This window comes from Streptomyces sp. NPDC046859 (genome assembly GCF_040645135.1).
GTDB lineage: Bacteria > Actinomycetota > Actinomycetes > Streptomycetales > Streptomycetaceae > Streptomyces.
Map to the genome: position 1 here is coordinate 1 of NZ_JBEYXR010000023.1, position 56,922 is coordinate 56,922.

Genomic DNA, 56,922 nt, shown 5'->3' on the forward strand with positions numbered 1-56,922 from the left:
GCCGACCGCGCACTACGCCATGGGCGGCATCCCGACCAACGTCGAGGGTGAGGTCCTGGCGGACAACACCACCGTCGTCCCCGGTCTGTACCCTCGGACAGCTCGCCGCCGGCGGCGAGCTGTCCGAGGGCGACGTCACCGGCTGGCTGCTGACGGCCGCGCTTCAGGTCGGCCAGGGCGAGCGCGAGGCACGGCGCACCATCGCCTCCGGTCTCCGGGCCGGTGCACGGCGCCCGAGGACGGTCGCGGCATGAGCGCCAACGCCATCCCGCCCCTGCACCTGTACTCCGTGCCCAGCGACCCCGAGACGGCCCCCACGGCGCCGCTGAAGCGGGAGCGCCCACGGACCGCATGGACGGCCGATCAGCTCATGGCCGCGCACTTCCCCGAGCCGAAGTGGGCCGTGCCCGGCATCCTCGCCGAGGGCGTCAGCGTGCTCGCCGGACCGCCCAAGGTCGGCAAGTCCTGGCTCTCCCTCGGGCTGGGCCTGTCGGTCGCGGCCGGGAGCAAGGCTTTCGACTCCGTGCCCGTCGAGGGAGGCCCGGTGCTCTACCTCGCCCTGGAAGACACTCCGCGCCGTCTCCAGACCCGCATGGGCAAGCTACTTGGGGGTCAGCCAGCCCCCGCCGGCCTGACGCTGGTCACCGAGTGCCCGCCCTTCCCCCAGGGCGGAACCGAGGCCATCGCTCAGTGGCTGGAGCGCAACCCCGACGCGCGCATGGTCGTCATCGACGTGTTCGCCAAGATGCGCGGCCAGTCCCCGGCCGGCGTCTCGGCATACGACGCGGACTACGTGGCCGTCGGATACGCCAAGCGCCTCGCGGACCACTACGGCGTGGCCGTCGTCCTGGTCCACCACGTCCGCAAAGCAGGCTCCGAGGACTTCCTCACCGAAGTCTCCGGCACCAACGGCATCGCCGGAGCCGCTGACGCCACGCTCGTACTGAAGCGGGCCCGAGGGCAGGCGGACGGCATCCTCCACGTCACCGGCCGCGACGTGGACGAAGCCGAGTACGCCCTCAGCTTCCAGCCCGCCTCCGGCGCCTGGCACCTGCTGGACGGCCCGGTCACCGACCACACCGTCAGCGACACCCGCGCCACGATCCTGCGCTACGTCCGCGCCCACCCCGGCGCCAGGCCGAAGGACATGGCGGGCGAGCTGCCGCACGTCGACCTGGACACGATCCGCCGCACCTGCAACCGCATGGCCGACGCCGGACAGCTCGCCAAGGACCCCGGCGGCCGGTACTACCCGGACACCGACACCCGGACGCAGGGTGCCTCAGAGGCGTTCGCACTGTCCGGCTGTCCGGTTGTCCCGTCTGACCAGCACGGACACCCCGGACAGTCGGAATTGGAGCTGTCCGGCCTGTCCGACCCGGACGAAACCGAAGGGGAAGCGGAATGAGCGCCCGCACTGTCGACGAGAAGATGACCGTCAAGGAGGTCATCGCTGATCTGAAGGTCGCTCCGTCCACCTTCTACCGGTGGCGCCAGCTCGGAAAGGGACCCCGTGCGATCAAGCTCCCGAACGGGGACGTGCGGATCCGGCGGTCGGAGTACGAGCGCTGGCTTACGGAGCGGGAGGATGCTGCGTGAGCGCGAATGAAGGCATCCCGGCTCGACGCCCGCACGGCGAGGCGCGACCGGGATACTCTCTCGACGTCCGGCTGTGGAAGGTCACGAAGGTAGACCGGAAGGCACGTCCGTACCAACTCCGCTGGGTCGTAGGCGGGAAGGTGAGCAGCGCGACGTTCGCTACGTCGGCACTCGCCGAGAGCCGACGCTCGGAGCTCCGGCAGGCCATGCGCCGAGGCGAAGCGTTCGAGATCGCGAGCGGACAGCCTGAGTCCGAAGTCCGCGCGGCGGCAACGGCGGCTGAGGCCGAGCCGTCGTTGCGGTGGTTCGAGTTCTGCCGGAAGTACGTCGCCGGGCGGTGGCGCATGAGCGCCGCGAAGACGCGTGAGGGTATGGCGGACGGGCTCGCGGCTGTGGCGTTGGCCATGGTGAAGCATGGGGACGACGCTCCTGACGACAAGGATCTGCGGCTGGCTTTCCGGTGGGGGATCGTCCCGGCGAACGCGGGGAAGGAACCGCCGGCCGAGCTGAAAGCCGCGTACGAGTGGCTCACGACGCAGGACCGGCCGGTTGCCGAGCTGGCGGACGTCGAGGTGTTCGAGGACGTGGTGTACCGCCTCAGCTACCGACTGGACGGCACCCCGGCGGCAGGCGAGACGCACAGACGGCGGCGCCGCGCCTTGAACACGGCCCTCGAACACGCACTCGCTGCCAAGGAACTCTCCGAGAACCCGCTCCAACGAGCCCGCGGGAAACGCGTGGGCTCCGGTGGAGTGGTGGACCGCCGCGTGCTCGTGAACGCAGTACAGGGGCGCCAGTTGCTAACCGCCGTCTCTTACGTCGGCTCATGGGACCGCAACCGCGGGCGGCGCCTGGTGGCGTTCTACGCGGTCCTGTACTACGCGGGACTCCGGCCCGCTGAGGCGGTCGGGCTGAGGCTCTCGGACTGTCACCTATCGGAGAAGGGCTGGGGCACGCTGACGCTGCGAGAGACGCGTCCCGTCTCGGGCAAGCAGTGGACCGACTCCGGAGAACGGCACGACCGCCGGGGCTTGAAAGCTCGCGAGTCCGATACCGACCGCCCGGTCCCCATCCCGCCCGTCCTGGTCGTCATTCTCCGGGACCACCTGAAGGAGTTCGGGACCGCCAAGGAGGAGCGCGTGTTCGGGAACGAGCGTGGAGGAGTCGTCGGCTCCTCCACGTACTGGCGCGTGTGGGAGGAAGCGCGACTGTTCGCCCTCCCACCGGACCGCGTCGAATCGCCGCTCGCCGGGCGCCCCTACGACCTACGGCACGCCTGCATCACGCGGTGGCTGAATGCTGGGGTTCCGATCGCTGAGGTAGCCCGGCGGGTCGGCAACTCTCCCGAGGTGATCCACCGCCGCTATCACGGCTGCATCGACGGTCACGAAGAAGCGGCCAACGCGAAGATCGCAAAGGCGCTAGAGGAAGAGGGTGATACGGGCGGGTAATATCAGTTCGATACGACTGTCGGATGTGCAACAGTTCAGCACCGGCTAAGAATTTGCCCCCGACAGGCCTGAATCCTGCTGGTAGAACAGCCTCCCAGACGCTGCTGTGATTCTGGGAGACCGAACGTGACAATTCCTCCACCTCCGCCCTCTGGCCCGCCGACGACCACTGGAGGAGGCGGGCGTCCGCCTGGTTCGATGCTTCAGAGCACCGCCGCCATCATCGGGGCGCTCGCGGGTGTTGTCGGGGCGCTCTTCGGATTTCTCGCTCTGCCCGCAGCGGGCGTGAGGTCGCCTGCCGGGGCAATGCCGACCCAAACGGTGACCGCTACGGTGACGATGACGCCGCCAGGCCATCCGTCCGGTTCGACACCTTCTTCTTCACCGGGATCAAATGCTTCGCCATCCAAAGCGGATGCGGTGAGATGGAAGGGACGCCTGCTAGTGGAGCAGGACCGCTTCGCTCTAGATCAGGTGCCTCCAGCGCCGACCATTGGCATCACCGACCTCGTTGCGCAGGTTACCGACACTGGGGACGGCATCGAATTCTATGAGGGAGAGAGTGCCCTTGTGCCGCAGGGGGAGGAACCGTCAAGCAAGACTTGCTGGACGCTGGCCCGGACCCAGGCTCAAACAGGACTCGTCACTCCGACCGGAAAATCTGCATGCCTGATCACCGAGGAAGGGCGTGCGGCGTTGGTGAAGGTGGTATCTGTGCGTGCCGGAGTAGCGCAGGTTGATGTCACTGTTTGGGAGGAGCGGTTCTAGAGCACACCCGTCAGCGGCCGGACGTTACGGGACGGCAGTACTGAGGGCTGGGTGGGACTCGCAGCGTGCCCGTGTCACGCGGCAGAGCGCGCGTGTCACGCGTATCGCAGATAGTGCGTGAACAGTGAGAGAGAACGAGAAAGAGCGGGAGTCAGTGAGACTGACTCCCGCTCTCTCGTTTAGGCATCCGCCCAGCTCAGCGCTTGATTCAGGCTGGCTGTGGGCGAGTGCCCCCGGCAGGATTCGAACCTGCGCACACGGCTCCGGAGGCCGTTGCTCTATCCCCTGAGCTACGGGGGCGTGTCGGTCGCGTTGCTCGCGGCGACGGGTAGAACACTACCAGCTCCGGTGGGGTGTTCATGAACGGGTTTCCCCGTGTGTGGCACCCCGTGCGAGCTGGGGTGGGTCCCCCGCGGGGGGTGGAAGTGGGGAAAAGCCGGACGCGGTGGCCGGTCCGGACCTACTCTCGAGTTGTGCCAGGCGCGTCCGGCCGGGTGCTTGTTGTGGACGACAACAAGGTCATCCGGCAGTTGATCAGGGTCAATCTCGAGCTGGAGGGCATCGAGGTCGTGACCGCGGCCGATGGTGCCGAGTGTCTTGAAGTGGTCCATCAGGTGCGGCCCGACGTGATCACCCTCGACGTCGTCATGCCCCGCCTCGACGGGCTGCGCACCGCCGCGCATCTCCGCGGCGACAGCCGTACCCGTGACGTTCCCCTCGCGATCATCAGTGCGTGTACGCAGTACGAGATCGAGAGCGGGTTGGACGTCGGCGTCGACGCCTTCCTGCCCAAGCCCTTCGAGCCCGGCGAACTGGTGAATGTGGTGCGGCGGTTGCTGGAGGGGGAGCGGCACGTCGGTGGGGGACTGGGAGCCGGGGTCCGGGTCTAGGGCTGGAGCCCGCCCTTCCGGGTGGGAGCGGAGACCTTCCGTGAGGTGCCGGATCACACCCCCACCCCGCCCAAACCCACTCGCATCCCTACCCCCCTCCTCCCATACGCTTGACCCGTGACCCCCGTCGAGCTCTCCCGTACCGTGCTGGGCGCGGTGCGTCGTGCTGTCGATGACGGGGTGCTGGCCGTCGCCGTGCCGGAGCGGGTCAAGGTCACCGCTCCCGGGCCCGGTGGCTGTGGCGACTACGCCACCACCATCGCCCTCCAGCTCGCCCGGCCGGCCGGGCGGCCGCCGCTCCAGGTGGCCGAGATCCTGCGCGCCCGGCTCGTCGGCCGTGGCGGTGTGCGGGACGTCGTCGTCACCGGGCCCGGGTTCCTCAACATCACCCTCGGGGACGCGGTCGGCGCTGATCTCGTCGCCGAGATTCTGCGGCGCGGCCCCCGGTACGGATTCGTCGGCGAACCCGGCGCTGAGGTCGTGGAGCGGCAGGCCGGCGGTGAGGTCGTCGAGCTGCGGGCCCCGTGCGAGGTCCGTGCCGTCGTCGTCATGGATGTCGTCGCTCGGTTGTTGCGGTCCCAGGGGGCGGTCGTACGCGCCAGGTGTCAGGGGGGCGTGCCCGACGGCGAGTGGGTGTCCCTCCTCGGCGTGCGGGTCGGTGTGGATGAGGGGGCACCTGGTGAGGCGTCCTCCTCCCTGCCTCCGCCCCCGCCCCTGACCATCCAGCCCGTCCCTGCCCCGGCCTCCCCCCTCCACCTCGGTCGTGATGCCGGCCGGTGGGCGCTGCTTCACCCGGCCGCCCATGACCGGCCCCGTATCTCCGACGAGCACCTCGTCCAGCGTGAGGGCAACCCCCTCTTCCGCGTCCGTTACGCGCACGCCCGCATCCGGGCCGCCAGCCGTAACGCCGCCGACCTGGGATTCCGTGCCGAGCCCGGTGTGGTCGGGTCGGTTGACGGCGCTCCCACTCCCGCAGGCGTCCCCACCCCTGACGCCCCCGACGCGCGGTTCCGCGCCGAGCCCGGTGTGGTCGGGTCGGCTGATGTCGCTCCCACCGCAACAGGCGTCGACACCCCACCTGGTGTCCACCCCCTCCTCCACCCCCTGGCCGACCACCCCCGCGTCCTGGCCCAGGCCGCCGCCCACCGCGCTCCCGATCGTCTTGCCCGGCACCTCGTCACCGTCGCCGATGCCGTGCTGCCCCTGCTGCCCGCGGTGCTGCCGCGCGGGGCGGAGAAACCCTCGGCCACCCACCGTGCCCGGCTCGCGCTCGCCGAAGCCGCCGGGGCGGTGCTGGCCGGTGGCCTGTCCCTGCTCGGTATCGACGCACCCGACCATCTTTGAAAGAGCACGCCTGATGAGCCGTTCCGCACACCCCGCCGGGCCCCGTCACGCCGACGTCCTCCCCGAGGGCCACTACTCGGCCCCGCCCGCGGACCTCAACGCCCTCGACCCCAAGGTGTGGGCCCGGACCGTCGCCCGGGGCGCCGACGGCGTCGTCACCGTGGGCGGTGTCGACGTGAACACCCTCGCCGAACAGCACGGCACCCCGGCCTACGTCCTCGACGAGGCCGACTTCCGGGCCCGGGCCCGCGCCTGGCGCGAGGCCTTCGGCCAGGACGCCGACGTCTTCTACGCGGGCAAGGCGTTCCTCTCCCGTGCCGTCGTGCGGTGGCTGCACGAGGAGGGGCTCAACCTCGACGTGTGCTCCGGCGGCGAGCTCGCCACCGCGCTGTCCGCCGGGATGCCCGCCGACCGCATCGCCTTCCACGGCAACAACAAGTCCGCGCAGGAGATCCGCCGGGCCGTCGAGGCCGGCGTCGGGCGCATCGTCCTCGACTCCTTCCAGGAGATCGTCCGGGTCGCCCACATCGCGCAGGAGCTGGGCCGGCGCCAGCGGGTGCAGATCCGGATCACCGTCGGCGTGGAGGCGCACACGCACGAGTTCATCGCCACCGCGCACGAGGACCAGAAGTTCGGCATCCCGCTGGCCGGCGGGCAGGCCGCGGAGGCGGTGCGGCGGGCGTTGCAGCTCGACGGGCTGGAGCTCATCGGGATCCACTCCCACATCGGGTCGCAGATCTTCGACATGTCCGGGTTCGAGGTCGCGGCGCACCGGGTCGTCGGGCTGCTCAAGGACATCCGGGACGAGCACGGTGTCGAGCTGCCCGAGATCGACCTCGGCGGCGGGCTCGGCATCGCGTACACCAGCGACGACGACCCCCGCGAGCCGCACGAGATCGCCAAGGCGCTCACCGAGATCGTCACCCGCGAGTGCGAGGCCGCCAGGCTGCGCACCCCGCGCATCTCCGTCGAGCCCGGGCGGGCCATCGTCGGGCCGACCGCCTTCACGCTCTACGAGGTGGGGACCGTCAAGCCCCTCGAGGGGCTGCGGACGTACGTCTCCGTCGACGGCGGCATGTCGGACAACATCCGCACCGCGCTGTACGACGCCGAGTACAGCGTCGCCCTGGTCTCCCGCACCAGCGACGCCGCGCCGATGCTGGCGCGCGTCGTCGGCAAGCACTGCGAGAGCGGCGACATCGTGGTGAAGGACGCGTTCCTGCCGGCCGACCTGGCACCGGGTGACCTCATCGCCGTCCCCGCGACGGGCGCCTACTGCCGTTCCATGGCCAGCAACTACAACCACGTGCTGCGGCCGCCGGTCGTCGCCGTGCACGACGGCGGATCGCGGGAGATCGTCCGGCGGGAGACGGAGGAGGACCTCCTGCGTCTCGACGTGGGCTGACCCACGGCCCCGGCCACGGCAACGCCGACAGCAATAGGAACAGCAGCGCCCCCGGGCTGGAAGATCTCCTGTCACCCACCCCGGTACAAATGAAATAGATGTCTCACGATCCGGACGAAGGGCAGAAACTTCCGTCCGGTGAGTGAGACTGGTGCAACCGTAGACGGTATGAGGAAACGAGGTCGGATGATGCGTACGCGTCCGCTGAAGGTGGCGCTGCTGGGCTGTGGAGTGGTCGGCTCAGAGGTGGCGCGCATCATGACGACGCACGCCGACGACCTCGCCGCCCGCATCGGCGCCCCGGTGGAGCTCGCGGGCGTGGCCGTACGGCGTCCCGCCAAGGTCCGTGAGGGCATCGACTCCGCGCTCGTCACCACCGACGCCACCGCCCTCGTCAAACGCGGCGACATCGACGTCGTCGTGGAGGTCATCGGGGGCATCGAGCCCGCCCGGACGCTCATCACCACCGCCTTCGAGCACGGCGCCTCCGTCGTCTCCGCCAACAAGGCGCTCCTCGCCCAGGACGGCGCGGCCCTGCACGCCGCCGCCGAGAAGCACGGCAAGGACCTCTACTACGAGGCCGCCGTCGCCGGCGCCATCCCGCTGATCCGCCCGCTGCGCGAGTCCCTCGCCGGCGACAAGGTCAACCGGGTGCTCGGGATCGTCAACGGCACCACCAACTTCATCCTCGACAAGATGGACAGCACGGGGGCCGGCTATCAGGAGGCCCTCGACGAGGCCACCGCGCTCGGGTACGCCGAGGCCGACCCCACCGCCGACGTCGAAGGGTTCGACGCCGCCGCCAAGGCCGCCATCCTCGCCGGCATCGCCTTCCACACACGCGTGCGTCTCGACGACGTCTACCGCGAGGGCATGACCGAGGTGACCGCGGCCGACTTCGCCTCCGCCAAGGAGATGGGCTGCACCATCAAACTGCTCGCCATCTGCGAGCGGGCCGCGGACGGCGGGTCCGTCACCGCGCGCGTGCACCCCGCCATGATCCCGCTGACCCATCCGCTGGCCTCCGTGCGCGGCGCCTACAACGCCGTCTTCGTGGAGTCCGACGCCAGCGGACAGCTGATGTTCTACGGCCCCGGCGCGGGCGGCTCCCCGACCGCGTCCGCCGTGCTCGGCGACCTCGTCGCCGTCTGCCGCAACCGGCTCAACGGCGCGACCGGTCCCGGCGAGTCCGCGTACGCCGGCCTTCCCGTCTCCGGGATGGGCGAGGTCGTCACGCGGTACCACATCAGCCTTGACGTGGCGGACAAACCGGGCGTTCTCGCCCAGGTCGCGACCGTGTTCGCCGAGCACGGCGTGTCCATCGATACGGTTCGCCAGCAGGGCAAGGACGGCGAGGCGTCCCTCGTCGTCGTCACCCACCGTGCGTCCGACGCGGCCCTCGTCGGGACCGTCGAGGCGTTGCGCAAGCTCGACACCGTGCGGGGTGTCGCCAGCATCATGCGGGTTGAAGGAGAGTAACCAGCAATGACCCACCAGTGGCGCGGAATCATCGAGGAGTACCGGGACCGGCTGCCCGTCTCCGACACCACGCCGGTCGTGACGCTCCGTGAGGGCGGCACGCCCCTCGTGCCCGCGCAGGTGCTCTCCGAGCGCACGGGCTGCGAGGTCCACCTCAAGGTGGAGGGCGCGAACCCGACGGGGTCCTTCAAGGACCGCGGCATGACCATGGCCATCACGCGGGCCAAGGAGGAGGGGGCCAAGGCGGTCATCTGCGCCTCCACCGGCAACACCTCCGCCTCGGCCGCCGCCTACGCGGTGCGCGCCGGCATGGTGTCCGCCGTGCTCGTGCCGCAGGGCAAGATCGCGCTCGGCAAGATGGGCCAGGCGCTCGTGCACGGCGCGAAGATCCTCCAGGTCGACGGCAACTTCGACGACTGCCTCACGCTCGCCCGCGACCTCAGCGACAACTACCCGGTCTCGCTGGTGAATTCGGTCAACCCGGTGCGGATCGAGGGGCAGAAGACGGCCGCCTTCGAGATCGTGGACATGCTGGGCGACGCCCCCGACATCCACGTCCTGCCGGTGGGCAACGCGGGCAACATCACCGCGTACTGGAAGGGGTACAGGGAGTACGCCGCCGATGGCGTCTCCAAGCGGACCCCGCGCATGTGGGGTTTCCAGGCGTCCGGCTCCGCGCCGATCGTGCGCGGCGAGGTCGTCAAGGACCCCTCGACGATCGCCACCGCCATCCGCATCGGCAACCCGGCCTCCTGGCAGTACGCCCTCGACGCGCGCGACGAGTCGGGCGGCTTCATCGACGAGGTGACGGACCGTGAGATCCTGCGCGCCTACCGGCTGTTGGCCGCGCAGGAGGGTGTCTTCGTGGAGCCCGCGTCCGCCGCGTCGGTCGCCGGTCTGCTGAAGGCGGCAGAGCAGGGCAAGGTCGACCCGGGGCAGAGGATCGTCTGCACGGTCACCGGCAACGGCCTGAAGGACCCGGACTGGGCCGTCGCCGGCGCCCCGCAGCCGGTCACCGTCCCGGTCGACGCGGCCACCGCGGCGGAGCGGCTCGGACTGGCGTGAGCGCCGCCGGACGGGCGTGGGGCGCCACCGCGGGAGCAGTGGCGCCACGCCCCGTCGCAGGGGTCCGCACCGCGCGGTAGAGGGCGCCCACCTGGGGAAGTCCCTGACCGGGGGGTGCACAGGGGGCATACGACACGCATCGTGCGCCTCCTGTGCGCCCTATATCGCCACAGAACCTGTCTTCGATAGGCTGTACTGAACCCGCCCGCCGCATATGCCTCCGCTGGGGCGCGGTGCCGCGCCGTCTCCGCGGCCCGGACGCGGCCCCCGGGTTCTCGTACGGCATCGAAGTGTCTTCGACAATCACGCAGCTCAAGGAGAGTCATCGAGCGATGGCCGGTCCAGCGTTCCGCGCCGCCGCCGTCCGGGTGCGCGTCCCCGCCACCAGCGCCAACCTCGGCCCGGGCTTCGACGCCCTCGGCCTGTCGCTGGGGCTCTACGACGACGTCGTCGTCCGGGTGGCCGACTCCGGGCTGCACATCGACATCGCGGGTGAGGGCAGCGAGACACTGCCCCGCGACGAGAAGCACCTGCTCGTACGGTCCCTGCGCACCGCCTTCGACCTGCTGGGCGGCCAGCCGCGCGGCCTCGAGATCGTCTGCGCGAACCGCATCCCGCACGGCCGCGGCCTCGGCTCCTCCTCCGCCGCCATCTGCGCCGGCATCGTCGCCGCCCGGGCGGTGACCATAGGCGGCGAGACCAGGCTCGACGACGAGGCGCTGCTGGAGCTCGCCACCGAGATCGAGGGCCACCCCGACAACGTCGCGGCCTGTCTGCTCGGCGGGTTCACCCTTTCCTGGATGGAGGCCGGCGCCGCCCGCGCCATCAGGATGGATCCGGCCGATTCCATCGTTCCGGTGGTTTTCGTCCCCGGGAAGCCGGTCCTCACCGAGACCGCGCGCGGACTGCTCCCGCGCACCGTGCCGCATGTCGACGCCGCCGCCAACGCGGGCCGTGCCGCCCTGCTCGTCGAGGCCCTGACCAGGCGCCCCGAGCTGCTGCTGCCCGCCACCGAGGACCGCCTCCACCAGGAGTACCGCGCGCCCGCCATGCCGGAGAGCGCGGCGCTGGTGGAGCGGCTGCGGGCCGACGGAGTGCCCGCGGTGATCTCCGGCGCCGGCCCGACCGTGCTGGCGCTGGCCGACGAGGCCAGTGCCGACAAGGTCGCCCATCTGGCAGGCGAGGGATGGGCCGCGAACCGGCTCGACCTCGACGCTCAAGGCGCGTGCGTACTGCCGCTCGCGCCGTCCGGTGACATCTAAAAGCGTGCGGTTGCCGGATTTCGAGAGGGGGAATGTTTGTTGGATCCGGTAGTGTTAACCTCAAGTCTGCACCCGACCCCACCATGGCGAGGTGCTTGTTGTCCCCGTCCGGGACAGACATTCTTCCGGGAGCCTCCCAAGCCGCACTGTGTTCCGTACGACGTACGCGGGCAGTACGTCGTATACGAGCGCTGAGCGACTCGCCGGGCACGCTCCGGAACCGGCGCGACCGAGCCCCGTGACACCGACACTCAGTGCCACGGCTCAGGGAACCGCCATCTCCAGATATTCCTCCGCCGCCTTTGGCGGACCACCGCCCCGGCACGGTCCACACACCAAGGACCGACGCCGGACAGCACAACCGGTCGCCGAGCCAGACAGGCCGACGTCCGCTCCAGGGAAGGACCCTTCGTGAGCGACACCACCGATCTGATGGGCGCACGTGTCGAGGAGACCGCTGCCGCGCCCGCCACGGACGCCTCCGCGCCTGCCAGCGGTGCCGGCTCCCGGCGGCGCCGCGGTACCGGCCTCGAGGGCATGGTGCTGGCCGAGCTGCAGCAGGTCGCCTCCGGCCTCGGCATCAGGGGCACCGCGCGGATGCGCAAGAGCCAGCTGATCGAGGTCATCAAGGAGGCGCAGGCGGGGGGAGGCGCGGCTTCGAAGGCCGACGCCGCCACCGAGACCAAGCCCAAGCGCCGTGCCACCTCCAAGGCGCGCACCGGCGAGGACACCGACAACAAGGCCAAGGCGGAGGCCCCCGCCGAGCAGGCGGTGGCCCAGCAGCAGATCGAGATCCCCGGCCAGCCGGCCGGCGGCCCGTCCCACGGGAACGCGGGCGAGCGTGCCGCGGACGGTGAGCGCGGGGGAGACGACGCGCCGGGCGAGCGCCGCCGCCGTCGTGCGACCGCCGAGGCCGGCGCGCCCGAGACGGTCGCCGCCGAGCCGAAGGCCGAGACGCAGGCGCAGTCGCAGGGCCAGCAGGGCAACGACGCCAAGGGCGACGCCGGTGAGGGCGGCGAGGGCCGCCGCCGTGACCGCCGTGACCGCGACCGCGGCCGTGACCGCGGGGACCGCCGCAAGGGCGACGACCAGCAGGGCGGCGGCCGTCAGGACCGTCAGGACCGTCAGCAGGGCCAGCAGCAGGGCGGCGGCCGCCAGGACCGCCAGCGTGACAACGGCCCGCAGGACGACGACGACTTCGAGGGCGGCCGGCGTGGCCGTCGAGGCCGCTACCGCGACCGCCGTGGCCGTCGTGGCCGCGACGACGTGCAGGAGCCGCAGCTCACCGAGGACGACGTCCTGATCCCCGTCGCGGGCATCCTGGACATCCTCGACAACTACGCGTTCATCCGCACCTCCGGCTACCTGCCGGGCCCGAACGACGTGTACGTCTCCCTCGCCCAGGTCCGCAAGAACGGCCTGCGCAAGGGCGACCACATCACCGGTGCGGTCCGTCAGCCCAAGGAGGGCGAGCGCCGCGAGAAGTTCAACGCGCTGGTCCGCCTGGACTCCGTCAACGGCATGGCGCCCGAACACGGCCGCGGCCGCCCGGAGTTCAACAAGCTGACCCCGCTGTACCCGCAGGACCGGCTCCGTCTGGAGACCGATCCGGGCGTGCTGACCACCCGCATCATCGACCTCGTGTCGCCGATCGGTAAGGGCCAGCGCGGCCTGATCGTGGCCCCGCCGAAGACCGGCAAGACCATGATCATGCAGGCGATCGCCAACGCGATCACGCACAACAACCCCGAGTGCCACCTGATGGTCGTCCTCGTCGACGAGCGTCCGGAAGAGGTCACCGACATGCAGCGGTCGGTGAAGGGCGAGGTCATCTCCTCGACCTTCGACCGGCCGGCCGAGGACCACACCACGGTCGCCGAGCTCGCCATCGAGCGCGCCAAGCGCCTGGTGGAGCTGGGTCACGACGTCGTCGTGCTGCTCGACTCGATCACGCGTCTGGGCCGTGCGTACAACCTCGCCGCCCCGGCCTCCGGCCGCATCCTGTCCGGTGGTGTCGACTCGACCGCCCTGTACCCGCCGAAGCGCTTCTTCGGTGCGGCCCGCAACATCGAGGACGGCGGCTCGCTGACCATCCTCGCCACCGCCCTGGTGGACACCGGGTCCCGCATGGACGAGGTGATCTTCGAGGAGTTCAAGGGCACCGGCAACATGGAGCTCAAGCTCGACCGGAAGCTCGCCGACAAGCGCATCTTCCCCGCGGTGGACGTCGACGCGTCCGGCACCCGCAAGGAAGAGATCCTGCTCGGCAACGAGGAGCTGGCGGTCGTCTGGAAGCTGCGCCGCGTCCTGCACGCGCTGGACCAGCAGCAGGCCATCGAGCTGCTCCTCGACAAGATGAAGCAGACCAAGTCGAACGGCGAGTTCCTGATGCAGATCCAGAAGACGACGCCGACCCCCGGCAACGGCGACTGAGCCGTACGCGTCCGAAAAAGGCCGCCCCACGTCACGCGAGTGACGCGGGGCGGCCTTTTGGCGCTGATAGGGAAGGGTGCCACAGGCACCCTTCCTACTCTTGTGTCCTGGGGGACCTTCTTGACCACCACCCAATCCGGCAGCGGTCGTCACAGACGCCGGATACGCTTCGGGCTGCCCGTCGCCGCCGCCGGTGTCGCCGCGGCCGTCGCCGCCGTGCTGCTCACGTCCACCGCGGGAGCCGCCACCGCCGCGCCGCAGCCCACCGTGAAGCCCGCCACTGCATCGGTGCCGTCGGCCGAGCTGGAGCGCCGGGTGACCGGCGCGCTCGCCGGCGACGACACCGCGGGCGAGGCGGCGAAGAAGTCGTCGTACGCCGCGCGCAGCGACGACTCCACCGCCAGCCCCATGGTGATCGGCGGCACCACGACCAGCATCACCACGGCGCCCTGGATGGCGCAGCTCTGGTACTACGACGACCGGGGCACCGCCTCCGAGGACGACGACCTCGGCTTCTTCTGCGGCGGAGCCGTCGTCGCGCCGACGAAGATCCTCACCGCCGCGCACTGCGTCAAGGGCTACGACTGGTACAACTACGGCGCCGTCGTCACCGGCACCAACCAGCTGCCCACCTCCGACGGCTCCGGCGGCAGCGACCTGCACGGGGGCACCGTCTCGCTGCCGTACCGGCAGTGGTACCACCCGTCGTACAGCGCGACGAGGATCGACAACGACATCGCCGTCATCACGCTGGGCAGCAAGGTGAAGGCGACGCCGATCCGCATGACGACGTCGGGCGACACCGCCTCGTACGCCTCCGGCACCAGCGCCAAGGTCTACGGCTGGGGCCGCACCAGCTCCACCAGCGACGACATCTCGCAGTCGCTGAAGTCGGCCACGCTGCCCGTGCAGTCCGACAGCACCTGCGCCGGCTACTTCGGCACGGACTTCGTCAAGGGCCACATGGTCTGCGCGGGCAAGCCGGCCACCGGCAGCGACAGCGGCACCGTCTCCGCCTGCAACGGCGACTCCGGTGGGCCGCTCGTGGTGAACGGCCGCATCGTCGGCGTCGTCTCCTGGGGCGTGGAGGACTGCGTCGCCAAGGGCGCCTACAGCGTCTTCTCGAAGGTCAGCACCTACGTGGGCGCCGCCTACCCGCGGGTCGAGGACACCAACATCAGCGGTGACCACAAGGCCGACCTGTGGGTGCGCAACTCCTCCACCAGGACCGGCTACTCGAAGGACTCCCAGGGCAGCTCCTTCGCGGCCCGCGAGTCCTGGGGCAACTGGGACGGCGTGAACGTCGTCCTGCAGACCGACTTCGACCGGGACGGCTACCAGGACCTGGTGTACCGCCGCAGCAGCGACGGCGACGTCTTCTGGTCGCACTACGTGGCGTCCAGCCAGAGCTGGTCCACCTCGAAGATCGCGGACAACTGGAAGACCCGCACCCGCATCATCACCCCCGGTGACGTCACCGGCGACTACCTGCCCGACCTGATCTCGGTCGACTCCGGCGGGACGCTGTACGTCTACCCGGGCAAGGGCGACGGCACCTTCGGCTCCCGCTTCTCGGTCCGCACCGGCTGGAACCAGTACAACTCCGTGCGCGGCCACGGCGACTTCACCGGTGACGGCAAGGCCGACCTGCTCGCCCGGCAGGCGAGCACCGGCGACCTGTACCTGTACAAGGGCACCGGCAAGACCGGCTCCGAGGCGTTCTCGTCCCGGATCAAGGTGCGCAGCAACTGGACCTACAACGCCTTCGACGCCGTCGGCGACATCAGCGGGGACGGCAAGGCCGACTTCCTCGCCCGTACGTCCGCCGGCACGCTCTACCTGTACAAGGGCACCGGCAAGGCCACCAGCGAGATCTTCGCCACAAGGATCTCGGTCGGGACCGACTTCAAGCAGTACGACATCTTCGGCTGACGTCCCAGGTGAGAGCGGGTCCCGCCCGCCTCACCGGCAGCACCCCGTGCCCACCGTCGCTCCGGCGGTGGGCACAGTCGTCTGTGCAACCCTCGTCCGGGTTTCCCCGTCTGACCCGACGGGGTGACGATAGTGCGGTAAGCGTGCATATGTACCAGGCGCAGCCCTGACCGCAAGGGGGAGACGACCGGACGAGCAACGAGGAGCGCAGTGTCAGCCGAGAGCACGCCGGAGCCCGGCATACCGGGCGGACCCGGCTCCCAGACGCCCCACCACCGCGGCAAGGGACGCCGCCGCAAGCCCCGCCAGAGACGCAAGGGGCTGCTGATCGCGGCCTGGACGGCCGTGGGGATCGCCGTCCTGGGCGGCACCGGCGCCGGGTACCTGTACTTCAAGCTCAACGGCAACCTGAAGAGCGTCGACATCGACCAGGCCCTCGGCACCGACCGGCCGCGGAAGACCGACAACGGCTCCGAGAACATCCTCGTCCTCGGCTCCGACTCCCGCTCCGGCGGCAACAAGAAGCTCGGCGGCGGCGCCGACGACGGCACCGCCCGCTCGGACACGGCGATGGTCCTGCACATCTACAAGGGCCACACGAAGGCCGGCGTGGTCTCCGTCCCGCGCGACACGATCATCGACCGGCCCCGTTGCACCGACACCGACGGCAAGGTGTATCCGGCGGCCTCCGGCGTCATGTTCAACTCCGCGTACAGCACAGCCGGCGCGCCCTGCGCGGTGAAGACGGTGGAGTCCCTGACCGGCGTCCGCATGGACCACTACCTGGAGGTCGACTTCTCCGGGTTCCAGAAGCTGATCGACGAACTCGGCGGCGTCGAGGTCACCACGACCAAGGCCATCGACGACCCCGACAGCCATCTGAAGCTGACCGCCGGCACGCACCGGCTCGACGGGGAGCAGGCCCTCGGTCTCGTCCGCACCCGGCACGGCGTGGGCGACGGCTCCGACCTCGGCCGCATCCAGCTCCAGCAGGCGTTCGTGAAGGCCCTGATCCAGCAGGCCAGGAGCACCGACCTGTTCGGCAACCCCAAGCGGCTGCTCGACCTGGCCGACGCCGCCACCAACACCGTGACGACCGACTCCGACCTGGGCTCCGTCAACCGGCTCATGTCCTTCGCGAACGGCCTCAAGGGCATCAGTTCGAAGCACATGACCATGGTCACGCTGCCCGTCCGCTACGACCCGGCCGACCCGAACCGGGTGATCGTCGCCGAGGCCAAGGCGAAGCAGGTGTTCACGGCCCTGAAGCACGACCGGCCGATCCCGAAGGCGGCCACCGACGGCACCGCGACCGGCGACGCCGGCGGCGTCGTGAGGTCCGGGGAATAGATCACGGAGACCCCCGGTTTTGGGGGATGGCCCCAGTCCTGGCAGACTGGTACGTCGGCCCCGGTTCACGCTCCCGCATCCCGCGGCGGCGACCCGGAGCCCTCCCGGAACTCTAGGAGACACCTTGAAGCGCGACATCCACCCCGAGTACGTCGAGACGCAGGTCAGCTGCACCTGTGGCGCGTCGTTCACCACCCGCAGCACGATCTCCAGCGGCGCCATCCGCGCCGAGGTCTGCTCCGAGTGCCACCCGTTCTACACGGGCAAGCAGAAGATCCTCGACACCGGTGGCCGTGTGGCCCGCTTCGAGGCCCGCTTCGGCAAGGCTGCCGCCGGCTCCAAGAAGTAGCGAGCACCGATTCGCCGGTCCACGGCCGCGCCCCCACCAGGCGCGCCGGGACCGGCGTTTTTGGTCGCCCGCCCTTCCCTTCCGTACGCATTTCAGGAGCCCCAAGATGTTCGAGGCCGTCGAGGAACTGGTCGCTGAGCACGCCGACCTGGAGACGAGGCTCGCCGACCCCTCGGTCCACTCCGACCAGGCGAACGCGCGCAAGCTGAACAAGCGCTACGCCGAGCTCACCCCGATCGTCGCCACGTACCTGTCCTGGCGGCGGACGGGCGACGACATCGGGACGGCCCGCGAACTCGCCGCGGACGACCCGGAGTTCGCCGCCGAGGTCAAGGAGCTGGAGCAGCGGCGCGAGGAGCTCACCGAGAAGCTCCGCCTGCTGCTCGTCCCGCGCGACCCGAGCGACGACAAGGACGTCATCCTGGAGATCAAGGCGGGCGCCGGCGGCGACGAGTCCGCGCTCTTCGCGGGCGACCTGCTGCGCATGTACCTGCGCTACGCCGAGCGCGTCGGCTGGAAGACCGAGATCATCGACGCCACCGAGTCCGAGCTCGGCGGCTACAAGGACGTCCAGGTCGCGGTGAAGACCAAGGGCGGCCAGGGCGCCACCGAGCCCGGCCAGGGCGTCTGGGCCCGGCTGAAGTACGAGGGCGGTGTGCACCGCGTGCAGCGCGTGCCGGCGACCGAGTCCCAGGGCCGTATCCACACCTCCGCGGCGGGTGTGCTGGTCACGCCCGAGGCCGAGGAGATCGACGTCGAGATCAACCCGAACGATCTGCGCATCGACGTCTACCGGTCGTCCGGCCCGGGCGGCCAGTCGGTCAACACCACCGACTCCGCGGTGCGCATCACGCACCTGCCGACCGGAGTCGTCGCCTCCTGCCAGAACGAGAAGAGCCAGCTGCAGAACAAGGAGCAGGCGATGCGTATCCTGCGCTCCAGGCTGCTCGCCGCGGCGCAGGAGGAGGCCGAGAAGGAGGCCGCCGACGCGCGCCGCAGCCAGGTCCGCACCGTCGACCGCTCCGAGAAGATCCGCACCTACAACTACCCGGAGAACCGCATCTCGGACCACCGGGTGGGGTTCAAGGCCTACAACCTGGACCAGGTCCTGGACGGCGACCTCGACGCCGTGATCCAGGCCTGCGTCGACGCGGACTCGGCGGCCAAGCTGGCAGCCGCGTAAGGACGCCAGGGACCCAGGCACGGACGAGTACGACACGGAGGACTTGCGTGCAGCAATCTTTTGGGGGGCGACCCTCGAGCCCCCGCAGCGTGCTGCTCGCGGAGGTGGCCCAGGCCACCCAGCGGCTGGCCGACGCCGGCGTGCCCTCGCCGCGCAACGACGCGGAGGAGCTCGCCGCGTTCGTGCACGGCGTGAAGCGGGGCGAGCTGCACTCCGTGAAGGACGCCGACTTCGACGCCCGCTACTGGGAGGTCATCGCCCGGCGCGAGCAGCGTGAGCCGCTCCAGCACATCACCGGACGGGCCTACTTCCGCTACCTCGAGCTCCACGTCGGGCCCGGGGTGTTCGTGCCCCGGCCCGAGACCGAGTCGGTCGTCGGCTGGGCCATAGACGCGGTCCGCGCGATGGACGTCGTCGAGCCCTGCATCGTCGACCTGTGCACCGGCTCCGGCGCCATCGCGCTCGCCCTCGCCCAGGAGGTGCCCCGCTCCCGCGTGCACGCCGTGGAGCTGTCCGAGGACGCCCTGCGCTGGACCCGCAAGAACGTCGAGGGGTCCAGGGTCGAGCTGCGCCAGGGCGACGCCCTGGACGCCTTCCGCGACCTCGACGGCCAGGTGGACCTGGTCATCTCCAACCCGCCGTACATCCCGCTCACCGAATGGGAGTACGTCGCCCCCGAGGCCCGGGACTACGACCCCGAGCTCGCCCTGTTCTCCGGCGAGGACGGCCTGGACCTGATCCGGGGCCTGGAGCGCACCGCGCACCGCCTGCTGCGCCCCGGCGGCGTCGTCGTCATCGAGCACGCCGACACCCAGGGCGGCCAGGTGCCGTGGATCTTCACCGAGGAGCGGGGCTGGGCCGACGCCGCCGACCACCCCGACCTGAACAACCGCCCCCGGTTCGCGACCGCCCGCAAGGCGCTGCCGTGACCGCGCCCCGAGCCCTTGTCCGGAAGCACGTGTACGAGGAGGCCTGCTAGACATGGCACGGCGATACGACACCAACGACGCGACCGACCGTACGACGGGTCTGCGTGAGGCCGCGTCCGCCGTCCGCCGAGGCGAGCTCGTGGTCCTCCCGACCGACACGGTGTACGGCATCGGCGCCGACGCCTTCACCAAGGAGGCCGTCGGCGACCTCCTGGAGGCCAAGGGGCGCGGCCGGACCATGCCGACCCCCGTCCTGATCGGCTCCCCGAACACGCTCCACGGACTCGTCACCGACTTCTCCGAGCAGGCCTGGGAGCTGGTCGACGCGTTCTGGCCGGGCGCGCTGACCCTCGTCGCCCGCCACCAGCCGTCCCTCCAGTGGGACCTCGGGGACACCCGTGGCACGGTCGCCGTGCGCATGCCGCTGCACCCGGTCGCCATCGAGCTGCTGACCGAGGTCGGCCCGATGGCGGTGTCCTCGGCGAACCTCACCGGGCACCCGGCGCCGGAGGACTGCGACGCCGCGCAGGAGATGCTCAGCGACTCGGTCTCCGTCTACCTGGACGGCGGCCCGACCCCGGGCAACGTGCCCTCCTCCATCGTCGACGTCACCCGCGCGGTGCCGCTCCTGCTCCGCGAGGGCGCCATCTCGGCGGAGGAGCTGCGCAAGGTCGTACCCGACCTCGAGGTGGCCAATTGACAGCCCCTGAATCCCCCGAGCTCTCGGCTGCGCTCGAGCAGGGGGGACCCCCATGCGTGGCATAGGCAACGGGGAGAGCGCGACGGAGATCACGACGACCTTCGTGGGTCTCCCGCGCGACAGCTTCCGCATCCTCCACGTCAGCACCGGCAACGTGTGCCGCTCACCCATCACCGAGCGGCTGACCCGTCATCTCGTGCAGCAGCGGCTCGGTGTGCTGGGCCGCTCCCTCATCGTGGAGAGCGCCGGCACCTGGGGGCACGAGGGCGCGCCCATGGAGGCCAACGCCGAGACGGTCCTCGCCGACTTCGGCGCGGACGCCCAGGGCTTCACCGGCCGGGAGCTCCTCGACGAGCACGTCATCATGGCCGACCTGGTCCTGACGGCGACCCGCGACCACCGCGCCCAGGTCATCTCCATGGGCCACTCGGCGGGCCTGCGCACCTTCACGCTGAAGGAGTTCACCCGCCTGGTCCGCGCCATAGACCCGGCGACGCTGCCTCCGCTGGAGGAGGGTGTGGTGCGGCGGGCGCGTGCGCTGGTGCGTGCCGCGGCGGCTCTACGCGGGTGGCTTCTGGCGCCGACGGCGGAGGCGGACGAGGTGTACGACCCGTACGGGGCGCCGCTGACGTTCTTCCGTTCGGTGGGCGAGGAGATACACGAGGCGCTGGATCCGGTGGTGACGGCGTTGACGGGGGTGCCCGCGAGGGCGTAACACCGCAGGGCGCCCCTGGCGCACCGGGCCTACATTGGACTCACGTCACCGTCGACGCACGTCCGGAGCCCACCATGTCGGTCACCCACACCATCGAGGCCGATGTCCTGCGGCGGCAGGACCCCCAGCTCGCCGACATCCTGCACGGCGAGCTCGACCGGCAGTCCACGACGCTCCAGCTGATCGCCGCGGAGAACTTCACGTCCCCGGCCGTCCTGGCGGCCCTCGGCTCGTCCCTGGCCAACAAGTACGCGGAGGGGTATCCGGGCAACCGCTACCACGGCGGGTGCGAGATGGCCGACGCGGCCGAGCGGCTCGCCGTGGAGCGCGCCAAGGCGCTCTTCGGCGCCGAGCACGCCAACGTGCAGCCCCACTCCGGGTCCTCCGCCGTGCTCGCCGCCTACGCGGCCCTGCTGCGGCCCGGCGACACCGTCCTCGCCCTCGGCCTGCCCTACGGCGGGCATCTCACGCACGGCTCGCCCGCCAACTTCTCCGGCCGCTGGTTCGACTTCGTCCCCTACGGCGTCGACGCGGAGACCGGGCTCATGGACCACGTCCAGGTGCGCACGCTCGCCCGCACCCACCGGCCCAAGGCGATCGTGTGCGGCTCGATCGCCTACCCCCGCCACATCGACCACGCCTTCTTCCGCGAGGTCGCCGACGAGGTCGGGGCGTACCTCATCGCCGACGCCGCCCACCCCATCGGGCTGGTGGCCGGGCGAGCGGCGCCCAGCCCGGTGCCGTTCGCCGACATCGTGTGCGCCACGACGCACAAGGTGCTGCGCGGCCCGCGCGGCGGCATGCTCCTGTGCGGGGCCGACCTCGCCGAACGCGTCGACCGCGCGGTGTTCCCGTTCACCCAGGGCGGCGCCCAGATGCACACCGTCGCCGCCAAGGCCGTGGCGTTCGGGGAGGCCGCCACCCCGGCGTTCGCGGTGTACGCGCACCAGGTGGTCGCCAACGCGCGCACGCTCGCCGCCGGCCTGGCCGCGCAGGGGCTGGCCGTCACCACGGGCGGGACGGACACCCACCTCATCACCGCCGACCCCTCCCCGCTCGGCGTCGACGGCCGCACGGCCCGCGCCCGGCTCGCGGCGGCCGGGGTGGTGCTGGACTGCTGCGCACTGCCGCACGGCGACGTCCGGGGCCTGCGGCTGGGCACGGCGGCCGTCACCACCCAGGGCATGGGCGAGCAGGAGATGACGCGGACGGCGACGCTGATCGCGCGCGTGCTGCGCGGGGACGACGAACGTCACAGGGCCCGTGAGGAGGTCCGGGAGCTGACCGCCGGATTCCCGCCCTATCCGCGGTGAGGCGGGGTACCCGCACCGGCCGCTCGGCCACACGTGCAACCATCGTCGTTACCCGGGAGTCCCCTCACATATGCGTCGCGTACGCGTCCATCGCTAGGGTGTGGGGCTGAGATGGCCGGCGAGATTTGTGGGGAAGCCAGTGCGTGAATACCTGCTGACGCTCTGTGTCACGGCCGCGGTGACGTATCTGCTGACAGGGCCGGTGCGGAAGTTCGCGATCGTGGCGGGGGCGATGCCGGAGATCCGGGCCCGTGACGTGCACCGGGAACCCACTCCGCGGCTCGGCGGGATCGCGATGTTCTTCGGCCTGTGCGCGGGCCTGCTGGTGGCGGACCACCTCACGAACCTCAGCGCGGTCTTCGAGAAGTCCAACGAACCGCGGGCGCTGCTCTCCGGAGCGGCGCTGATCTGGCTGATCGGCGTCCTGGACGACAAGTTCGAGATCGACGCCCTGATCAAGCTGGGCGGCCAGGTGATCGCCGCGGGCGTGATGGTCATGCAGGGCCTGACCATCCTGTGGCTGCCCATCCCCAAGGTCGGCACGGTCGCGCTGACCCAGTGGCAGGGCACCCTGCTGACGGTCGCCCTGGTCGTCATCACCATCAACGCGGTCAACTTCGTCGACGGCCTCGACGGCCTCGCGGCCGGCATGGTGTGCATCGCGGCGGCGGCGTTCTTCATGTACGCCTACCGCATCTGGTACTCGTACGGCATCGAGGCGGCCGCCCCCGCGACGCTCTTCTCGGCCATCCTCATGGGCATGTGCCTGGGCTTCCTGCCGCACAACATGCACCCGGCGCGGATCTTCATGGGGGACTCCGGCTCGATGCTGATCGGGCTGGTCCTGGCGGCCGGCGCGATCTCGGTCACCGGCCAGGTCGACCCGGACAACCTGTTCGGAGGGTCCGAGCGCAGCGCGGTGCACCAGATGGTGCCCCTGTACATCCCGCTGCTGATGCCGCTCACCATCATCGCGATCCCGGCCGCCGACCTGATCCTGGCGATCGTGCGCCGCACCTGGCGCGGCCAGTCGCCGTTCGCCGCCGACCGCGGGCATCTGCACCACCGGCTGCTGGAGATCGGCCACTCCCACAGCCGCGCGGTGCTGATCATGTACTTCTGGTCGGCCCTGATCGCCTTCGGCGCGCTCGCCTACTCGGTCAACTCGGCGTCCATGTGGATCGTCCTCGGCGTGGTCTTCCTCAGCGCGATCGGCCTGGTCCTCCTGCTCCTCCCACGCTTCACCCCACGCACCCCGCGCTGGGCGGAACACTTCGTACCGCCGCGCTACCGCCGCAGCCGGTCCGTCACCGCGGCGTCGACGGCGACCGCGCAGCCCTCCGGCCCGACCGAGGACGCCGACCTCCGCACGCCGGTCGCCGCGGCGGCGACCGGCGCCAACGGGGCGACCGCGCTCGGGACCCGCTCACGCCTGCATCGACGGGATGTATGAGTTCCCCCCTACGAACGGGGATGAGCCCCCGAGGGGTCGGTCACCAGCTGTAGTCGTTTCATAACTCCTCGGTGATATGGATCACTTGTGTGATTACTGCGCAGTGCACTCCTTGATCGCTAGGGTCGATGTTGACCACGCCGACATCAGCCTGACAACGCTGAAGTCGGCAAACATGCAGGAAATCGGGGTTGACATGCGCAAGGAACACGGTATTTGGCGCGTTGGTGCGATAGGTGGAGCGGTGCTCGGCATCGCCTTCGGTGCGGTTGCGCCCGCACAGGCGAGTGCCCACAACTGCACTGGGGGCGGCAGCAACTGCATCATCGTGGACGGATCAGGGCTGAAGGTCACGGGCATCGTCGCGAACTACTCGCCTGCGCCCAAGACGGTGTCAGGGAAGATCGCAAAGCTGAGGATCACTCTGCCCGGCAAGCCCGCCAAGATCTACTGGGAGAACGACAGCGTTCGCCAGGGTCGATCGGAGGACCACAACTGGGACTCGTACGCGAAGAGGTACCCCGACGGCACCAAGATCTGCACGGGCTGGAAGTGGACCGACGGACTGGCCTGCGCCACCGTGCATGACTGATCGGCTCAACTTGCTGTAGCTCTTCGCGGGGTGCCCGGAGCGGTCCGGGCACCCCGCATCGTCGTTTCGGCCGGGTCTGGACGCGATGTCGGTGAAGGTAAGAATCTGACGAGAGCATTGCCAAGTCATGGGGGAGCGAAGCATCCCAATAGCAGACAAGCCACCCCACGAACCGCACAGACGCGCACCGTCACTCTCATGTGTGACAGTAGGCACACTCCCAGGTAAAGACCTCATCAAATAGTTTGTGATACGGTTCACGAGAACCCCGGACAGAGCCGTAGAACCGCAGTGCGACGGTTCACCGGCGTGAGGTTCTCTCTCCATCCGGGACTACGCTCGTCCATGACGACACCCTGCCCCCACCGTGAAAGCGGAGTTGCCGCCATGCCGTCCAATGACGCCCGCACCCTGCTCCAGGCCGCTGTGCCCACAGCCGGCGCCGGCGCCGTAGCCGCCGTCGTCAGCGGTGTGGTCGCCGGCGGCAAGGGCGCGATCGGGGCCGTCGTCGCGACGCTGGTCGTGATCCTCTTCATGGGGATCGGCCTCTACATCCTGCAGCGCACTGCCAAGTCGCTTCCGCACCTGTTCCAGGCCATGGGGCTGATGCTCTACGCCGCGCAGATCCTGCTGCTCTTCATCTTCATGGCCGCGTTCAAGAACACGACGCTGTTCAACCCGCGGGCCTTCGCGATCACCCTGCTCGCGACCACACTCGTGTGGATCGCCGCGCAGACCCGGGCCCACATGAAGGCCAAGATCCTCTACGTGGAACCCGATTCGGACGCCTCCTCCCAGGGCGGCAGGTCCGAAAAGACGGGGCATTCGTCGTGAGGGGTAGGGGCGGGATAAAGGCGCTCGAGAAGTCCTGCTATCGTCCGGTGCCAACTGCGGCATCGCGGGCGCGGGCATCTGAGCTGACGCCTGCTCAATCGCGAGGCGAGATGCCCCCCAGCCGCCCCCATATCCGTAACACCAGTCCCGTGCCGACCCGCGGCCTCGCGCCGCGCCGACACAACGAGGTTGCCGTACCTATGCGCCACGCTGAAGGAGCCCGCGGTGAGTGCTGACCCGACGCAGGTGCTCGCCTTCGACACCAACTGCCACCTGTTCGACGGGTGTGGCTTCGCCGAAGTGTCCCCGGGCCTGCACTCGTTCATGTTCCAGCCCCTGTGGGGCGACGGAGACAGCAACCTGTACTTCAACAAGACGATGTTGCTGGCGCTGCTCGGCTCGGTGATCATCGTCGGCTTCTTCTGGGCCGCCTTCCGCCGGCCGCAGGTCGTTCCCGGCAAGCTCCAGATGGTTGCCGAGGCGGGTTACGACTTCATCCGCCGCGGTGTCGTCTACGAGACCATCGGCAAGAAGGAAGGCGAGAAGTACGTACCGTTCGTCGTCTCGCTCTTCTTCTTCGTCTGGATGATGAACCTCTGGTCGATCATCCCGATCGCCCAGTTCCCGGTCACCTCGATCATCTCGTATCCGCTGGTCCTGGCCCTGCTCGTGTACATCACGTGGGTGGCGCTGACCTTCAAGCGGCAGGGCTTCGTCGGCTTCTGGAAGAACGTCACCGGTTACGACAAGTCTCTCGGCGCGGTCCTCCCGCTGGCCATGCTGATCGAGCTCTTCTCGAACCTGCTGATCCGCCCGTTCACGCACGCGGTGCGACTGTTCGCGAACATGTTCGCGGGCCACACCCTGCTGCTGCTCTTCACGATCGCCAGCTGGTACATGCTGAACGGCATCGGCATCGCCTACGCGGGTGTCTCGTTCGTGATGGTCATCGTGATGACCGCCTTCGAGCTGTTCATCCAGGCTCTTCAGGCGTACGTGTTCGTGCTGCTGACCTGCACGTACATCCAGGGCGCTCTCGCCGAGCACCACTGAGCCACCGCCCTCCCACCACCACAGATCGTCCGGTGGCCAACCCCCACCGGTCCGTAAAGAAAAGGAAGAACTGGCATGTCCCAGACCCTTGCTGCTGTCGAAGGCTCCCTCGGCTCCATCGGTTACGGCCTCGCCGCGATCGGCCCGGGCGTCGGCGTCGGCATCATCTTCGGTAACGGCACCCAGGCGCTCGCCCGTCAGCCCGAGGCCGCCGGCCTGATCCGTGCCAACCAGATCCTGGGCTTCGCCTTCTGTGAGGCGCTCGCCCTGATCGGTCTGGTCATGCCGTTCGTCTACGGCTACTGAGCCACCAGACCAGTCCAGCCGACTAGACGAAAGGCACTCACATGAGCCAGCTGCTCATCGCGGCGAGCGAGGGTGGGGAGAACCCCCTCGTTCCGCCGATCCCTGAGCTTGTCATCGGCCTGCTCGCCTTCGTCATCGTCTTCGGCTTCCTCGCCTGGAAGCTCCTCCCGAACATCAACAAGGTTCTGGAGCAGCGTCGCGAGGCCATCGAGGGCGGTATCGAAAAGGCCGAGGCCGCCCAGACCGAGGCCCACAGCGTCCTGGAGCAGTACAAGGCCCAGCTCGCCGAGGCCCGGCACGAGGCCGCGCGTCTGCGCCAGGAGGCGCAGGAGCAGGGCGCCACGCTCATCGCCGAGATGCGCGCGGAAGGGCAGCGGCAGCGCGAGGAGATCGTCGCCGCCGGTCACGCCCAGATCGAGGCCGACCGCAAGGCCGCCGCGTCCGCGCTGCGCCGGGACGTCGGCAAGCTCGCCACCGAACTGGCCGGCAAGCTCGTCGGCGAGTCCCTCGAGGACCACGCCCGGCAGAGCCGCGTCATCGACCGCTTCCTCGACGAGCTCGAGGAGAAGGCCGAGGCCGGACGATGAACGGAGCGAGCCGCGAGGCCCTGGCAGCCGCACGTGAGCGACTCGACGCGCTGACGGACAACACGTCCGTCGATGCCGGACGGCTCGCCGACGAGCTGGCCGCCGTCACCGCGCTGCTCGACCGCGAGGTGTCGCTGCGTCGGGTCCTGACCGACCCGGCGCAGCCCGGCGAGGCCAAGGCCAACCTGGTCCGGCGTCTGCTCGGCGGCCAGGTCAGCGGCGAGACCGCCGACCTGCTGGCCGGCATGGTGCGCTCGCGCTGGTCGCAGTCCCGCGACCTGGTGGACGCGCTGGAGGAGCTGGCGAACATCGCCGACCTCACGGCCGCCGAGAAGGCGGGCACGCTCGACGACGTCGAGGACGAGCTGTTCCGGTTCGGCCGGATCGTCTCCTCCAACACGGAGCTGCGTGCCGCGCTCACCGACCGCGCCGCCACCGCCGAGGCCAAGAGCGAGCTGCTGCGCAGCCTTCTCGGCGGCCGGGCCAAGGCGACCACCGTGCGTCTGGTGACGCGCCTCGTGACCGCGCCGCGGGGACGTAGCCTGGAAGCGGGACTGGAGTCCCTGTCCAAGCTGGCCGCGGAGCGCCGGGACCGGATCGTCGCCGTCGTCACCTCGGCGGTGCCGCTGAGCGACGTGCAGAAGCAGCGCCTGGGCGCCGCCCTCGCGAAGCTCTACGGCCGCCGGATGCACCTCAACCTCGACGTGGACCCCGAGGTCCTCGGCGGGATCCGGGTGCAGGTCGGGGACGAGGTCATCAACGGCTCCCTCGCGGACCGGCTCGAGGACGTCGCCCGCCGCATGGCGAGCTAGCAGCAACTGAACAAGCAGTACGTACACGACGGCCCTGGTTGGGCCGTGCAGAGGATTCACCTCTTGTTGGGGGGAGTCCCCGACTCGTGGAAAACCCCCAAGTGAAACTTCGGGCCCAACAAGGAGAGCAGGGAACCCAGATGGCGGAGCTCACGATCCGGCCGGAGGAGATCCGGGACGCGCTGGAGAACTTTGTCCAGTCGTACAAGCCGGACGCGGCCTCGCGCGAGGAGGTCGGTACGGTCACCCTTGCCGGCGACGGCATCGCGAAGGTCGAGGGCCTGCCCTCGGCCATGGCCAACGAACTGCTGAAGTTCGAGGACGGCACCCTCGGCCTCGCGCTCAACCTGGAAGAGCGCGAGATCGGCGCCATCGTCCTCGGTGAGTTCAGCGGCATCGAGGAGGGTCAGCCGGTGCACCGCACCGGTGAGGTGCTCTCCGTGGCCGTCGGCGAGGGCTACCTCGGCCGCGTCGTCGACCCGCTCGGCAACCCGATCGACGGCCTCGGCGAGATCGAGACCAGCGGTCGTCGTGCCCTCGAGCTGCAGGCCCCCACGGTCATGCAGCGCAAGTCGGTGCACGAGCCGATGGAGACCGGCTACAAGGCCGTCGACGCGATGACCCCGATCGGCCGTGGCCAGCGTCAGCTGATCATCGGTGACCGTCAGACCGGCAAGACCGCCCTGGCCGTCGACACGATCATCAACCAGCGCGACAACTGGCGCTCGGGCGACGTGAACAAGCAGGTCCGCTGCATCTACGTCGCCATCGGCCAGAAGGGCTCGACCATCGCGTCGGTCCGCCGCGCGCTGGAGGAGAACGGCGCGCTGGAGTACACGACCATCGTCGCCGCCCCGGCGTCCGACCCGGCCGGCTTCAAGTACCTGGCGCCGTACACCGGTTCGGCCATCGGCCAGCAGTGGATGTACGAGGGCAAGCACGTCCTCATCATCTTCGACGACCTCTCGAAGCAGGCCGACGCCTACCGCGCCGTGTCCCTGCTGCTGCGCCGCCCGCCGGGCCGTGAGGCCTACCCGGGTGACGTCTTCTACCTGCACTCCCGTCTGCTGGAGCGCTGCGCCAAGCTCTCCGACGACATGGGCGCCGGTTCGATGACCGGTCTGCCGATCGTCGAGACCAAGGCCAACGACGTCTCGGCGTTCATCCCGACCAACGTCATCTCCATCACCGACGGCCAGTGCTTCCTGGAGTCGGACCTGTTCAACGCCGGTCAGCGCCCCGCGCTGAACGTCGGTATCTCCGTCTCCCGAGTCGGTGGTTCCGCGCAGCACAAGGCGATGAAGCAGGTCTCCGGCCGTCTGCGCGTGGACCTCGCCCAGTTCCGTGAGCTGGAGGCGTTCGCCGCCTTCGGTTCCGACCTGGACGCCGCGTCGAAGGCGCAGCTGGAGCGCGGCCAGCGCATGGTCGAGCTGCTGAAGCAGGAGCAGTACCAGCCGATGTCGACCGAGGACCAGGTCGTCTCCATCTGGGCCGGCACCACCGGCAAGATGGACGACGTGCCGGTCTCCGACGTCCGCCGCTTCGAGCGCGAGCTCCTGGAGTTCCTGCACCGCAAGCACCAGGGCCTCATGACCTCCATCAGGGAGGGCGGCAAGATGTCCGACGACACCCTGCAGGCCATCGCTGACGCGATCGCGGAGTTCAAGAAGCAGTTCGAGACCTCCGACGGCAAGCTGCTCGGCGAGGACGTCCCGGCCGCTGCCGCCAAGTGACGTAAGGAAGGGACCTGACTCATGGGAGCCCAGCTCCGGGTCTACAAGCGTCGCATCCGATCCGTCACCGCGACCAAGAAGATCACCAAGGCGATGGAGATGATCGCCGCCTCGCGCGTCGTCAAGGCGCAGCGCAAGGTGGCGGCCTCCACGCCGTACGCGACCGAGCTCACCCGAGCGGTCACGGCGGTCGGCACCGGTTCGAACACCAAGCACCCGCTGACCACGCAGGCCGAGACGGTCACGCGGTCCGCGGTGCTGCTCCTCACGAGCGACCGCGGTCTCGCCGGCGCCTTCAACTCCAACGCCATCAAGGCCGCGGAGCAGCTCACCCAGCGTCTCGAGCGCGAGGGCAAGCAGGTCGAGTCGTACATCGTGGGCCGGCGCGGTGTGGCGCACTACAACTTCCGCGAGCGCAAGGTCGCGGAGTCGTGGAGCGGCTTCACGGACGAGCCCACGTACGCGGACGCCAAGAAGGTCGCGGCCCCGCTGATCGAGGCCATCGAGAAGGACACGGCCGAGGGCGGCGTGGACGAACTCCACATCGTCTACACCGAGTTCGTCTCGATGATGACGCAGCAGGCGCTGGGCGACCAGCTGCTGCCGCTGCGCCTCGACGAGGTCGCGCAGGAGGCTCCGTCCCAGGGCGAGATCCTCCCGCTGTTCGACTTCGAGCCCTCGGCGGAGGACGTCCTCGACGCCCTGCTGCCGCGGTACGTCGAGAGCCGGATCTACAACGCGCTGCTCCAGTCGGCCGCTTCCAAGCACGCCGCCACGCGGCGCGCGATGAAGTCGGCCACCGACAACGCGGGCGAGCTGATCAACACGCTCTCCCGTCTTGCCAACGCGGCCCGCCAGGCCGAAATCACCCAGGAAATCAGCGAGATCGTCGGTGGCGCCAGCGCCCTCGCCGACGCGACCGCGGGGAGTGACCGATAATGACCACCACTGTTGAGACCGCGACGGCTACGGGCCGCGTCGCCCGGGTCATCGGCCCGGTCGTCGACGTGGAGTTCCCCGTCGACGCGATGCCCGAGATCTACAACGCCCTTCACGTCGAGGTGGCCGACCCGGCCAAGGACGGCGAGAAGAAGACGCTGACCCTGGAGGTCGCCCAGCACCTGGGTGACGGCCTGGTCCGCACCATCTCCATGCAGCCCACCGACGGTCTGGTCCGCCAGGCCCCGGTCACCGACACCGGCGCCTCCATCACGGTCCCGGTCGGCGACTTCACCAAGGGCAAGGTGTTCAACACCCTCGGTGAGGTGCTGAACGTCGATGAGCAGTACACGGGCGAGCGCTGGGGCATCCACCGCAAGGCCCCGAACTTCGACGAGCTCGAGTCGAAGACCGAGATGTTCGAGACCGGCGTCAAGGTCATCGACCTTCTCACCCCGTACGTCAAGGGTGGAAAGATCGGTCTGTTCGGTGGTGCCGGCGTCGGCAAGACGGTGCTCATCCAGGAGATGATCTACCGCGTCGCCAACAACCACGACGGTGTCTCCGTGTTCGCCGGTGTCGGTGAGCGCACCCGTGAGGGCAACGACCTCATCGAGGAGATGTCGGAATCGGGCGTCATCGACAAGACCGCGCTGGTCTTCGGCCAGATGGACGAGCCCCCGGGCACCCGTCTGCGCGTGGCCCTCGCCGGTCTGACCATGGCGGAGTACTTCCGCGATGTGCAGAAGCAGGACGTGCTGTTCTTCATCGACAACATCTTCCGCTTCACGCAGGCCGGTTCCGAGGTGTCGACCCTGCTCGGCCGTATGCCCTCCGCGGTGGGCTACCAGCCGAACCTGGCCGACGAGATGGGTCTCCTCCAGGAGCGCATCACCTCGACCCGCGGTCACTCGATCACCTCGATGCAGGCGATCTACGTCCCCGCGGACGACCTGACCGACCCGGCCCCGGCCACCACGTTCGCCCACCTCGACGCGACGACGGTTCTGTCCCGTCCGATCTCCGAGAAGGGCATCTACCCGGCCGTGGACCCGCTGGACTCCACGTCCCGGATCCTGGACCCGCGCTACATCGCGCAGGACCACTACGACACCGCCATGCGCGTCAAGGGGATCCTCCAGAAGTACAAGGACCTCCAGGACATCATCGCGATCCTCGGTATCGACGAGCTCAGCGAGGAGGACAAGCTGGTCGTCCAGCGTGCCCGCCGCGTCGAGCGCTTCCTGTCCCAGAACACGCACGTCGCCAAGCAGTTCACCGGTGTGGACGGCTCGGACGTGCCCCTGGAGGAGTCGATCACCGCGTTCAACGCGATCTGCGACGGTGAGTTCGACCACTTCCCGGAGCAGGCGTTCTTCATGTGCGGTGGTCTCGAGGACCTCAAGAAGAACGCGAAGGAGCTGGGCGTCTCCTGACGCATCGGTCTTCGTGAGCCATTGAGCTCGTGATGAGGGGGCGGGGCACGTCCCGCCCCCTCATTCATGCCTATTAGACTTGTAACCAACACCCGGCAGAACCGCCGGGTGGTGACCCGAGGAGCCATCTTGGCTGCTGAGCTGCACGTCGCGCTGGTCGCCGCCGACCGTGAGGTCTGGTCGGGCCAGGCCACCCTGGTCGTCGCGCGCACCACGTCCGGCGACATCGGCGTCATGCCCGGTCACCAGCCGCTGCTCGGTGTGCTGGAGTCGGGCCCGGTGACCATCCGTACGAGTGATGGTGGGACCGTCATCGCCGCGGTGCACGGCGGTTTCATCTCGTTCGCGGACGACAAGCTGTCGCTGCTGGCGGAGATCGCTGAACTGTCGGAGGAGATCGACGTCCAGCGCGCGGAGCGGGCGCTCGAGCGCGCGAAGTCGGCGGACGACGCCTCCGCCGGGCGCCGCGCGGAGGTCCGCCTGCGGGCGGCGACGGCGCGCTGACCCCACGGGTCGCCTCCCTGGCCCCTTAGGCTCAGGGGGAGCGCTCGCGATTGACGTCACTCAGCCGCGGCTGGGACCGGAGCGATCCGGTGCCGGTCGCGGCTGAGGCAGATATGGATGTTTTTTCCGTTCCGTTACCTAGGAGACGAGGAGGTCGGTGTCGATGGTCCTCGCTCTGACTGTGTGCGGAACCGTCGTCGCCCTCGTGGTGCTGGGGTTGTTCGTCTTCGGCCTGCGCCGCAGACTCATCCAGCGCTCGGGCGGCACCTTCGACTGTTCCCTGCGCTGGGACGTGCCGGAGAAACCGGACACGAACGGCAAGGGCTGGAGCTACGGCGTCGCCCGCTACAACGGCGACCGCATCGAGTGGTACCGCGTCTTCTCCTACGCCTACCGTCCGCGCCGCGTCCTGGAGCGCTCCGCCATCGAGGTGGCCGGCCGCCGCGTCCCCGACGGCGAGGAGGAGCTGGCCCTCCTCTCCGACGCCGTCATCCTCACCTGTCTGCACCGGGGCACCCGGCTCGAACTCGCCATGAGCGAGGACGCGCTGACCGGGTTCCTGGCGTGGCTGGAGGCGGCCCCGCCCGGGCAGCGCGTCAACGTCGCCTGAGGCCCGGGCCCCCTGGACCACGCGTCGATCACACCGGCCGCCGCCGGGGTGTCGGCGCGTTCTGCTGCCCTGTTCGCGCCGGCCGTCCTGCTGAGCCTGGGCTTCATCGCCGCCCCCCGATGGTGCGGGGAACAAAAAGAGCCACGGACAGGCTCGTGACGACCTGTCCGTGGCGGGGTGCTGCCGTACGGGTTACTGCAGACCGCTGTTGATGGCGCTCACCAGCTCGCCGTTGCCGGTGTCACCGCTGAACTCCCAGAAGAAGGCGCCGCCGAGGCCCTGGTTCTTGGCCCAGCTCATCTTCCCGGCGATGGTCGACGGGGTGTCGTACGACCACCAGTTGTTGCCGCAGTAGGCGTAGGCGGTGCCGGCGACGGTGCCGGTGGCCGGGCAGGAGTTCTTCAGGACCTTGTAGTCCTCGATGCCCGCCTCGTAGGTGCCGGGGGCCGCGCCGGTCGCCGAGCCGCCGGGGGCGGCCTGGGTGACCCCGGTCCAGCCGCGGCCGTAGAAGCCGATGCCGAGCAGCAGCTTCTTGGACGGCACGCCCTTCGACTTGAGCTTGGCGATCGCGTCGGCCGAGTTGAAGCCGGCCTGCGGGATGCCGGCGTACGACGTCAGCGGCGAGTGCGGGGCCGTCGGGCCCTGCGCGTTGAAGGCGCCGAAGTAGTCGTACGTCATCACGTTGTACCAGTCGAGGTACTGCGAGGCGCCGCCGTAGTCGGCCGCGTCGATCTTGCCGCCGTTGGACCCGTCGGCGGTGATGGCCGCGGTGACCAGGTAGCTGGAGCCGAACTCGGCGCGCAGGGCCTGCATCAGCGTCCTGAAGGCCGCGGGGCCGGACGAGTCGCAGGTCAGACCGCAGGCGTTCGGGTACTCCCAGTCGATGTCGATGCCGTCGAAGACGTCGGCCCAGCGCGGGTCCTCCACGACGGCCTTGCAGGACCTGGCGAACGCGGCCGCGTTCTGCGCCGCCTGGCCGAAGCCGCCGGAGTAGGTCCAGCCGCCGAAGGAGTACAGCACCTTGATGTGCGGGTACTTCGCCTTCAGCTGGCGCAGCTGGTTGAAGTTGCCGCGCAGCGGCTGGTCCCAGGTGTCGGCCTGGCCGCTGACGGACTGGTCGGCGGTGTACGCCTTGTCGTAGGCGGCGTAGGTGTCGTCGACGGTGCACTGACCGTTCTTGACGTTGCCGAACGCGTAGTTGATGTGGGTGATCTTCGAGGCCGTGCCCGACGTCACCAGGTTCTTGACGTGGTAGTTGCGGCCGTAGACGCCCCACTCGGTGAAGTAGCCGAGCTTGACCTTGTCGCCGGTGGGCGGCTCGGTGGTGCCGCCGCCGGTGGTGCGCACCGCGCGGGCGCCGCTGGCAGGGCCGACCTGGTCGGCGGTGTCGCGGGCGCGGACGGTGTACGCGTAGTCGGTGCCGGCGCTCAGGCCGGTGTCCGTGTACGAGGTGGCCGTCACGGTGGCGACCTTGGCGCCGTCGCGCAGGACGTCGTAGTTCTTGACGCCCTTGTCGTCGGTGGCCGCGCTCCAGGACAGCTTCACCGACGTGTTGGTGATGTCCGAGGCGGACGGGGTGCCGGGGGCGCTGGGCGGACTGTCACCGGGGTTGGTGGTGCCGCCGTCACAACTGCCGCCGTTGAGCTTACAGTTGGAGGGAGAGCCGGAGCCGGTGCCGTTGAAGCCGAAGCTGACGGAGGCGCCGGGGGCGAGGCTGCCGTTCCAGGACTTGTTCTTGGCGGTCCAGTGGGTGCCGGAGGAGGTGACGTCGGCGTCCCAGGCGGAGGTGACCGAGGTGCCGGAGGGGAAGTCCCACTCGACGGTCCACGAGCTGAGGGTCGTGGTGCCGGTGTTCTTCACCGTCCACTTGCCTTCGAATCCGGTGCCCCAGTCCTGGGGCTTGGAGTAGGTGGCGGTGGCGGATGCCGCGGCCTCGGCGGGGCTCGCGAGGCCGACCAGACCGGCCAGCGGGAGCAGCAGCGTCGCGAATCCTGCCGCGGCTCTGTGTCTGAAGCGCATGTCGCGCCTCCTTGGGGGAGTCCTGGGGCGTGACTGAGCCTCACGCCCACTCATGGTGCGGTGAGAATAGAAAGGTCTGGACCACAGGTCAATAGGTCTGGACCACTTGACGTTTCGCACCGGATGGGCGTCCCCCGCCCGCGGTCTAGATACCCAACTCCTGCGCCAGTACGGCCGCTTGGACCCGGCTGCGCAGTTCCAGCTTCCCCAGCAGACGGCTGACGTGCGTCTTCGCCGTCGCCTCGGCCATGTCCAGCCGGGCCGCGATCTCGGCGTTGGACAGTCCCTCGCCGAGACAGGACAGCACCTCGCGCTCGCGCCGGGTGAGCGCGTCCAGCACGGACGGATCGGCCGCCGACTCCCGCACCGGCTGCGCCGCGAACTCGGCGATCAGGCGTCGGGTGACGGCCGGTGCGATCAGGCCCTCGCCCCGCGCCAGCGTGCGCACCGCGTCGATCAGGTCCTTCGCCTCGGTGTTCTTCAGCAGGAACCCGGACGCCCCCGCGCGCAGCGCCCCGAAGACGTACTCGTCCAGGTCGAAGGTGGTCAGCACGAGCACGTCGGCGAGTCGTTCGGCGACCACCTGCCGGGTGGCCGACACCCCGTCCAGACGCGGCATCTGAATGTCCATCAGTACCAGGTCGGGGTGCAGCTCCCGGGCCAGGGACACCGCCTGCTCGCCGTCCGCCGCCTCGCCGACGACCTCGATGTCGGGCGCGCTGCGCAGGATGAGGACGAGGCCGGCGCGGACCGCGGACTGGTCGTCGGCGACCAGGACCCGGATCATGCGGAGTCTCCTTCGGTCAGCGGAAGCAGGGCGCGGACGGCCCAGATCGTGCCGTCCGCGGAATGCGGGTCGCGGGTGGGGCCCGCCTCGAACATGCCGCCGAGCAGGGCGACCCGCTCCCGCATGCCGACCAGACCGGCGCCCGAGCCGGGCGCGCGCGGCCCCTCCCGGTCGCCGAACGGGCTGGTCACGGTGACGGCCAGACAGCCGTCCCGGCGGGCGAGCGTGACCGCGACCCGGCCGGGCGCCGCGTGCTTGAGGGCGTTGGTCAGCGACTCCTGGACGATCCGGTAGGCGGCCAGCTCGACCGGGGCGGGGACCGTCCCCGGGTCGGCGTCGAGGTGGACGTCCAGGCCGTTGGCGCGGGCGCTGCCGGTCAGGGCGTCGAGGCTGTCCAGCGTCGGCGCGGCCGCCGGTGCCGCGTCGTCGCCCGCGTCGCGCAGGATGCCGATGAGCCGGCGCATCTCGGCGAGCCCCGCCACGCTGTTCTCCCGGATCACGGACAGGGCGTCCCGGGACGTCGCCGGGTCGTCGAGGGAGAGCGCGGCGGTGGAGTGGATGGCGATGGCGGAGAGGTGGTTGGCCACCAGGTCGTGCAGCTCGCGGGCCATGCGGGAGCGCTCCGACGACACGGCCTGGGCGCGGTCCATCTCGGCCAGCAGCGCCGTCTGCTCGGCGCGCAGCCGGGCCGCCTCGGCGGCGTCGCGGTGGTTGCGCACGATCCAGCCGGTGGCGGCCGGGCCGTACGCCACGACCCCGATGACCACCCCGATGAGCAGTGCCTCCGGCACCCGCCAGGCCGCGTACGGGACCAGTGTCCCGGCCACCGTGAGCAGACCGGTGATCCACTGGATGCGCCGGGCCGAGACGAGCGGGCCGTACACCACGGCCGCGTAGATGATGTCGGTGAACATCAGGACGGTGGCCAGGTTGCCCTGGGTCAGGACGTCCGCGCAGATCGCGGGTGTGCCGATCAGCAGGGCCGTACGGGGGGCGGCCCGGCGCAGCAGCTCGCAGCCGGCCATCACGGTGAGCGGCACCAGGACCGGCCAGGGCCCGTCGAAGAGCGTGACGGGGTCCTCGGGGGTCCGTGTGCCCAGGCCGATGCCCACCAGCAGCAGACCCCCGAGCAGCCCGGCGACGGCGACGTACACGTCGAAGCGGTGCGGGCGGGGGAGGGTCATGCGTCCATCCAACACGCTGCCCCCGGCCGACGCGTGATGCCGCAGGCGGGTCCCGGACTGCACCTTTCGATGTACGGCGGTTTCGTCACCGCCGACGACGGAAGCGGCCGCGTCCGGCGGGAGGCTGGAAGGGTGAGCGAAGGGAGCCCGTTGTGATCGTCGCCCTCATCGTCGCCTGCGAGGTCGGCTTCTGGGTGCTGCTGGCCCTGGGGCTGGCCGTGCGCTACCTGCTGAAGTGGCGCAGGACCAGTGTGGTCCTGCTGCTGTGCGAGCCGGTGCTGGAGCTGGTCCTGTTCGCCGCCACGGCGGTCGACCTGAAGAACGGCGCCGAGCCCGGCTGGGAGCACGGCCTGGCGGCGCTCTACATCGGCTACACGGCGGCCTACGGCCACTACACGATCCGCTGGCTGGACGGCCACGCCGCGCACCGCCTGGCCGGGGCGCCCCGCCCCCCGCGCCCGCCGCGGTACGGCATGGCGCGGGCCCGCCACGAGGGTGCCCTCTGGCTGCGGACGCTCCTCGGGGCGGCGGTCTCGCTGGCCCTGCTCCAGGCCGCGATCTGGTACGTCGGGGACGGCGAGACCTCGTCCCTGCGGTCCTTCCAGGCCGTGGCGCTGCGGGCCGCCGGCATCCACGGGCTGATCGCCCTGACCTACCTGCTGTGGCCGAAGAGGCCCGGAAAGGAGTCCGACCGCGAATCGCAGCGGGAGCCCGTGGGGTGACCGCGCGGCCCGGTCAGCGCTCCCCGCCCGGCACCCACAGCACGTCCCCGACCTCCTTGTTCGCCGTCCTGGCGAGGATGAACAGGAGGTCGGAGAGACGGTTGAGGTAGGTCGCGGTGAGCGGGTTCATCGTCTCGCCGTGGACGTCCAGCGCGGCCCAGGTCGAGCGCTCCGCGCGCCGGACGACCGTGCACGCCTGGTGCAGCAGGGCCGCGCCGGGGGTGCCGCCCGGCAGGATGAAGGACCGCAGCTTCTCCAGCCGCTCGTTGAAGCGGTCGCAGTCCGCCTCCAGCCGGTCGATGTAGAACTGCTCCACCCGCAGCGGCGGGTACTCGGGGTTCTCCACCACCGGCGTCGACAGGTCGGCGCCGACGTCGAACAGGTCGTTCTGCACACGGGTGAGGACCTCGACGACCTCCTCGTCCAGCCCGCCGAGGGCGATGGCGGTGCCGAGGACGGCGTTCGCCTCGTTGGCGTCGGCGTACGCCGAGATCCGCAGATCGGTCTTGGCGACCCGGCTCATGTCGCCGAGGGCGGTGGTGCCCTGGTCGCCGGTCCTGGTGTAGATGCGCGTCAGATTGACCATGTGACCAGCCTAGTTACGCTCCGGCGCAGCGGAACACGCGTGTGCCCACTGTCACGGCGAGCACGGCGAACGTCCCGCTGGGTGGGGGCGCGGCCGGGTGGGGGGAGCCGGCCGCCCGCGCCGTGCCGCGCGGGCGGCGCGCCGAGGCCGAGGCGGTCTCGCTCCGCATCGGCCTCGTGGAAGGCTGCGACCGCTTCACCGGTCAGCTCGCCCGGACCCCGCAGACCGTCTTCGAGGCCGTCGGCCGGGAGACGGTCAAGGGGTGCAAACCGGGCGAAGTGTCCCGTGCGGCGCCGGCGCTTCTCGGCGACAGGGAGGAGCTGTTGAGCGAGAAAGTGCTCAACTACGCCGTCCGGGGCGCGCAATGAGCCGTGCCGGTGTGATGTCCGTCAGATGAGACGTGACTCGCGTTACTAACCGGTCACACACCGCCTCACTGCCGCTAAGGTCCGCCGAAGAGCAACCTCAACAGGGTGTAAGGCGTTTCTAAGGGGAGTCGCAACAGTGGCACGGAAGCTTGCCGTCATCGGCGCCGGCTTGATGGGTTCCGGGATCGCCCAGGTCTCCGCGCAGGCGGGCTGGGACGTCGTCCTGCGAGACGTCACGCACGAGGCGCTCAAGCGCGGCACGGACGGCATCGAGGCGTCGTACGGCAAGTTCGTGAGCAAGGGCAGGATGGAGGCGCACGACGCCGACGCCGCCCTGGCCCGGATCACCGCGACCACCGACCTGGACGCCGCCGCCGACGCGGACGTCGTCGTCGAGGCGGTCTTCGAGAAGCTCGAGGTCAAGCACGAGATCTTCCGCGCGCTGGACAAGATCGTCCGCCCGGACGCCGTGCTCGCCTCCAACACCTCCGCCATCCCGATCACCAAGATCGCGGCGGCCACCGAGCACCCCGAGCGGGTCGTCGGCGTGCACTTCTTCTCGCCGGTGCCGATGATGCAGCTCGTCGAGCTGGTGCGCGGCTACAAGACCAGCGACGAAACCCTCGCCTCCGCCCGTGAGTTCGCCGAGTCCGTCGGCAAGACCTGCATCGTCGTCAACCGCGACGTCGCCGGCTTCGTCACCACCCGGCTGATCTCGGCGCTCGTCGTCGAGGCGGCCAAGCTGTACGAGTCGGGCGTCGCCACCGCCGAGGACATCGACCTGGCCTGCAAGCTGGGCTTCGGCCACGCCATGGGCCCCCTCGCCACGGCCGACCTGACCGGCGTCGACATCCTGCTGCACGCCACCAGCAACATCTACACCGAGTCCCAGGACGAGAAGTTCGCGCCGCCGGAGCTGATGCGCCGGATGGTGGACGCGGGTGACATCGGCCGCAAGAGCGGGCAAGGCTTTTACAGCTACTGAGGTTTCGTACATCGCCGCACAGCCCCCGCACGAGTCACGCGATGGGGTGAATTCGGTATCGGTTCGCCTACAGACGGCAACCTCTGGCCGCTGAACGCAGTCAGAGGTTGCATCACCGGCCACCGCGAAGACTCGTAGCAAAGACAGACCCACGCACGTACGCAGACCACACACCGCGGAGCACGAACGCACGCTTAGGGGAGCGCTATGCACATCAGGGGCGACCACGCCGAGCTGGTCGTCGGGGGCCGCCTCGACGTCCGCAGCGCGGCGGACGCCCGTACGGTCCTGCACTCGGCCGTCGACGACGGAGTCGGCGATCTGGTGCTCGACCTGTCCGAGCTGGACTCCTGGGACGCCACCGGACTCGGGGTGATCATGGGGGCCCACCGGCGGGCCGGCCGCTGCGGCCGGCGCCTGGTGCTGCGCGGCGTGCCGCTGCAGATGCAGCGCCTGCTGGTGGCCACCCGGCTGCACCGGATCCTGGCGATCGAGGGCGGCATCGGGGTGGAGTCCCTGCCCCGCGTGTGACCCCCCGGCACGGGTGGGGCGGGACAGTCGGGCGTTCCGTCTGCGAAGCGCACACCACGCCCAATCCTCACGAGACTGTGATGTCTCGGACGGCGCGGGACCCCGGGCTGTCGTAGATACTGTGCGAAGGTTTAGGGTTCGGCTGCCCGCTGGCTAGACGTTTCCCTTCGAGCGGGCCCGGACCAGAAGCGACAGCGCGGTGTGCAGCAAGGCCGGGAGGGGCTTGGCATACGCACACGACGCTTTTGGGGGGCTTGGAACCTATGGACCCGAACACCCGGGGACCCGAGGGGTACGGCCATGACGCCGACGACGAGTCGTCGCGTCCGCGGCCGCCCAGGGATCCCCTCACACCCGACTTCGGACAGCACGCGCCGACGCTCGCCCGCACCGTGCAGCTGGTCTCGGGCGACCTCCTGCTCACCGTCAACCCGGTCGACGGCAGCGAGATAGAACCCTGCCCGCCCGCCGAGCGGCCGTCCCGTCCCGAGAAGCTCTCCGCAGCCGACCGCGCCGAGGCCGACCGGGCCGCGAGGCCGCCCGTGCCGCCCGGGCCGACGCGCCCCGCCCCGCCCCTGCTGGCCCGCCAGGACGAACGCGAGCAACTGGTCCGGCTGCTCGCGCGCGGCCGCTCGGTGCGGCTGGTCGGCCCCCGTGGCGCCGGCCGCACCAGCCTCCTCGACCTCGTCGCCGACGACTGCGCGGACCTCGCGCCCGACGGGGTGGTCCGGCTCACCGGCTTCCGCCGCACCCCGGACGATCTCCTGCACGACCTCTTCCGCGCCGTTCACGACGCCCCGCTGCACCGTCCGGAACAGGACGAACTGCTCGCATGCGTACGGGACATCGGAGCGGTCGTCGTCCTCGACGACATCGAGTTCGGCGGCACCGCCCTCGACCAGCTCCTCGACGCGACCCCCGAGTGCGCCTTCCTGATCGGCGCCACGCCCGACGTGCCCGCCCCGTCCGCCGAGTCCGACGTCGAGGACGTCGCGCTCGGCGGCCTGGACCGCGCCGCCGGCATGGAGCTGCTGGAGCACGTGGTCGGCCGGGACCTCACCGAGGACGAGCGGAACTGGGCGGGTGACCTCTGGTTCGAGTCGGAGGGCCTGCCGCTGCGGTTCGTCCAGGCGGGGGCGCTGCTGCGGCAGCGCGACCGGCTGCGGGCCGAGGCCGAGGCGGTCGACGAGTACGGCGTCTTCGAGGACGCCCCGCCCGCCGACGCCGTCGACACCGAGAGCGTCCGCGACCGCGAGGAGGTGCCGCTGCCGTCCCTGGGGGAGGCGGCCGCGCCGGCCCGGCTGCTCGCCTCACGGCTCAGCCCCTCCGCCCGGGCCGCCCTGCGGTTCGCCGTCGCGCTGGGCGGCGAGATGCCGCACCAGGCCCATCTGCCCGCCCTGGTCGGCGACACGCACGCGGACGCCGCCCTGGGCGAACTGACCGACTGCGGGCTCGTCTCGCCGATCGGCACCCGCTACCGGCTCGCCGCCGGGGTGCAGATCCAGCTGGAGGCCGCCGGCTACGCCGACGACGTCGAGGAGACCGCCCTCAGCGCCGCCCGGCACTACACCTGGTGGGCCGGACACCCCTCGGTCACCCCGGAGCGCGTCAGCGCCGAGGCGGACGCCGTGCTCGCCGCACTGGGCGTGCTCGTGGCCTCCCCGGCCCCGGCCGCCGACTCCTCCGGCACCGACGAGGACGCGACCGACCCCGCCGTCGAGCTGGCCCGCGCGGCGGCGCCCGCGTTCGCCGCCGGTCTGCACTGGAGCGCCTGGGAGCGCGCGCTGCGCGCGGGCGCCGAGGCGGCCCGGGCGGCCGGTGACGTCACCGAACAGGCCTACTTCCACCACGAGTTGGGCGTCCTCGCGCTGTGCGACGGCCGGCTGGACCGGGCCCGCACCGAGCTGGAGACCGCGATCGGCCTGCGCGGCGCCCTCGCCGACAAGCGCGGCACGGTCGCGGGCCGCCGCGCGCTCGCCCTGGTCGCCGACCGCAGCGGCACCGCGCCGGGACTCGCCTCCCTCACCGCGACGGCGGGCGAGGAGGTCCCGGACGCCCGGTACGAGGAGTCCCAGTCGCCGCCCGGGGGAGTGCCCGCCCCCTTCCCGCCGGTCCTCGACACCTCGACGCTCGTCACCCACCAGGCGTCCGCGCCCGCCTCCCCGGTGCCCAGCCACAAGGGCCGGGGCGGTGTCCGCGGCTTCGCCCGGCGCAACCTCGTCGCGGCCGGCGCGGGCGCGGTCCTGGTGGCCGTGCTCGGCACGGTCGTGACGCTCGGCGCGACCTCCGACGGCGACCCCGCGAGCCCGTCCACGCGGGTCGGCGTCAACCCCTCCGCGAGCCAGGGCGCCGGCGACGACAGTCTCGGCGCGGACGAGGCCGCGGGCGCCGACGGCAAGGACTCCGGCGACACGGGGCCGGCGACCAGCCGGCCGACGGACCCCGGTCCCGACGGGACGCTCGGCACCTCGGACGACCCGACACCCACCACCTCGGCGAAGCCGTCGGACGACCCGAGCGGCACCCACAAGCCGGGCGGTGGCTCCTCGGACGGGACGACGAAGCCGCCGTCGACCACCAGGCCGCCGTCGTCGACGAAACCGCCGACGACCAAGCCCCCGACGTCCACGAGGCCGCCGACCTCGGAGCCGCCCACCAGCGAGACCCCGACGTCCGAGCCGCCCACCAGTGAGCCGCCTCCGTCCCAGCCGCAGTCCTCGGACTCGGCGAGCGGACCGGCGTCCAGCGCGCCCGCGAGCGGTCCTGCGAGCGCCTCGCAGTCCGGTGACACCGGGCCGACCGGCACCGAGACCGTCATCTGACGGTCCGATCAGGACAAAAGGGCCGGTTCCGTCGAGCGGAACCGGCCCTGTGCCGTTGTGCGGTGCGTCAGAACAGCCGGAGCTTGTCGTCCTCGATGCCGCGCAGCGCGTCGTAGTCCAGCACCTGGCAGCCGATCCCGCGGTCCGTCGCGAGGACCCGGGCCTGCGGCTTGATCTCCTGGGCGGCGAAGATGCCGCGCACCGGGGCGAGATGGGGATCGCGGTTCAGCAGCTCCAGATAGCGCGTCAGCTGCTCCACGCCGTCGATCTCGCCGCGCCGCTTGATCTCGACCGCGACCGTGCGTCCCTCGGCGTCCCGGCACAGGATGTCCACCGGGCCGATGGCCGTCATGTACTCGCGCCGGATCAGTGTGTAGCCCTCGCCGAGCGTCTCGATGCGGTCCGCGAGCAGTTCCTGGAGGTGCGCTTCCACGCCGTCCTTGATCAGACCGGGGTCCACGCCCAGTTCGTGCGAGGAGTCGTGGAGGATCTCCTCCATCGTGATGATCAGCTTCTCGCCCGCTTTGTTGATGACCGTCCAGACGTCCTTCTGCTCGCCGTCGCCCTCCTTCAGCGTGCAGGGCGGCGACATCCAGTTCAGGGGTTTGTAGGCCCGGTCGTCCGCGTGGATCGAGACGCTGCCGTCCGCCTTGACCAGGATCAGACGGGGCGCCGAGGGCAGGTGGGCGGTGAGCCGGCCCGCGTAGTCGACGGAGCAACGGGCAATGACGAGACGCATGGTCCGCAACGCTACTCGACGGGCCCGGGTCGACGCGATCCGCCCTGGGGGAGTCCGGAAGACCCCGGACTGCCCCTGTTCGTTTCTGGCCGATTGTGAGCCTCAAGGGACTGGCTCATGTACGCATTCTGCTGGTGCCGTCACGGTCGGTTGCCTACCGTATTAAACGGGAGGTCGCGGGGTGTGTACACAGCGTGTCCGGTCGCGCGGACTCCCTCATCTGTCCGGCAACCCCTGCCGCGGGCGGGGGTGCGAGAGGAGAACCCATGTCGCTCGACGTCTCACCGGCCCTACTCGAGAAGGCCGAGCGAGGCGAGGTCGACGAAGCCGAATTCGTCGACTGCGTCCGGACCTCCCTGCCCTATGCATGGGAGATGATCAGCTCCCTGGTGGCTCAGCTGAAGGTCGACGGCGGTCAGTTCGCCGACAACCAGACGCCCCCGCCGGACGAGCAGGCACGGGGACAGTTGCTGCGTGCCCTTGCGAGCGACGCGATACGCGGCGCCCTGCAGCGGCACTTCGGGGTGCGGCTGGCCTTCCAGAACTGCCACCGGGTCGCGGTGTTCCCGGTCGACTCCTCGGTCGACCAGACGCTGGCCCGCTTCACCTCGGTCCGCAGTCAGGTGCTCAACCAGTCCCCGGAGTTCAGGGACTGCTGACGCGAGCCGCCTGCTTGCCGCTCCGTACGTGGGAGGTGCATCAGTACCGGGGCGGCAAGCCCACCGGCGGGGGACCTCCCCGCGCGCGATTCAGCCGAGCTGCGGGAGGACTTCGGCGCCCAGCCGCCGTACGTTCTCCTCGGTGGCCGCCAGGTCGCCCGAGCCCTCGACCAGCAGGGCGAAACGGGAGATCCCGGTCCGCTCGCTGGTCGCCGCGAGCCGGTCGGCGGCGAGGCGCGGGGTGCCCACCGGGTGCAGCCCACACAGCAGTTCGGTGTAGGCGAGCGGGTCGCGCATGGCCCGCGCGCGGCCGTCCACCGTCACATGGGCCTCCAGACCCTGCCGGAGCCACCCGGGCATCGCCTTCGTGAGCGTCTCGACGGCGTCCGTGCGCCGGTCGGCGATCTGGCAGACGCCGGCGGAGACATGGGCGGCCGCGCGGATCTCGTCCTCCGGGCGCCCGGCCGCGCGCGCGTGCTCCCGCCACAGGGCGACCATCTCGGCCTTCTCCTCGTCGCCCACGTGCATGCCGAGCAGCATCGGCAGACCGCGCTCGGCCGCGAGGCGCACACTGCGCGGCGAGGTGCAGGCGACGACCACCTCGGGGCCGTCCGTGTCGGTCAGGCACTCCGAGGGGCGGGGCACGACCGGCACCTCGCGGAAGCCGAACCGCTCGCCCGAGGAACCGACCGCCGGTTCGCGCAGCCAGCGCAGCAGCAGGTCGAGTGATTCCGGGAAGCCCTCCTCGTAGGCGCCCAGACCCGAGCCGAACACCTCCAGGTCGACCCAGGGCCCGCCGCGCCCCACGCCCAGCGAGAACCGCCCGCCGGAGGTGATGTGCAGCAGGGCGGCCTGCTCGCCCAGGGCCACCGGGTGCGCGGTCGGCAGCACGCTGACCGCGGTGCCGACGCGCAGCCGGCGGGTGCGGCCGAGCAGCAGGGCGGCCAGGGTGACCGCGGACGGACAGGTGCCGTACGGCACGAAGTGGTGTTCGGCCAGCCAGACCGAGTCGAGGCCCGCCTCCTCGGCGACCTCCGCGGAGCGGACCGCCCGGTGCAGCGCCTCCCCGTCGCCCTGGCCCGGGAACCGGGCCGCCAACACGAAACTACCTACGCGCATCGCTGTCTTCCTGCTTCCTTGGCTCCGACGCGGAGCTCCCCCAGCGGGCATAACCGTCTGACACGTGCCGAGGACACGGCCTGGCGGGGGGATTTGCGGATTGTCTGCAGAATCACGGGTCCGCGTGGGGGACTTGTGGGGGTTGGTTCCGTACGTCTACCCCCGTCCGCGCCGCGTAGGCTGGAGACGGCTCCCCGTCCTGTATAGCTCCGTGAGGTGTTCCGTGTCCCCGCGTCGCAACCGATCCAAGGGCGCCGGTTCGTCCGGCCGCGGTGCCGGGGAGGACCGCTCCGGCCGCTACGGCGGCTGGCAGTCCTCGGAGACCTGGCAGGGCGAGGACTGGAACGTACGGCACGTCGCGGGTGCGAGCGCGCAGGGCAAGTCGTACCGCTGCCCGGGCTGCGACCAGATGATCCCGGACGGCGTCCCGCACGTCGTCGCCTGGCCGGACCACGCGGGCGTCGACGACCGCCGGCACTGGCACAAGGCGTGCTGGAACGCGAAGGACCGCCGCACCACCCGGGTGCAGCGGTCCCGTAACGCGCCGAGGTTCTGAGACGGGCGCTACACGTCGCGTCGCTCCAGGAGCGCCCAGGCGCCCGCGAACGCGGCGGCCGTCACCCCGAGCATGATCCACAGCGGGTCCCAGCCGTGCGGCCCGGACTCCGACAGGGACTGCGCGTAGAAGACGCTGAGCTGGTTCGGGATGGAGTACTCGAACAGGGCCTCCTGCAGGGACTGGAGCGACTCCGCGAACATGAAGAGCGCGATCACCAGCGGCGCCAGCACCAGGCCGATCATGATCGTGATCGCGCCCGCCGAGTGCCGGATGACCGAGCCGACGACGAGCGAGAGCAGCCCGAGCAGCGCGATGTAGAGCGAGATGCCGACGGTGCCCTTCAGCCACTCCTCGGTGGACGGCTCACGGGCGCCGTCCAGCATGGCCACGTCCGCGAGGGCGACCAGCAGGGCCGACACCAGCGTCACCGTGAAGGCCACCGCGAAGAACACGATCGCCTTGGCCGCCAGCACCCGGCCGCGGGTAGGGCAGGCCGTCATCGTGGTCCGGATCATGCCGGTGCCGTACTCCGACGCCGTGGTCAGCACACCCAGCGTGATGACGCAGATGCTGCCGAGCAGCAGCCCGAAGAACCCGAAGGACAGAGGGCTCTCGCCCGACATGCTCTCCTCCGCGGCGTTGGCGGAGATCAGCGCGGCGACCGCCAGGCCGATGCCGACCACGAGCACCACGAACACCCCGAGCGTCCACATCGTGGAGCGCACCGAGCGGATCTTCGTCCACTCCGAGGCGAGCGCGTGCCCGAGGTGCGTGCGCACCACCGGGATCGGCGAGGTGTACGTGGGGTACGGCGCACCGGGAGCCGCCTGCCAGGTCGGTGCGGCGGTCTGCGGCATCGGGGGCTGGGGCGTGCTCATCGGGTTTCCTCGGGCTTGGTCGGGGCGGCGGGGGCGGCGTCCTGCGGCGCGGAGGCCGGCGCGGGCGGCTGGGCGGGCGCCTGCGGGGGCGCGGGCGCGTCGGCGGGCCGCGGCGCGGGCGCCTGGCTCGCGGGAGCCTCCTGCGGCGCCTGGGGGGCCGGCTGGGCGTACGGGTTGGCCGGGGCGGCGCCCGGGCCCGCGGGCGCGCCGTAGGGGCCGGGCGCGCCCTGCTGGGGCGGTGGCGGGGCGTACCAGCCGGGCTGGCCCTGACCGGGCACCGGCATCGGCGGCTGGGCGCCCGGCGGCAGCGGCTGCTGCAGCCCCGCCTTCTGGTCGGCGGTCGAGCGGTAGTCGACGGCGCCCTGCGTCATCCGCATGTACGCCTCCTCCAGCGAGGCCTGGTGCGGCGACAGCTCCCACAGCCGTACGTCGGAGGCGTGGGCCACGTCGCTGATGCGGGGGAGCGGCAGCCCGGTCACCCGCAGCGCGCCGTCCTGCTCGGGCAGTACGTGGCCGCCCGCCTCGGTGAGCGCCCCGGCCAGCTTCTCGCGCAGCTGCGGCTCGGAGTCGGGGGTGCGGACCCGGGCGAACCCGGCGGAGTTCGCCGCGATGAAGTCCTTCACGCTCATGTCGGCGAGCAACTGGCCGCGCCCGATCACGATGAGGTGGTCGGCGGTCAGCGCCATCTCGCTCATCAGGTGGGAGGAGACGAAGACGGTACGGCCCTCGGCCGCCAGCGACTTCATCAGGTTCCGCACCCAGTGGATGCCCTCGGGGTCGAGGCCGTTGACCGGCTCGTCGAACAGGAGCACCTGCGGGTCGCCGAGCAGGGCCGCCGCGATGCCCAGGCGCTGGCCCATGCCGAGCGAGAAGCCCTTCGAGCGGCGCCCGGCGACGTCCTGCAGGCCGACCACGCCCAGCACCTCGTCCACGCGCCGGGCCGGGATGCCGGCGAGCTGCGCGAGGCTCAGCAGGTGGTTGCGGGCCGACCGGCCGCCGTGGACGGCCTTGGCGTCCAGCAGCGCGCCGACGTGGCGGGGCGCGTTCGGCAGCCTGCGGTACGGATAGCCGCCGATGGTGACGTGGCCGGCGGTCGGGTTGTCCAGACCGAGGATCATCCGCATCGTCGTCGACTTGCCGGAGCCGTTCGGGCCGAGGAAGCCGGTGACGGCGCCGGGCCGCACCTGGAAGGACAGGTTGTACACAGCGGTCTTGTCGCCATAGCGCTTGGTCAGGCCGACTGCCTCGATCATGCTCCGCACCCATCGAAAGGTTCAGGACAGCGGGGCACACGCCCCCCGTAAGGGTTAGGAGGATATAAGGGCGCTGACGGTTCCACTCAAGGGCGGGTAAAACTTCACCGCACCGGCCCCCGGCCCCTGTGCTAGGCGTCCCGCTTCCGCAGGGTGAGATACCCGCCCACGAGAGCCGCGATCACCCACAGCGCCATGATGCCGAGCCCGCCCCAGGGGCCGTAGGGACGGGCGTCGTCGACCGGGGTGACCACCTGCAGGATGGCGCTGCCGGCCTGGTCGGGCAGGTAGCGGCCCACCTTCTCGGTGGCGGGGACGTTGCCGAGGATGTTGGAGACCAGGAAGAAGAACGGCATCAGGATGCCCAGCGACAGCATGGGCGAGCGCAGCATCGCCGCGATCCCCATCGAGAACATCGCGATGAGCATCATGTACAGCCCGCCGCCGAACACCGCCCGCAGCACCCCCGGGTCGCCGATCGACGCCCGGTGGTCGCCCAGCATCGCCTGCCCGAGGAAGAAGGCGAGGAAGCTGGTCGCCAGACCGACGGCCAGTGCCAGCCCGGTCGCCACCGCGATCTTGCTGAACAGGAAGGTGCCACGGCGCGGCACGGCGGCCAGCGAGACGCGGATCATCCCGGTGCTGTACTCGTTCGAGACGACCAGCACCCCGAACACGATCATCGCGAGCTGACCGAGGCCCATCCCCGCGAAGCTGACGAAGGTCGGGTCGAAGTCCAGCCGGTCCCGTTCGCCCATGTTGCCGAACTCGTTGTTCGACAGAGCCGAGATCAGCACGCCCAGGGCCACGGTCACGACCAGCGCCAGGGAGAGCGTCCACACGGTGGACGCCACGGAGCGGATCTTGGTCCACTCCGAGCGGAGCACCTGCGTCGTCGCCATCTCAGCTCCTCCTCCAGCCGTCGCCCCACGCCTGCTGTGGCGGGGCCGGGGCCTGCCCGGTGTGCGCGTGGTACTCGACCGACTCCGCGGTCAGCTGCATGAACGCCTCCTCCAGGGACGCCTGCTGCGTGCTCAGCTCGTGCAGCACGATCCGGTGGCGCGCCGCGAGCTCCCCGATCTGCGCGGACGTGCCGCCGTCGACCTCCAGCGCGCCGTCGCCCGCCCCCATCGGCGTGACGCCCTCCGCGCGCAGCACGTCGAGCAGTTGCTCCCGCTGAGGGCTGCGGACGCGGACGTACGACCGGGAGTTGCGGGCGATGAAGTCGGCCATGGAGGTGTCGGCGAGCAGCCGGCCCTGCCCGATGACGACGAGGTGGTCGGCGGTCAGCGCCATCTCGCTCATCAGGTGCGAGGAGACGAAGACGGTACGGCCCTGCGCGGCCAGCGACTTCATCAGGTTGCGGATCCAGTGGATGCCCTCGGGATCGAGGCCGTTGACCGGTTCGTCGAACATCAGGATGCGGGGGTCGCCGAGCAGCGCGGCCGCGATGCCCAGCCGCTGCCCCATGCCCATCGAGAAGCCCTTGGTCTTCTTGCGCGCGACCGCCGTCAGGCCGACCGTCTCCAGCACCTCGCGGACCCGGCCGGCCGGGATGCCGTTGCTCTGCGCGAGACACAGCAGATGGTTGTAGGCGCTGCGGCCGCCGTGCCACGCCTTCGCCTCCAGCAGGGCGCCGATGTACGTCAGCGGGTCCGTCAGCTCCTCGTAGTGCCGGCCGTCGATCCGGACGTCGCCTGCCGTCGGGTGGTCCAGGCCCAGCACCATCCGCATGGTCGTCGACTTGCCCGCGCCGTTCGGCCCGAGGAAGCCCGTGACGATGCCCGGTCTGACGGTGAAGGAGAGGTCGTTCACCGCCACCTTGTCGCCGTACCGCTTGGTCAGCCCCGAGAGCTCGATCATGCGGCCACGCTAGGGGGCCGGTTGGGCCGATGCCACCCAGGCGGGGCAAACAGCCCTCGGCGATTTGGGCCGGACCGGCCCGGGCACGGCGAAGGCCCGCGCCCCACGGAGGGGCACGGGCCTCGGTCGTCCTACGGCGTCAGCCGGTCACCGGGTCTGCTGCGCGGGGACCCCGCGGGAGATCGGCTCGTCCTCGGCCGGCGTGCCGGCGGCGGCCACCGCGGCGCCCGTGAGCGTCGCGAGCATCTCGCGGACGTTCGTCAGCTGGGCGTTGATGCTGTCGCGGCGGTTGGTGAGAGCGGCCAGCTCGCGCTCGGATTCCGAACGGATGCGGTCGGCCTTGGCGTTCGCGTCGGCCACGATGTCCTCGGCCTGGCGCTGCGCGGTCTCCACCGTCTGGCGGGCACGGCGCTCGGCGTCGGTGCGCAGCTTCTCGGCCTCCAGGCGCAGCTGCTCGGCGCGGTGCTCGATCTCGGCGAGGCGCTTCTCGGCCTTGGCCTGGCGCGAGGCCAGGTCGCGCTCGGACTGCTCCCGGCGCTTGGCGAGGTTCGTCTCGAAGTCGGCGGCGGCCTGCGCGGCCTTGGCGCGGGTCTCCTCGAAGAGGGCGTCCGCCTCCTCGCGCTTGGACTGAGCGTCCTTCTGCGCCTCGGAACGCAGCTGCGAGGCGTCGCTCTTCGCCTTCTCGACGATGCGGACGCCCTCGTCCTCGGCCTTGGCCTTGCGCTCCGCAGCGAACGATTCTGCGTCGTTGCGCACCTGCTGGGCCGCCGATTCGGCGAGTTCGCGGTGCTGCTCCGCCGCGCGGCGCGCCTCCTCGCGCAGATCCTTGGCCTCCTCCTCGGCGAGGCGGAGGATCTTCTCGACACGCGCGCCGAGGCCCGCGTACGACGGCTCGGCGTCGGTCACCTGCGCCTGGGCGTTCTGCGTCTCGAGGTGGAGCTCCTCGATGCGCTTCTCCAGGGCGGTGATACGGGTGAGAGCGCTGTCACGGTCGGAGACGAGCTTCGAGATCCGTTCGTCCACCTGAGCGCGGTCGTACCCACGCCGCACAAGCTCGAAGCCGTAGGGGGAAGTGTCGCTCATGGGGTTCCTGTCGAATGAGACCGGTGAGGTGATAAGTGGAATCCTAGGGGCCGAAGCGGTGTGTCATCGAGCGGATACGTGTTTGATCTGGAGAATGAGACCCCTTTTGAGTGGCTAACCGTCGGACGGCTTGCCAAAAACCCGGTCAAAGCCCCCAGACGTCACCCGAAGCCGCGTCGGCCGTCAGCCGTCTGACGACTTGCCACCCGATCGGGGAGCGCCCACGGTCGCCCCCGCCTTGACCCCGCCGTCCTTGGCCCCGCCGGGGGCCTCGAAGGACTCCAGCGCCTCCAGGACGTCCTGGACCCGGGAGATCTCGGCGTTGATGTCCTCACGGCGGCGGACGAGGACCTCCAGCTCACGCTTGCCCTCCTCGACCGTGGCCTTGGCCTCGCGGATCGCCTCCGCCTTGAGCTCCTCGGCCTCCCGGATCAGCCGCGCCCGCTTCTGCTCGGCCTCCTTGAGCAGGCCCTCGGCCTTCTTCACCGCGGCGATACGGACCTTGCCGGCCTCCGAGTTGGCCTCCGACACCAGCTCCTTGGCCTTCGCCTGCGCCTTGGCGAGCTGCTCCTCGGACGCCTTGATCAGCGCGTCGCAGCGGTCACCGGTCGACTTCATCGTCTCGGCGGCCTCCCGCCGGGCGCGCTCGTGCAGCTCCTCGATCTCGCTCGTGATGCGGTCGCGCAGCCCCTCCGCCCGCTCCCGGATCGCGGTGGCGTCCCTGCGGGCCCCGACCAGCAGCTCGTCGGCGTCCGTACGGGCCTTCTCCACCGTGGTGTTGCCCTCGACCGTCGCCTCGGCGACCAGCCGGTCCGCCTCCTTGCGGGCCGCGCCGACCATCGTGTCGGCCTGCGCCTCGGCGTCCGCGGTCGTCTTGAGCGCCTGCTGCTGCGCCTCGGTGAGGAGCTTGTCCGCCTCGGCGGTCGTCTCCGTGATCAGCGTGTCGACCTGCTCGGCCGCCTCCGAACGCCGCTTGTTGGCCTCCTTGCGGGCCTCGTCCAGGGTGCGCTCGGCCTCCTCGCGGGCCGTGGCCACCAGACGCTCGGCCTCCGCGGCCGCCTCGGCGCGGACACGCTCCGACTCGCCGCGGACCCGCTCGGCGTGCTGCTGCGCCGACCCGACCGCCTCCGCGGCCTCGGCGCGCAGCCGCTCCGCGTCCGATGTGGCGTCACCGACCAGCTTCTCGGCCTTGGCGAGCGCCTCGGCCAGCATCCGGTCGGCCTCGGCGATCGTCTCCGACTGCAGCCGCTCCGCCTCGGAACGGGCCTCGGTGATGAGGGTGTCGGCCTGCGTCGCCGCGTCCGAGCGCATGCGGTTGGCGTCCTCGCGGGCGTCCGCCCGGGTCCGGGACGCCGCCTGGTCCGCCTCCGCGATCTTGTCGGACGCCTCGGTGCGCAGCCGCTGGGCGTGCTCGGTGGCCTCCGTGCGCAGCCGGTCCGCCTCGGCGATGGCCTCCCCGACCGTGCGCTCGGCCAGCGCCTTGGCGGCCTCCGTCTCCTCCTTGGCCTCGCGCCGCAGCCGCCCGGCGTCCTCGCCGGCCCGCTCCCGCTCGGCATAGGCGTCCGTACGGACCCGGTCCGCCTCCTCCTCGGCCTCCCGGCGCGTCCGCTCCGCCGCGTGCTCGGCGGCGCTGCGCAGTCCGGCGATCTCCTCCTGGGCCTGCTCGTGCAGCCCGGTCACGGAGTCGCGGACCTGCTGGGCGTGCTGCTCGGCCGCCGACACCATCTCGGTGGCGCGCCGGTCGGCCTCCGCGACCAGCCGCTCCGCCTCGGCCTGCGCCTCCTCGACCCGGTTGCGGGCGGAGGCCAGCAGCTCCTCGCTCTGCTCGCGGGCCCGCTCACGCTCCTGGTCGGCCTCCTGGCGCGCCGAACCGAGCAGTTCCTCGGCCTCGCGCCGGCGCCGGCCGGCCTCCTCCTGGGCGGCGGCCAGCGTCTCCGACGCCTCCGCGGCCAGCCGCTCGGCGGCGGCCTGGGCCTCGGCCCGCACCCGGTCGGCGGTGTCCTGGGCCTCCGACTTCAGCCGCTCGGCCTCGCCCGCGGCCTCCGACCGCAGGCGCACGGCGACGGCCTCGCCCTCGGCGCGGGACGCCGACGCGTCCGACGCGGCCTCGGTGCGCAGCCGGTCGGCGTCCTCCTCGGCCTGCTGCTGGAGCGTACGGATCCGCTCGGCGGCCTCGGTGCGCAGCCGGTCGGTCTCCTCGGCGGCCTCCCGGCGGATACGGGAGGCCTCCTCGCGGGCGTCGGTGAGGGCCTGCTCGGCCGCCGCGAGCCGCTGGTCCGCCTCGGTGTGCAGCCGCGTCAGCTCCTCGGCGGCCTCCGCACGGCGCGCCTCGACCCCGCGCTCGGTCTCCTCGCGCAGCTCCTGGGCGGCCCGTTCGGCGTCGGCCTTGATGCCCTCGGCCTGCTCGACGACCTCCTCGCGGTGCCGCTCGGCCTCCTGCCGGGTGCGCTGCAGCGTCTCCTCGGCCTGCCGGCGCAGCGTGGTCGCCCGCTCGATGGCCTCGGTGCGGACCTTCTCGCTGTCCGTCGTGGCCTTCTGGCGCAGCTCGTCCGCGTCCTGCTTGGCCTTCGCCAGCAGTTCCTCGGCGGTCTTGGCCGCCTCCTCGATCTGCTGGACGGCCTCCTTGCGGGCCTCCGCGCGGATCTTCTCGCCCTCGGCGACGGCCTCCGAGCGCAGCTGCTCGGCCTCGCCGCGCAGCCGGCGGGCCTCCTCCTGGAGCTCGACCGTCTTGGCCCGGTACTCCTTGGTGTCGTCCTTCGCCGCGCCCTTGAGCTGCTCGGCGATGTCGTGCGCCTCCGCGCGCAGCCGGTCCGCCTCGGCCTCGGCCTGCCGGCGGATGCGCTCGGCCTCCTCGACGGCGGCCTTGGTGGTGCTCTGCGCCTCCTGCTGCGCCTTGTTGAGCACGTCCTCGGCGGTCTTGGCGGCCTTGGAGAGCTGGGTGGCGCTCTCCTCGGCGGTGAGCGTGCGCGCCTTCTCGGCGGCCTCGGCGAGGACCTTCTCGGCCTCGGCGCGGGCGTCGGCGACGACCTGCTCGGCGTCGGCCTTGGTGTTCTCGGCCTCCTTGGTGGCCTCCTCGACCAGCCGGGCGACCTGCTCCTTGGCCGTGCGCATGCGCTGCTCGTTGGCCGACTCGGCCCCGGCCAGCGTCTTCTCGGCGGCCGCCTTGGCCTCGGTGACCAGCTTCTCGGCCTCGGACTGCGCCTTGCGCAGCGCCTCCTCGGCCTCGGCCATGCGCTGCTCGGCGGCCCGGCTGAGCTCGGAGGCCTGGCGGCGGGCCGCGTCCGACTCGTTGACCGTGGAGCTGCGCAGCTGCTCGGCGTGGTCGGTGGCCTCCTGGGCCTGCGTGGACGCGGCGTTCAGCAGCCGCTCGGCGTCGGTGCGCGCCCGGCGCAGGATCTGCTCCGCCTCGGTGCGGGCCTCCTCGGCGGCGTCCGTCAGACGGCGGCGGGCCTCGCCGGCCAGCCGCTCCGCCTCGGCGCGCGCGGCCGACAGGGCCTGCTCTGCCTCGGCGCGCGACTCGTCCAGCAGGCGCCGGGCCTGCTGCTCGGTGCGGGCGCGCAGCTGCTCCGCCCACGCCACGTTCTCGTTGACGTGCGACTCGACGGTCTGCCGGCGCTCCGCCAGCTCCTGGTCCAGCTGCTGGCGGCGGGTGACCGCCTCCTGGTGCAGCTCGGCCTGGAGCCGGGCGGCCTGCTCGGCGTGCTCCTGAAGGATGCGCTGCGTCTGCGCTCTGGCCTGGCTCAGCTCGCGCTCGGCCTCCTGGCGCAGCTGGTCAGCCTGCACCTGGGCGTTGCGCAGCAGCTGCTCGGCCTGGTAGCCGATGTCACCGCCGTCGAAGGCCGGCCGGGACATGATGGTGCGGCGCGCCTCGTGCAGCTTGGCGCGCAGCACCTCGACCTGGTAGCCGAGGTCCTCGGCGTGCTGGATCGCCTTCTCCCGCTCGGTCTTCAGCCGATCCATCTCGGCCTCGAACCGAGAGAGGTGGTCGACGTCAGCCGCCGGCTCTCGCTCCTGGCGTTCGTAGCCCCGCACTGCGCGGTCCCATCCGTCCCCTGGTCGCATCCCTGGCCATACGAGCCCCGTCCGTCCGACGGACGGCGCCCCCGGGGAATGGTGTCAGATCAACGGCGGAGCATGGGCTGCTGCCCCGACGCTCGCCCCCCGAAACCCGGACCCCGGCATGCGGTCACCTCGGTTCAGAGAGCGACCGCCCCCAACCCTACCGGCCCCTATGTACGAGGGTCAGTGCTCAGGTGACTCAACAGGCGCCGAAGTGACCAGTTCTGTCAGAACACCGTGACAATCCTTCGGGTGCAGGAACGTGATGCGTGACCCCATGGAGCCGCGCCGCGGCTCTTCGTAGAGGACGCGCACACCCTTGTCCTTGATCGCGGCGGCGTCGCCGTCCACGTCCGCGGTGCCGAAGGCGATGTGGTGGACGCCCTCGCCGTTCTTGTCGAGCCACTTCGCCACGGTGGAGTCAGGGCGGGTCGGCTCGAGAAGCTGCAGGTAGGAGGCACCGCCGTCGGAGGTGTCGTTGATCTTGAGCATGGCCTCGCGGACGCCCTGCTCCTCGTTGACCTCGGAGTGGAAGACCTCGAAGCCGTAGGTGGCCCGGTAGAACTCGACGGTCTTGTCGAGATCGAAGCAGGCGATTCCGATGTGGTCGATTCGCGTCAGCATGGATTCAGTGGAGCGCGCACCGGGTGGTTACGCAACGTGCGCGCGATCACACCGACGGCCGGGTGACGGCACGGAGTGCCACTCAGTACATTCGAAGTAAACCCTCGTTCACTCCTCGGCTGTGCAGGCTGGAAGGGGATTTCACCTCATGTCTTCTGCAAACGGCACGACGTCCGTCATCGTCGCGGGTGCCCGCACCCCGATGGGACGGCTGCTGGGCTCGCTGAAGTCGTTCTCCGGAGCCGACCTCGGCGGCTTCGCGATCAAGGCCGCCCTCGACCGTGCGGGGATCGGTGGCGACCAGGTCCAGTACGTGATCATGGGCCAGGTGCTCCAGGCCGGGGCCGGGCAGATCCCGGCGCGCCAGGCCGCGGTCAAGGCCGGCATCCCCATGAACGTCCCGGCGCTCACCATCAACAAGGTGTGTCTGTCCGGTCTCGACGCCATCGCCCTGGCGGACCAGCTGATCCGCGCCGGCGAGTTCGACGTGATCGTCGCCGGCGGCCAGGAGTCCATGACCAACGCGCCCCACCTGCTGCCCAAGTCCCGTGAGGGCTACAAGTACGGCTCCGTGCAGGTGCTCGACGCGATGGCGCACGACGGCCTGACCGACTCCTTCGAGAACGTCGCCATGGGCGAGTCCACGGAGAAGCACAACACCCGCCTCGGCATCGCGCGCCCCGAGCAGGACGAGATCGCCGCCCTGTCCCACCAGCGCGCCGCCGCCGCCCAGAAGAACGGGCTCTTCGAGGCCGAGATCACCCCGGTCGAGATCCCGCAGCGCAAGGGCGACCCGGTCCTGTTCAGCAAGGACGAGGGCATCCGGGGCGACACCACCGCCGAGTCGCTGGGCAAGCTGCGCCCGGCGTTCGCCAAGGACGGCACGATCACGGCCGGCTCCAGCTCCCAGATCTCCGACGGCGCCGCCGCGGTCGTCGTCATGAGCAAGGCCAAGGCCCAGGAGCTCGGACTGGACTGGATCGCCGAGATCGGCGCGCACGGCAATGTCGCGGGCCCCGACAACTCGCTGCAGTCGCAGCCGTCGAACGCCATCCG

The 56,922-nt window shown here is 70.8% G+C and carries 53 protein-coding genes, 1 tRNA gene and 1 pseudogene (1 of these 55 only partly in view); 41 read left to right on the forward strand and 14 right to left on the reverse strand.

Going from position 1 to position 56,922, the window contains the following annotated elements; genetic code table 11:
• From ABZ899_RS27840 to ABZ899_RS27865, 6 genes and pseudogenes are all read left to right on the forward strand, one after another.
• A pseudogene (locus ABZ899_RS27840) lies at positions 1–91 on the forward strand (FAD-binding protein); the annotation flags it as partial.
• Positions 48–254: a hypothetical protein gene (locus ABZ899_RS27845; RefSeq protein WP_361351227.1), complete on the forward strand. Its 207-nt coding sequence runs from the start codon at positions 48–50 to the stop codon at positions 252–254. The pseudogene ABZ899_RS27840 and the gene ABZ899_RS27845, both read left to right, overlap by 44 nt.
• A complete protein-coding gene (locus ABZ899_RS27850; RefSeq protein ID WP_361351218.1) occupies positions 251–1,408 on the forward strand; it encodes an AAA family ATPase in 1,158 nt (385 codons plus the stop codon). Before ABZ899_RS27845 ends, ABZ899_RS27850 begins: the two co-directional genes overlap by 4 nt.
• Positions 1,405–1,599, forward strand: coding sequence for a helix-turn-helix domain-containing protein (locus ABZ899_RS27855; protein WP_361351054.1), 195 nt, complete (start codon positions 1,405–1,407; stop codon positions 1,597–1,599). Before ABZ899_RS27850 ends, ABZ899_RS27855 begins: the two co-directional genes overlap by 4 nt.
• Complete coding sequence (locus ABZ899_RS27860) at positions 1,596–3,050, forward strand: tyrosine-type recombinase/integrase (RefSeq protein ID WP_361351056.1); 1,455 nt, start codon at positions 1,596–1,598, stop codon at positions 3,048–3,050. Before ABZ899_RS27855 ends, ABZ899_RS27860 begins: the two co-directional genes overlap by 4 nt.
• Before the next feature lie 198 nt (positions 3,051–3,248).
• Positions 3,249–3,818, forward strand: coding sequence for a hypothetical protein (locus tag ABZ899_RS27865; protein ID WP_361351058.1), 570 nt, complete (start codon positions 3,249–3,251; stop codon positions 3,816–3,818).
• A 228-nt stretch (positions 3,819–4,046) separates the two neighbouring features.
• Here ABZ899_RS27865 and ABZ899_RS27870 read toward each other — a convergent pair.
• A tRNA-Arg gene (locus tag ABZ899_RS27870) sits at positions 4,047–4,118 on the reverse strand.
• A 59-nt stretch (positions 4,119–4,177) separates the two neighbouring features.
• Between ABZ899_RS27870 and ABZ899_RS27875 the strand changes: the two genes are divergently transcribed.
• The 27 genes from ABZ899_RS27875 (at position 4,178) to ABZ899_RS28005 (ending at position 33,026) form a co-directional block, all read left to right on the forward strand.
• On the forward strand, positions 4,178–4,708 hold the full coding sequence (locus ABZ899_RS27875) for a response regulator (RefSeq protein ID WP_361351060.1): 531 nt from the start codon (positions 4,178–4,180) through the stop codon (positions 4,706–4,708).
• 117 nt (positions 4,709–4,825) lie between these two features.
• Positions 4,826–6,052: an ArgS-related anticodon-binding protein NrtL gene (gene nrtL / locus ABZ899_RS27880; RefSeq protein ID WP_361351062.1), complete on the forward strand. Its 1,227-nt coding sequence runs from the start codon at positions 4,826–4,828 to the stop codon at positions 6,050–6,052.
• Positions 6,053–6,065: 13 nt separating this feature from the next.
• Positions 6,066–7,457, forward strand: a complete 1,392-nt coding sequence (lysA, locus tag ABZ899_RS27885) for a diaminopimelate decarboxylase (RefSeq protein ID WP_361351064.1) — start codon at positions 6,066–6,068, stop codon at positions 7,455–7,457.
• Between the two features lie 186 nt (positions 7,458–7,643).
• Positions 7,644–8,936, forward strand: coding sequence for a homoserine dehydrogenase (locus ABZ899_RS27890; protein WP_361351065.1), 1,293 nt, complete (start codon positions 7,644–7,646; stop codon positions 8,934–8,936).
• Positions 8,937–8,942: 6 nt separating this feature from the next.
• Entirely contained in the window at positions 8,943–10,001 is a 1,059-nt protein-coding gene (thrC, locus tag ABZ899_RS27895) for a threonine synthase (protein WP_361351067.1), read from the forward strand.
• A 332-nt stretch (positions 10,002–10,333) separates the two neighbouring features.
• Positions 10,334–11,263 carry a homoserine kinase gene (thrB, locus tag ABZ899_RS27900; RefSeq protein ID WP_361351069.1) on the forward strand — a complete coding sequence of 310 codons (930 nt, stop codon included), beginning with the start codon at positions 10,334–10,336 and terminating at the stop codon, positions 11,261–11,263.
• Between the two features lie 411 nt (positions 11,264–11,674).
• Entirely contained in the window at positions 11,675–13,696 is a 2,022-nt protein-coding gene (gene rho / locus ABZ899_RS27905; protein ID WP_361351071.1) for a transcription termination factor Rho, read from the forward strand.
• A gap of 120 nt (positions 13,697–13,816) precedes the next feature.
• Positions 13,817–15,628: a trypsin-like serine protease gene (locus ABZ899_RS27910; protein WP_361351073.1), complete on the forward strand. Its 1,812-nt coding sequence runs from the start codon at positions 13,817–13,819 to the stop codon at positions 15,626–15,628.
• Between the two features lie 210 nt (positions 15,629–15,838).
• Positions 15,839–16,978 (forward strand): LCP family protein, encoded by a 1,140-nt coding sequence (locus ABZ899_RS27915; protein ID WP_361351075.1) that lies wholly within the window; start codon positions 15,839–15,841, stop codon positions 16,976–16,978.
• Positions 16,979–17,102: 124 nt separating this feature from the next.
• A complete protein-coding gene (gene rpmE, locus ABZ899_RS27920) occupies positions 17,103–17,327 on the forward strand; it encodes a 50S ribosomal protein L31 (protein ID WP_166021190.1) in 225 nt (74 codons plus the stop codon).
• Between the two features lie 106 nt (positions 17,328–17,433).
• On the forward strand, positions 17,434–18,510 hold the full coding sequence (gene prfA / locus ABZ899_RS27925) for a peptide chain release factor 1 (protein ID WP_361351077.1): 1,077 nt from the start codon (positions 17,434–17,436) through the stop codon (positions 18,508–18,510).
• An 89-nt stretch (positions 18,511–18,599) separates the two neighbouring features.
• Positions 18,600–19,439 (forward strand): peptide chain release factor N(5)-glutamine methyltransferase, encoded by an 840-nt coding sequence (gene prmC / locus ABZ899_RS27930; protein WP_361351079.1) that lies wholly within the window; start codon positions 18,600–18,602, stop codon positions 19,437–19,439.
• Positions 19,440–19,491: 52 nt separating this feature from the next.
• The gene (locus tag ABZ899_RS27935; protein WP_361351081.1) at positions 19,492–20,139 is read left to right on the forward strand and encodes an L-threonylcarbamoyladenylate synthase; all 648 of its coding nucleotides are present in this window, start codon (positions 19,492–19,494) and stop codon (positions 20,137–20,139) included.
• Positions 20,140–20,191: 52 nt separating this feature from the next.
• Positions 20,192–20,854: a protein-tyrosine-phosphatase gene (locus ABZ899_RS27940; RefSeq protein ID WP_361351083.1), complete on the forward strand. Its 663-nt coding sequence runs from the start codon at positions 20,192–20,194 to the stop codon at positions 20,852–20,854.
• Positions 20,855–20,928: 74 nt separating this feature from the next.
• A complete protein-coding gene (gene glyA, locus ABZ899_RS27945) occupies positions 20,929–22,167 on the forward strand; it encodes a serine hydroxymethyltransferase (RefSeq protein ID WP_361351085.1) in 1,239 nt (412 codons plus the stop codon).
• 139 nt (positions 22,168–22,306) lie between these two features.
• Positions 22,307–23,620, forward strand: coding sequence for an MraY family glycosyltransferase (locus ABZ899_RS27950; RefSeq protein ID WP_361351087.1), 1,314 nt, complete (start codon positions 22,307–22,309; stop codon positions 23,618–23,620).
• A gap of 112 nt (positions 23,621–23,732) precedes the next feature.
• The gene (locus ABZ899_RS27955; protein WP_361351089.1) at positions 23,733–24,212 is read left to right on the forward strand and encodes a hypothetical protein; all 480 of its coding nucleotides are present in this window, start codon (positions 23,733–23,735) and stop codon (positions 24,210–24,212) included.
• 387 nt (positions 24,213–24,599) lie between these two features.
• The gene (locus ABZ899_RS27960) at positions 24,600–25,046 is read left to right on the forward strand and encodes a hypothetical protein (RefSeq protein ID WP_361351090.1); all 447 of its coding nucleotides are present in this window, start codon (positions 24,600–24,602) and stop codon (positions 25,044–25,046) included.
• Positions 25,047–25,271: 225 nt separating this feature from the next.
• Positions 25,272–26,099 (forward strand): F0F1 ATP synthase subunit A, encoded by an 828-nt coding sequence (gene atpB, locus ABZ899_RS27965; RefSeq protein WP_361351092.1) that lies wholly within the window; start codon positions 25,272–25,274, stop codon positions 26,097–26,099.
• A 75-nt stretch (positions 26,100–26,174) separates the two neighbouring features.
• Entirely contained in the window at positions 26,175–26,405 is a 231-nt protein-coding gene (gene atpE / locus ABZ899_RS27970) for an ATP synthase F0 subunit C (RefSeq protein WP_009321656.1), read from the forward strand.
• Between the two features lie 41 nt (positions 26,406–26,446).
• Positions 26,447–26,992, forward strand: a complete 546-nt coding sequence (locus tag ABZ899_RS27975; RefSeq protein ID WP_361351094.1) for a F0F1 ATP synthase subunit B — start codon at positions 26,447–26,449, stop codon at positions 26,990–26,992.
• The gene (locus tag ABZ899_RS27980) at positions 26,989–27,804 is read left to right on the forward strand and encodes a F0F1 ATP synthase subunit delta (protein ID WP_361351096.1); all 816 of its coding nucleotides are present in this window, start codon (positions 26,989–26,991) and stop codon (positions 27,802–27,804) included. The genes ABZ899_RS27975 and ABZ899_RS27980 overlap by 4 nt, the downstream gene beginning before the upstream one ends.
• A gap of 140 nt (positions 27,805–27,944) precedes the next feature.
• Complete coding sequence (atpA, locus tag ABZ899_RS27985; protein ID WP_361351098.1) at positions 27,945–29,537, forward strand: F0F1 ATP synthase subunit alpha; 1,593 nt, start codon at positions 27,945–27,947, stop codon at positions 29,535–29,537.
• Positions 29,538–29,558: 21 nt separating this feature from the next.
• Positions 29,559–30,476 (forward strand): F0F1 ATP synthase subunit gamma, encoded by a 918-nt coding sequence (locus tag ABZ899_RS27990; RefSeq protein ID WP_361351100.1) that lies wholly within the window; start codon positions 29,559–29,561, stop codon positions 30,474–30,476.
• Positions 30,476–31,912 (forward strand): F0F1 ATP synthase subunit beta, encoded by a 1,437-nt coding sequence (atpD, locus tag ABZ899_RS27995; RefSeq protein ID WP_361351101.1) that lies wholly within the window; start codon positions 30,476–30,478, stop codon positions 31,910–31,912. Before ABZ899_RS27990 ends, atpD begins: the two co-directional genes overlap by 1 nt.
• A 129-nt stretch (positions 31,913–32,041) precedes the next feature.
• Positions 32,042–32,416: a F0F1 ATP synthase subunit epsilon gene (locus tag ABZ899_RS28000; protein ID WP_055625180.1), complete on the forward strand. Its 375-nt coding sequence runs from the start codon at positions 32,042–32,044 to the stop codon at positions 32,414–32,416.
• A 163-nt stretch (positions 32,417–32,579) separates the two neighbouring features.
• The gene (locus ABZ899_RS28005; protein WP_361351103.1) at positions 32,580–33,026 is read left to right on the forward strand and encodes a DUF2550 domain-containing protein; all 447 of its coding nucleotides are present in this window, start codon (positions 32,580–32,582) and stop codon (positions 33,024–33,026) included.
• A gap of 192 nt (positions 33,027–33,218) precedes the next feature.
• On the opposite strand, the gene ABZ899_RS28010 is transcribed toward ABZ899_RS28005, so the two are convergent.
• From ABZ899_RS28010 to ABZ899_RS28020, 3 genes are all read right to left on the reverse strand, one after another.
• Positions 33,219–35,045, reverse strand: coding sequence for a glycoside hydrolase family 18 chitinase (locus ABZ899_RS28010; protein WP_361351105.1), 1,827 nt, complete (start codon positions 35,043–35,045; stop codon positions 33,219–33,221).
• Positions 35,046–35,190: 145 nt separating this feature from the next.
• The gene (locus ABZ899_RS28015) at positions 35,191–35,832 is read right to left on the reverse strand and encodes a response regulator transcription factor (protein WP_361351107.1); all 642 of its coding nucleotides are present in this window, start codon (positions 35,830–35,832) and stop codon (positions 35,191–35,193) included.
• A complete protein-coding gene (locus tag ABZ899_RS28020) occupies positions 35,829–37,016 on the reverse strand; it encodes a histidine kinase (protein ID WP_361351108.1) in 1,188 nt (395 codons plus the stop codon). The genes ABZ899_RS28015 and ABZ899_RS28020 overlap by 4 nt, the downstream gene beginning before the upstream one ends.
• A gap of 152 nt (positions 37,017–37,168) precedes the next feature.
• Here ABZ899_RS28020 and ABZ899_RS28025 point away from each other — a divergent pair, with 152 nt between their 5' ends.
• On the forward strand, positions 37,169–37,738 hold the full coding sequence (locus ABZ899_RS28025; protein WP_361351110.1) for a hypothetical protein: 570 nt from the start codon (positions 37,169–37,171) through the stop codon (positions 37,736–37,738).
• 13 nt (positions 37,739–37,751) lie between these two features.
• Here the strand turns inward: ABZ899_RS28025 and ABZ899_RS28030 are convergent, their stop codons facing one another.
• Positions 37,752–38,324 (reverse strand): cob(I)yrinic acid a,c-diamide adenosyltransferase, encoded by a 573-nt coding sequence (locus ABZ899_RS28030; protein WP_361351112.1) that lies wholly within the window; start codon positions 38,322–38,324, stop codon positions 37,752–37,754.
• A gap of 41 nt (positions 38,325–38,365) precedes the next feature.
• Between ABZ899_RS28030 and ABZ899_RS28035 the strand changes: the two genes are divergently transcribed.
• From ABZ899_RS28035 to ABZ899_RS28050, 4 genes are all read left to right on the forward strand, one after another.
• The gene (locus ABZ899_RS28035) at positions 38,366–38,692 is read left to right on the forward strand and encodes a hypothetical protein (RefSeq protein WP_361351114.1); all 327 of its coding nucleotides are present in this window, start codon (positions 38,366–38,368) and stop codon (positions 38,690–38,692) included.
• Positions 38,693–38,828: 136 nt separating this feature from the next.
• Entirely contained in the window at positions 38,829–39,677 is an 849-nt protein-coding gene (locus ABZ899_RS28040) for a 3-hydroxyacyl-CoA dehydrogenase family protein (RefSeq protein ID WP_361351116.1), read from the forward strand.
• A gap of 207 nt (positions 39,678–39,884) precedes the next feature.
• Positions 39,885–40,208 carry an STAS domain-containing protein gene (locus ABZ899_RS28045; RefSeq protein ID WP_055625190.1) on the forward strand — a complete coding sequence of 108 codons (324 nt, stop codon included), beginning with the start codon at positions 39,885–39,887 and terminating at the stop codon, positions 40,206–40,208.
• A 263-nt stretch (positions 40,209–40,471) separates the two neighbouring features.
• Positions 40,472–43,030 carry an ATP-binding protein gene (locus ABZ899_RS28050; RefSeq protein ID WP_361351117.1) on the forward strand — a complete coding sequence of 853 codons (2,559 nt, stop codon included), beginning with the start codon at positions 40,472–40,474 and terminating at the stop codon, positions 43,028–43,030.
• 67 nt (positions 43,031–43,097) lie between these two features.
• Here the strand turns inward: ABZ899_RS28050 and nucS are convergent, their stop codons facing one another.
• Positions 43,098–43,769: an endonuclease NucS gene (gene nucS, locus ABZ899_RS28055; protein ID WP_361351119.1), complete on the reverse strand. Its 672-nt coding sequence runs from the start codon at positions 43,767–43,769 to the stop codon at positions 43,098–43,100.
• A gap of 266 nt (positions 43,770–44,035) precedes the next feature.
• Between nucS and ABZ899_RS28060 the strand changes: the two genes are divergently transcribed.
• Entirely contained in the window at positions 44,036–44,428 is a 393-nt protein-coding gene (locus ABZ899_RS28060) for an SCO5389 family protein (RefSeq protein ID WP_361351120.1), read from the forward strand.
• 90 nt (positions 44,429–44,518) lie between these two features.
• Here ABZ899_RS28060 and ABZ899_RS28065 read toward each other — a convergent pair whose 3' ends face one another.
• Positions 44,519–45,547 (reverse strand): LLM class flavin-dependent oxidoreductase, encoded by a 1,029-nt coding sequence (locus tag ABZ899_RS28065; RefSeq protein WP_361351122.1) that lies wholly within the window; start codon positions 45,545–45,547, stop codon positions 44,519–44,521.
• Between the two features lie 223 nt (positions 45,548–45,770).
• Here ABZ899_RS28065 and ABZ899_RS28070 point away from each other — a divergent pair, with 223 nt between their 5' ends.
• Positions 45,771–46,103, forward strand: coding sequence for an ATP/GTP-binding protein (locus tag ABZ899_RS28070; protein WP_361351124.1), 333 nt, complete (start codon positions 45,771–45,773; stop codon positions 46,101–46,103).
• A gap of 8 nt (positions 46,104–46,111) precedes the next feature.
• On the opposite strand, the gene ABZ899_RS28075 is transcribed toward ABZ899_RS28070, so the two are convergent.
• From ABZ899_RS28075 to mce, 7 genes are all read right to left on the reverse strand, one after another.
• Positions 46,112–46,984 (reverse strand): ABC transporter permease subunit, encoded by an 873-nt coding sequence (locus tag ABZ899_RS28075; protein WP_361351126.1) that lies wholly within the window; start codon positions 46,982–46,984, stop codon positions 46,112–46,114.
• A complete protein-coding gene (locus ABZ899_RS28080; protein ID WP_361351128.1) occupies positions 46,981–48,237 on the reverse strand; it encodes an ABC transporter ATP-binding protein in 1,257 nt (418 codons plus the stop codon). The genes ABZ899_RS28075 and ABZ899_RS28080 overlap by 4 nt, the downstream gene beginning before the upstream one ends.
• 131 nt (positions 48,238–48,368) lie before the next feature.
• Positions 48,369–49,139, reverse strand: coding sequence for an ABC transporter permease (locus ABZ899_RS28085; RefSeq protein WP_361351129.1), 771 nt, complete (start codon positions 49,137–49,139; stop codon positions 48,369–48,371).
• 1 nt (position 49,140) lies between these two features.
• Positions 49,141–50,100, reverse strand: coding sequence for an ABC transporter ATP-binding protein (locus ABZ899_RS28090; protein WP_361351130.1), 960 nt, complete (start codon positions 50,098–50,100; stop codon positions 49,141–49,143).
• Between the two features lie 147 nt (positions 50,101–50,247).
• Complete coding sequence (locus tag ABZ899_RS28095; RefSeq protein WP_062667721.1) at positions 50,248–51,183, reverse strand: hypothetical protein; 936 nt, start codon at positions 51,181–51,183, stop codon at positions 50,248–50,250.
• 183 nt (positions 51,184–51,366) lie between these two features.
• A complete protein-coding gene (scy, locus tag ABZ899_RS28100) occupies positions 51,367–55,215 on the reverse strand; it encodes a polarized growth protein Scy (protein WP_361351132.1) in 3,849 nt (1,282 codons plus the stop codon).
• A gap of 210 nt (positions 55,216–55,425) precedes the next feature.
• The gene (gene mce, locus ABZ899_RS28105) at positions 55,426–55,866 is read right to left on the reverse strand and encodes a methylmalonyl-CoA epimerase (protein ID WP_003997837.1); all 441 of its coding nucleotides are present in this window, start codon (positions 55,864–55,866) and stop codon (positions 55,426–55,428) included.
• Positions 55,867–56,014: 148 nt separating this feature from the next.
• On the opposite strand from mce, the gene ABZ899_RS28110 reads away from it, so the two are divergent.
• A protein-coding gene (locus ABZ899_RS28110; protein ID WP_361351134.1) for an acetyl-CoA C-acetyltransferase crosses the window boundary here: on the forward strand, positions 56,015–56,922 show its 5' portion. It continues 295 nt past the right edge of the window; the window shows 908 of its 1,203 coding nt (coding positions 1–908); its start codon is at positions 56,015–56,017; the stop codon falls past the right edge of the window.

Excerpts from the sequence above, each read along its gene's own strand:
- ABZ899_RS27875 (WP_361351060.1), top strand. The coding sequence starts at position 4,178 with ATGAACGGGTTTCCCCGTGTGTGGCACCCCGTGCGAGCTGGGGTGGGT.
- ABZ899_RS27855 (WP_361351054.1), top strand. The coding sequence starts at position 1,405 with ATGAGCGCCCGCACTGTCGACGAGAAGATGACCGTCAAGGAGGTCATC.
- atpE (WP_009321656.1), top strand. The coding sequence starts at position 26,175 with ATGTCCCAGACCCTTGCTGCTGTCGAAGGCTCCCTCGGCTCCATCGGT.
- ABZ899_RS28045 (WP_055625190.1), top strand. The coding sequence starts at position 39,885 with ATGCACATCAGGGGCGACCACGCCGAGCTGGTCGTCGGGGGCCGCCTC.
- ABZ899_RS27850 (WP_361351218.1), top strand. The coding sequence starts at position 251 with ATGAGCGCCAACGCCATCCCGCCCCTGCACCTGTACTCCGTGCCCAGC.
- ABZ899_RS28095 (WP_062667721.1), bottom strand. The coding sequence starts at position 51,183 with ATGAGCGACACTTCCCCCTACGGCTTCGAGCTTGTGCGGCGTGGGTAC.
- ABZ899_RS27975 (WP_361351094.1), top strand. The coding sequence starts at position 26,447 with ATGAGCCAGCTGCTCATCGCGGCGAGCGAGGGTGGGGAGAACCCCCTC.
- ABZ899_RS28005 (WP_361351103.1), top strand. The coding sequence starts at position 32,580 with ATGGTCCTCGCTCTGACTGTGTGCGGAACCGTCGTCGCCCTCGTGGTG.
- ABZ899_RS27990 (WP_361351100.1), top strand. The coding sequence starts at position 29,559 with ATGGGAGCCCAGCTCCGGGTCTACAAGCGTCGCATCCGATCCGTCACC.
- ABZ899_RS28050 (WP_361351117.1), top strand. The coding sequence starts at position 40,472 with ATGGACCCGAACACCCGGGGACCCGAGGGGTACGGCCATGACGCCGAC.
- ABZ899_RS27935 (WP_361351081.1), top strand. The coding sequence starts at position 19,492 with ATGGCACGGCGATACGACACCAACGACGCGACCGACCGTACGACGGGT.
- ABZ899_RS27890 (WP_361351065.1), top strand. The coding sequence starts at position 7,644 with ATGATGCGTACGCGTCCGCTGAAGGTGGCGCTGCTGGGCTGTGGAGTG.
- lysA (WP_361351064.1), top strand. The coding sequence starts at position 6,066 with ATGAGCCGTTCCGCACACCCCGCCGGGCCCCGTCACGCCGACGTCCTC.
- ABZ899_RS28030 (WP_361351112.1), bottom strand. The coding sequence starts at position 38,324 with ATGGTCAATCTGACGCGCATCTACACCAGGACCGGCGACCAGGGCACC.
- ABZ899_RS28085 (WP_361351129.1), bottom strand. The coding sequence starts at position 49,139 with ATGGCGACGACGCAGGTGCTCCGCTCGGAGTGGACCAAGATCCGCTCC.
- thrC (WP_361351067.1), top strand. The coding sequence starts at position 8,943 with ATGACCCACCAGTGGCGCGGAATCATCGAGGAGTACCGGGACCGGCTG.
- ABZ899_RS28010 (WP_361351105.1), bottom strand. The coding sequence starts at position 35,045 with ATGCGCTTCAGACACAGAGCCGCGGCAGGATTCGCGACGCTGCTGCTC.
- ABZ899_RS28075 (WP_361351126.1), bottom strand. The coding sequence starts at position 46,984 with ATGAGCACGCCCCAGCCCCCGATGCCGCAGACCGCCGCACCGACCTGG.
- ABZ899_RS27960 (WP_361351090.1), top strand. The coding sequence starts at position 24,600 with ATGCCGTCCAATGACGCCCGCACCCTGCTCCAGGCCGCTGTGCCCACA.
- ABZ899_RS27940 (WP_361351083.1), top strand. The coding sequence starts at position 20,192 with ATGCGTGGCATAGGCAACGGGGAGAGCGCGACGGAGATCACGACGACC.
- ABZ899_RS28080 (WP_361351128.1), bottom strand. The coding sequence starts at position 48,237 with ATGATCGAGGCAGTCGGCCTGACCAAGCGCTATGGCGACAAGACCGCT.
- ABZ899_RS27865 (WP_361351058.1), top strand. The coding sequence starts at position 3,249 with ATGCTTCAGAGCACCGCCGCCATCATCGGGGCGCTCGCGGGTGTTGTC.
- ABZ899_RS28060 (WP_361351120.1), top strand. The coding sequence starts at position 44,036 with ATGTCGCTCGACGTCTCACCGGCCCTACTCGAGAAGGCCGAGCGAGGC.
- ABZ899_RS28065 (WP_361351122.1), bottom strand. The coding sequence starts at position 45,547 with ATGCGCGTAGGTAGTTTCGTGTTGGCGGCCCGGTTCCCGGGCCAGGGC.
- ABZ899_RS28020 (WP_361351108.1), bottom strand. The coding sequence starts at position 37,016 with ATGACCCTCCCCCGCCCGCACCGCTTCGACGTGTACGTCGCCGTCGCC.
- prfA (WP_361351077.1), top strand. The coding sequence starts at position 17,434 with ATGTTCGAGGCCGTCGAGGAACTGGTCGCTGAGCACGCCGACCTGGAG.
- atpA (WP_361351098.1), top strand. The coding sequence starts at position 27,945 with ATGGCGGAGCTCACGATCCGGCCGGAGGAGATCCGGGACGCGCTGGAG.
- atpD (WP_361351101.1), top strand. The coding sequence starts at position 30,476 with ATGACCACCACTGTTGAGACCGCGACGGCTACGGGCCGCGTCGCCCGG.
- ABZ899_RS28015 (WP_361351107.1), bottom strand. The coding sequence starts at position 35,832 with ATGATCCGGGTCCTGGTCGCCGACGACCAGTCCGCGGTCCGCGCCGGC.
- mce (WP_003997837.1), bottom strand. The coding sequence starts at position 55,866 with ATGCTGACGCGAATCGACCACATCGGAATCGCCTGCTTCGATCTCGAC.
- thrB (WP_361351069.1), top strand. The coding sequence starts at position 10,334 with ATGGCCGGTCCAGCGTTCCGCGCCGCCGCCGTCCGGGTGCGCGTCCCC.
- nucS (WP_361351119.1), bottom strand. The coding sequence starts at position 43,769 with ATGCGTCTCGTCATTGCCCGTTGCTCCGTCGACTACGCGGGCCGGCTC.
- glyA (WP_361351085.1), top strand. The coding sequence starts at position 20,929 with ATGTCGGTCACCCACACCATCGAGGCCGATGTCCTGCGGCGGCAGGAC.
- ABZ899_RS28090 (WP_361351130.1), bottom strand. The coding sequence starts at position 50,100 with ATGATCGAGCTCTCGGGGCTGACCAAGCGGTACGGCGACAAGGTGGCG.
- ABZ899_RS27980 (WP_361351096.1), top strand. The coding sequence starts at position 26,989 with ATGAACGGAGCGAGCCGCGAGGCCCTGGCAGCCGCACGTGAGCGACTC.